The 50,700-nt window shown below is 69.4% G+C and carries 61 protein-coding genes; 31 read left to right on the forward strand and 30 right to left on the reverse strand.

The genetic code is table 11. The features are described from left to right. The 12 genes from AB0H36_RS03635 to AB0H36_RS03690 form a co-directional block, all read left to right on the forward strand. On the forward strand, positions 1–217 hold a 217-nt coding region (locus AB0H36_RS03635; protein WP_360515863.1), incomplete at its 5' end, for a hypothetical protein. Positions 218–241: 24 nt separating this feature from the next. Continuing rightward, a complete protein-coding gene (gene gvpJ, locus AB0H36_RS03640) occupies positions 242–694 on the forward strand; it encodes a gas vesicle protein GvpJ (RefSeq protein WP_360515866.1) in 453 nt (150 codons plus the stop codon). 2 nt (positions 695–696) lie between these two features. Next, positions 697–1,470: a GvpL/GvpF family gas vesicle protein gene (locus AB0H36_RS03645; protein WP_360515869.1), complete on the forward strand. Its 774-nt coding sequence runs from the start codon at positions 697–699 to the stop codon at positions 1,468–1,470. After that, on the forward strand, positions 1,470–1,709 hold the full coding sequence (locus AB0H36_RS03650; RefSeq protein WP_360515872.1) for a gas vesicle protein GvpG: 240 nt from the start codon (positions 1,470–1,472) through the stop codon (positions 1,707–1,709). The genes AB0H36_RS03645 and AB0H36_RS03650 overlap by 1 nt, the downstream gene beginning before the upstream one ends. A gap of 5 nt (positions 1,710–1,714) precedes the next feature. Beyond that, a complete protein-coding gene (locus AB0H36_RS03655) occupies positions 1,715–2,182 on the forward strand; it encodes a gas vesicle protein (protein WP_360515875.1) in 468 nt (155 codons plus the stop codon). 10 nt (positions 2,183–2,192) lie between these two features. Next, entirely contained in the window at positions 2,193–2,525 is a 333-nt protein-coding gene (locus AB0H36_RS03660; RefSeq protein WP_360515878.1) for a gas vesicle protein, read from the forward strand. After that, entirely contained in the window at positions 2,518–3,279 is a 762-nt protein-coding gene (locus AB0H36_RS03665; RefSeq protein ID WP_360515881.1) for a GvpL/GvpF family gas vesicle protein, read from the forward strand. Before AB0H36_RS03660 ends, AB0H36_RS03665 begins: the two co-directional genes overlap by 8 nt. After that, positions 3,276–3,458: a gas vesicle protein gene (locus tag AB0H36_RS03670; protein WP_360515884.1), complete on the forward strand. Its 183-nt coding sequence runs from the start codon at positions 3,276–3,278 to the stop codon at positions 3,456–3,458. Before AB0H36_RS03665 ends, AB0H36_RS03670 begins: the two co-directional genes overlap by 4 nt. Continuing rightward, the gene (locus AB0H36_RS03675) at positions 3,451–3,744 is read left to right on the forward strand and encodes a gas vesicle protein K (protein WP_360515887.1); all 294 of its coding nucleotides are present in this window, start codon (positions 3,451–3,453) and stop codon (positions 3,742–3,744) included. Before AB0H36_RS03670 ends, AB0H36_RS03675 begins: the two co-directional genes overlap by 8 nt. Before the next feature lie 12 nt (positions 3,745–3,756). After that, the gene (locus AB0H36_RS03680) at positions 3,757–4,074 is read left to right on the forward strand and encodes a hypothetical protein (RefSeq protein WP_360515890.1); all 318 of its coding nucleotides are present in this window, start codon (positions 3,757–3,759) and stop codon (positions 4,072–4,074) included. Positions 4,075–4,087: 13 nt separating this feature from the next. Further along, complete coding sequence (locus AB0H36_RS03685; RefSeq protein ID WP_360515893.1) at positions 4,088–4,471, forward strand: phage holin family protein; 384 nt, start codon at positions 4,088–4,090, stop codon at positions 4,469–4,471. A 30-nt stretch (positions 4,472–4,501) separates the two neighbouring features. After that, entirely contained in the window at positions 4,502–4,738 is a 237-nt protein-coding gene (locus AB0H36_RS03690; protein ID WP_360515896.1) for a hypothetical protein, read from the forward strand. 10 nt (positions 4,739–4,748) lie between these two features. Here AB0H36_RS03690 and AB0H36_RS03695 read toward each other — a convergent pair whose 3' ends face one another. Both AB0H36_RS03695 and AB0H36_RS03700 read right to left on the reverse strand, forming a co-directional pair. Then, positions 4,749–5,648: a pseudouridine-5'-phosphate glycosidase gene (locus AB0H36_RS03695; protein ID WP_360515899.1), complete on the reverse strand. Its 900-nt coding sequence runs from the start codon at positions 5,646–5,648 to the stop codon at positions 4,749–4,751. Then, the gene (locus AB0H36_RS03700; protein ID WP_360515902.1) at positions 5,645–6,514 is read right to left on the reverse strand and encodes a carbohydrate kinase family protein; all 870 of its coding nucleotides are present in this window, start codon (positions 6,512–6,514) and stop codon (positions 5,645–5,647) included. The genes AB0H36_RS03695 and AB0H36_RS03700 overlap by 4 nt, the downstream gene beginning before the upstream one ends. Before the next feature lie 120 nt (positions 6,515–6,634). Between AB0H36_RS03700 and AB0H36_RS03705 the strand changes: the two genes are divergently transcribed. Together AB0H36_RS03705 and AB0H36_RS03710 are read left to right on the forward strand one after the other, a co-directional pair. Then, positions 6,635–8,089 (forward strand): Gfo/Idh/MocA family oxidoreductase, encoded by a 1,455-nt coding sequence (locus AB0H36_RS03705; RefSeq protein ID WP_360515906.1) that lies wholly within the window; start codon positions 6,635–6,637, stop codon positions 8,087–8,089. Between the two features lie 142 nt (positions 8,090–8,231). Further along, positions 8,232–9,521, forward strand: a complete 1,290-nt coding sequence (locus tag AB0H36_RS03710; RefSeq protein WP_360515909.1) for a serine/threonine-protein kinase — start codon at positions 8,232–8,234, stop codon at positions 9,519–9,521. A gap of 8 nt (positions 9,522–9,529) precedes the next feature. On the opposite strand, the gene AB0H36_RS03715 is transcribed toward AB0H36_RS03710, so the two are convergent. Next, the gene (locus AB0H36_RS03715; RefSeq protein WP_360515912.1) at positions 9,530–10,174 is read right to left on the reverse strand and encodes an HAD family hydrolase; all 645 of its coding nucleotides are present in this window, start codon (positions 10,172–10,174) and stop codon (positions 9,530–9,532) included. 72 nt (positions 10,175–10,246) lie between these two features. Between AB0H36_RS03715 and AB0H36_RS03720 the strand changes: the two genes are divergently transcribed. The 3 genes from AB0H36_RS03720 (at position 10,247) to AB0H36_RS03730 (ending at position 13,956) form a co-directional block, all read left to right on the forward strand. Then, positions 10,247–11,701: a sulfatase-like hydrolase/transferase gene (locus AB0H36_RS03720; RefSeq protein ID WP_360515915.1), complete on the forward strand. Its 1,455-nt coding sequence runs from the start codon at positions 10,247–10,249 to the stop codon at positions 11,699–11,701. Positions 11,702–12,278: 577 nt separating this feature from the next. Next, complete coding sequence (locus AB0H36_RS03725; RefSeq protein WP_360515918.1) at positions 12,279–12,917, forward strand: carbohydrate ABC transporter permease; 639 nt, start codon at positions 12,279–12,281, stop codon at positions 12,915–12,917. Between the two features lie 10 nt (positions 12,918–12,927). Continuing rightward, entirely contained in the window at positions 12,928–13,956 is a 1,029-nt protein-coding gene (locus tag AB0H36_RS03730) for a LacI family DNA-binding transcriptional regulator (RefSeq protein WP_360515921.1), read from the forward strand. Here AB0H36_RS03730 and AB0H36_RS03735 read toward each other — a convergent pair. The 5 genes from AB0H36_RS03735 to AB0H36_RS03755 form a co-directional block, all read right to left on the reverse strand. Then, entirely contained in the window at positions 13,946–14,635 is a 690-nt protein-coding gene (locus tag AB0H36_RS03735) for a GAF and ANTAR domain-containing protein (protein ID WP_360515924.1), read from the reverse strand. The genes AB0H36_RS03730 and AB0H36_RS03735 overlap by 11 nt on opposite strands. A 159-nt stretch (positions 14,636–14,794) precedes the next feature. Then, a complete protein-coding gene (locus AB0H36_RS03740; RefSeq protein WP_360515927.1) occupies positions 14,795–15,535 on the reverse strand; it encodes a GAF and ANTAR domain-containing protein in 741 nt (246 codons plus the stop codon). Positions 15,536–15,705: 170 nt separating this feature from the next. After that, positions 15,706–16,458, reverse strand: a complete 753-nt coding sequence (locus AB0H36_RS03745; RefSeq protein ID WP_360515930.1) for a GAF and ANTAR domain-containing protein — start codon at positions 16,456–16,458, stop codon at positions 15,706–15,708. Between the two features lie 57 nt (positions 16,459–16,515). Next, complete coding sequence (locus tag AB0H36_RS03750) at positions 16,516–16,842, reverse strand: hypothetical protein (protein ID WP_360515933.1); 327 nt, start codon at positions 16,840–16,842, stop codon at positions 16,516–16,518. A 100-nt stretch (positions 16,843–16,942) separates the two neighbouring features. Beyond that, positions 16,943–17,872: a hypothetical protein gene (locus AB0H36_RS03755; RefSeq protein ID WP_360515936.1), complete on the reverse strand. Its 930-nt coding sequence runs from the start codon at positions 17,870–17,872 to the stop codon at positions 16,943–16,945. Between the two features lie 199 nt (positions 17,873–18,071). Between AB0H36_RS03755 and AB0H36_RS03760 the strand changes: the two genes are divergently transcribed. Next, positions 18,072–18,686 (forward strand): hypothetical protein, encoded by a 615-nt coding sequence (locus AB0H36_RS03760; RefSeq protein ID WP_360515939.1) that lies wholly within the window; start codon positions 18,072–18,074, stop codon positions 18,684–18,686. Positions 18,687–18,705: 19 nt separating this feature from the next. On the opposite strand, the gene AB0H36_RS03765 is transcribed toward AB0H36_RS03760, so the two are convergent. Beyond that, positions 18,706–19,200, reverse strand: coding sequence for a hypothetical protein (locus AB0H36_RS03765; RefSeq protein WP_360515942.1), 495 nt, complete (start codon positions 19,198–19,200; stop codon positions 18,706–18,708). 330 nt (positions 19,201–19,530) lie between these two features. On the opposite strand from AB0H36_RS03765, the gene AB0H36_RS03770 reads away from it, so the two are divergent. Then, positions 19,531–19,926, forward strand: coding sequence for a BTAD domain-containing putative transcriptional regulator (locus AB0H36_RS03770; protein ID WP_360516048.1), 396 nt, complete (start codon positions 19,531–19,533; stop codon positions 19,924–19,926). Here AB0H36_RS03770 and AB0H36_RS03775 read toward each other — a convergent pair. The 4 genes from AB0H36_RS03775 to AB0H36_RS03790 form a co-directional block, all read right to left on the reverse strand. Continuing rightward, positions 19,856–20,020 carry a hypothetical protein gene (locus AB0H36_RS03775; RefSeq protein ID WP_360516054.1) on the reverse strand — a complete coding sequence of 55 codons (165 nt, stop codon included), beginning with the start codon at positions 20,018–20,020 and terminating at the stop codon, positions 19,856–19,858. The genes AB0H36_RS03770 and AB0H36_RS03775 overlap by 71 nt on opposite strands. Positions 20,021–20,420: 400 nt before the next feature. Beyond that, positions 20,421–21,191, reverse strand: coding sequence for an ABC transporter permease (locus AB0H36_RS03780; RefSeq protein ID WP_360515945.1), 771 nt, complete (start codon positions 21,189–21,191; stop codon positions 20,421–20,423). Further along, entirely contained in the window at positions 21,188–22,066 is an 879-nt protein-coding gene (locus tag AB0H36_RS03785) for an ABC transporter ATP-binding protein (RefSeq protein ID WP_360515948.1), read from the reverse strand. Before AB0H36_RS03785 ends, AB0H36_RS03780 begins: the two co-directional genes overlap by 4 nt. A 12-nt stretch (positions 22,067–22,078) precedes the next feature. Continuing rightward, complete coding sequence (locus tag AB0H36_RS03790; RefSeq protein WP_360515951.1) at positions 22,079–23,644, reverse strand: mucoidy inhibitor MuiA family protein; 1,566 nt, start codon at positions 23,642–23,644, stop codon at positions 22,079–22,081. 76 nt (positions 23,645–23,720) lie between these two features. Between AB0H36_RS03790 and lhgO the strand changes: the two genes are divergently transcribed. Genes lhgO through AB0H36_RS03815 form a run of 5 tightly spaced genes read left to right on the forward strand, consistent with a single transcriptional unit; the run spans position 23,721 to position 27,643 of the window. Continuing rightward, a complete protein-coding gene (gene lhgO, locus AB0H36_RS03795; RefSeq protein ID WP_360515954.1) occupies positions 23,721–24,914 on the forward strand; it encodes an L-2-hydroxyglutarate oxidase in 1,194 nt (397 codons plus the stop codon). 34 nt (positions 24,915–24,948) lie between these two features. Further along, positions 24,949–25,422 carry a MarR family transcriptional regulator gene (locus AB0H36_RS03800; protein ID WP_360515957.1) on the forward strand — a complete coding sequence of 158 codons (474 nt, stop codon included), beginning with the start codon at positions 24,949–24,951 and terminating at the stop codon, positions 25,420–25,422. 46 nt (positions 25,423–25,468) lie between these two features. Beyond that, the gene (locus AB0H36_RS03805) at positions 25,469–25,759 is read left to right on the forward strand and encodes a hypothetical protein (RefSeq protein WP_360515961.1); all 291 of its coding nucleotides are present in this window, start codon (positions 25,469–25,471) and stop codon (positions 25,757–25,759) included. 25 nt (positions 25,760–25,784) lie between these two features. After that, the gene (locus AB0H36_RS03810) at positions 25,785–26,555 is read left to right on the forward strand and encodes a glucose 1-dehydrogenase (protein ID WP_360515964.1); all 771 of its coding nucleotides are present in this window, start codon (positions 25,785–25,787) and stop codon (positions 26,553–26,555) included. Further along, positions 26,555–27,643: a PLP-dependent aminotransferase family protein gene (locus AB0H36_RS03815; RefSeq protein ID WP_360515967.1), complete on the forward strand. Its 1,089-nt coding sequence runs from the start codon at positions 26,555–26,557 to the stop codon at positions 27,641–27,643. The genes AB0H36_RS03810 and AB0H36_RS03815 overlap by 1 nt, the downstream gene beginning before the upstream one ends. On the opposite strand, the gene AB0H36_RS03820 is transcribed toward AB0H36_RS03815, so the two are convergent. Next, entirely contained in the window at positions 27,621–29,318 is a 1,698-nt protein-coding gene (locus AB0H36_RS03820) for a SpoIIE family protein phosphatase (protein WP_360515970.1), read from the reverse strand. The two genes, AB0H36_RS03815 and AB0H36_RS03820, sit on opposite strands and share 23 nt — an antisense overlap. Positions 29,319–29,469: 151 nt before the next feature. On the opposite strand from AB0H36_RS03820, the gene lysX reads away from it, so the two are divergent. From lysX to AB0H36_RS03835, 3 genes are read left to right on the forward strand one after another with little or no spacing between them, the layout of a single operon-like run. Continuing rightward, positions 29,470–31,512 (forward strand): bifunctional lysylphosphatidylglycerol synthetase/lysine--tRNA ligase LysX, encoded by a 2,043-nt coding sequence (lysX, locus tag AB0H36_RS03825; protein WP_360515973.1) that lies wholly within the window; start codon positions 29,470–29,472, stop codon positions 31,510–31,512. Positions 31,513–31,521: 9 nt separating this feature from the next. Beyond that, a complete protein-coding gene (locus AB0H36_RS03830; protein WP_360515976.1) occupies positions 31,522–32,184 on the forward strand; it encodes a hypothetical protein in 663 nt (220 codons plus the stop codon). 18 nt (positions 32,185–32,202) lie between these two features. After that, positions 32,203–32,943: a hypothetical protein gene (locus AB0H36_RS03835; RefSeq protein WP_360515979.1), complete on the forward strand. Its 741-nt coding sequence runs from the start codon at positions 32,203–32,205 to the stop codon at positions 32,941–32,943. A 43-nt stretch (positions 32,944–32,986) separates the two neighbouring features. Here AB0H36_RS03835 and AB0H36_RS03840 read toward each other — a convergent pair whose 3' ends face one another. Next, a complete protein-coding gene (locus AB0H36_RS03840; RefSeq protein WP_360515982.1) occupies positions 32,987–33,430 on the reverse strand; it encodes an SRPBCC family protein in 444 nt (147 codons plus the stop codon). Then, positions 33,427–33,726 carry a metalloregulator ArsR/SmtB family transcription factor gene (locus tag AB0H36_RS03845; RefSeq protein ID WP_360515985.1) on the reverse strand — a complete coding sequence of 100 codons (300 nt, stop codon included), beginning with the start codon at positions 33,724–33,726 and terminating at the stop codon, positions 33,427–33,429. The genes AB0H36_RS03840 and AB0H36_RS03845 overlap by 4 nt, the downstream gene beginning before the upstream one ends. 63 nt (positions 33,727–33,789) lie before the next feature. Between AB0H36_RS03845 and AB0H36_RS03850 the strand changes: the two genes are divergently transcribed. Beyond that, the gene (locus AB0H36_RS03850; protein ID WP_360515988.1) at positions 33,790–34,245 is read left to right on the forward strand and encodes an SRPBCC domain-containing protein; all 456 of its coding nucleotides are present in this window, start codon (positions 33,790–33,792) and stop codon (positions 34,243–34,245) included. Further along, on the forward strand, positions 34,245–34,685 hold the full coding sequence (locus tag AB0H36_RS03855; protein WP_360515991.1) for an SRPBCC family protein: 441 nt from the start codon (positions 34,245–34,247) through the stop codon (positions 34,683–34,685). The genes AB0H36_RS03850 and AB0H36_RS03855 overlap by 1 nt, the downstream gene beginning before the upstream one ends. A 1-nt stretch (position 34,686) precedes the next feature. Here AB0H36_RS03855 and AB0H36_RS03860 read toward each other — a convergent pair whose 3' ends face one another. The 7 genes from AB0H36_RS03860 to AB0H36_RS03890 all read right to left on the reverse strand — a co-directional run bounded on the left by AB0H36_RS03860 (position 34,687) and on the right by AB0H36_RS03890 (position 41,317). Next, entirely contained in the window at positions 34,687–35,055 is a 369-nt protein-coding gene (locus AB0H36_RS03860) for a hypothetical protein (RefSeq protein WP_360515994.1), read from the reverse strand. Next, positions 35,055–35,444 carry a VOC family protein gene (locus tag AB0H36_RS03865; protein WP_360515997.1) on the reverse strand — a complete coding sequence of 130 codons (390 nt, stop codon included), beginning with the start codon at positions 35,442–35,444 and terminating at the stop codon, positions 35,055–35,057. Before AB0H36_RS03865 ends, AB0H36_RS03860 begins: the two co-directional genes overlap by 1 nt. A 23-nt stretch (positions 35,445–35,467) precedes the next feature. Continuing rightward, positions 35,468–36,244 carry a YafY family protein gene (locus AB0H36_RS03870; RefSeq protein WP_360516000.1) on the reverse strand — a complete coding sequence of 259 codons (777 nt, stop codon included), beginning with the start codon at positions 36,242–36,244 and terminating at the stop codon, positions 35,468–35,470. An 86-nt stretch (positions 36,245–36,330) separates the two neighbouring features. Continuing rightward, positions 36,331–36,951, reverse strand: a complete 621-nt coding sequence (locus AB0H36_RS03875; protein WP_360516003.1) for a sigma-70 family RNA polymerase sigma factor — start codon at positions 36,949–36,951, stop codon at positions 36,331–36,333. A 239-nt stretch (positions 36,952–37,190) separates the two neighbouring features. After that, positions 37,191–38,654, reverse strand: a complete 1,464-nt coding sequence (locus AB0H36_RS03880; RefSeq protein ID WP_360516006.1) for a cation:proton antiporter — start codon at positions 38,652–38,654, stop codon at positions 37,191–37,193. Between the two features lie 12 nt (positions 38,655–38,666). Further along, positions 38,667–40,010: a SidA/IucD/PvdA family monooxygenase gene (locus tag AB0H36_RS03885; RefSeq protein WP_360516009.1), complete on the reverse strand. Its 1,344-nt coding sequence runs from the start codon at positions 40,008–40,010 to the stop codon at positions 38,667–38,669. Positions 40,011–40,033: 23 nt separating this feature from the next. Further along, positions 40,034–41,317 carry an ATP-grasp domain-containing protein gene (locus AB0H36_RS03890; RefSeq protein WP_360516012.1) on the reverse strand — a complete coding sequence of 428 codons (1,284 nt, stop codon included), beginning with the start codon at positions 41,315–41,317 and terminating at the stop codon, positions 40,034–40,036. Between the two features lie 339 nt (positions 41,318–41,656). On the opposite strand from AB0H36_RS03890, the gene AB0H36_RS03895 reads away from it, so the two are divergent. Beyond that, positions 41,657–42,427 (forward strand): BTAD domain-containing putative transcriptional regulator, encoded by a 771-nt coding sequence (locus tag AB0H36_RS03895; protein ID WP_360516015.1) that lies wholly within the window; start codon positions 41,657–41,659, stop codon positions 42,425–42,427. Here the strand turns inward: AB0H36_RS03895 and AB0H36_RS03900 are convergent, their stop codons facing one another. From AB0H36_RS03900 to ddaH, 7 genes are all read right to left on the reverse strand, one after another. Further along, complete coding sequence (locus AB0H36_RS03900) at positions 42,428–43,669, reverse strand: glutamate synthase-related protein (RefSeq protein WP_360516018.1); 1,242 nt, start codon at positions 43,667–43,669, stop codon at positions 42,428–42,430. A gap of 68 nt (positions 43,670–43,737) precedes the next feature. Beyond that, on the reverse strand, positions 43,738–45,000 hold the full coding sequence (locus AB0H36_RS03905) for an amino acid permease (protein WP_360516021.1): 1,263 nt from the start codon (positions 44,998–45,000) through the stop codon (positions 43,738–43,740). A 27-nt stretch (positions 45,001–45,027) separates the two neighbouring features. Then, positions 45,028–46,035, reverse strand: a complete 1,008-nt coding sequence (locus AB0H36_RS03910; RefSeq protein WP_360516024.1) for an asparagine synthetase A — start codon at positions 46,033–46,035, stop codon at positions 45,028–45,030. Then, positions 45,980–47,329: a methylaspartate mutase gene (locus AB0H36_RS03915; protein ID WP_360516027.1), complete on the reverse strand. Its 1,350-nt coding sequence runs from the start codon at positions 47,327–47,329 to the stop codon at positions 45,980–45,982. The genes AB0H36_RS03910 and AB0H36_RS03915 overlap by 56 nt, the downstream gene beginning before the upstream one ends. Beyond that, positions 47,326–47,790: a cobalamin-dependent protein gene (locus AB0H36_RS03920; protein ID WP_360516030.1), complete on the reverse strand. Its 465-nt coding sequence runs from the start codon at positions 47,788–47,790 to the stop codon at positions 47,326–47,328. Before AB0H36_RS03920 ends, AB0H36_RS03915 begins: the two co-directional genes overlap by 4 nt. Positions 47,791–47,835: 45 nt before the next feature. Continuing rightward, positions 47,836–48,177 (reverse strand): hypothetical protein, encoded by a 342-nt coding sequence (locus tag AB0H36_RS03925; protein ID WP_360516033.1) that lies wholly within the window; start codon positions 48,175–48,177, stop codon positions 47,836–47,838. Continuing rightward, the gene (gene ddaH / locus AB0H36_RS03930; RefSeq protein WP_360516036.1) at positions 48,177–49,055 is read right to left on the reverse strand and encodes a dimethylargininase; all 879 of its coding nucleotides are present in this window, start codon (positions 49,053–49,055) and stop codon (positions 48,177–48,179) included. The genes AB0H36_RS03925 and ddaH overlap by 1 nt, the downstream gene beginning before the upstream one ends. A 127-nt stretch (positions 49,056–49,182) precedes the next feature. Between ddaH and AB0H36_RS03935 the strand changes: the two genes are divergently transcribed. Further along, a complete protein-coding gene (locus tag AB0H36_RS03935; protein ID WP_360516039.1) occupies positions 49,183–50,598 on the forward strand; it encodes a hypothetical protein in 1,416 nt (471 codons plus the stop codon). Positions 50,599–50,700 lie beyond the last annotated feature (102 nt).

The raw sequence follows: 50,700 nt of genomic DNA on the forward strand, positions 1-50,700 counted from the left end.
GGAAGAGCCCGCGGACGAGTACGAGGACGAGGACGAGGAAGAGCCGGCCGACGACGAGCCCGCCGACGAGTACGAGGACGACGAGTACGAGGACGAAGAGTACGACGAGGGCGACGAGGACCAGCCCGAGGACGAGTACGACGAGGACGAGTACGAGGACGAGGACGAAGAGTACGAGGAAGAGCCCGACGAGCGGCCGCGGCGCCGCGCCAGCTGAGTCAGTCGACTGGAAGGTAGACCCATGACCATCGCGGCCACAGGCCCACGCCGATCCGGCGGCTATCTGGAGCGGCCCGCACCGAGCAGTCTCGCGGACGTCATCGACAGCATCCTCGACAAGGGGCTCGTGATCGATGCCTACGTCCGGGTCTCGCTGGTCGGCATCGAACTGCTGACCATCGACGCGCGGATCGTGGTGGCGAGTGTCGACACCTACCTGCGCTTCGCCGAGGCCACGAACCGGCTCGACCTGTACGAGAAGGGCAAGGACCTCCCGGACGTCATCGAGGAGATGACCGAGAGCGGTGCTGCGGGGAAGTCCCGGGGCCTGCTGACCGGGGCCAAGGAGGCCCTGCTCGGCCGGGACGAGGACCGCGGTGACGAGGACGAGGAAGAGCCCGAGTACGAGGAAGCCCGTCCGCGCCGCCGGCCGGCCAAGAAGGCCGCGGCTCGCCGCCGGAGGAATGAGGAGTGACGGTGACCACGCCGACCACGCCGGGCGACGTCGGCCTCGGGTGCTACCTGTACGGCATCGTGGCCGCGGACCTGGTCGTGCCGGCGGACCTGAAGGGTGTCGGCGACCAGGCCGTCACCCTGATTCCGTACGGCGAGGTCGCCGCGGTGACCAGTCCGCTGGACACCGAGTACACGCTGGCCGGACGGGCGGACCTGCTGGCCCACAGCCGCGTGCTGGACACGGTCGCGGTCTTGGGGCCGGTGATCCCGGTCCGGTTCGGTTCGCTGCTGCAGAACCAGGACGCGATCCGGGCCGATCTGCTCGAACCCGACCACGATAGGTTCCGGTCGATGCTCGGCGATCTCGCCGGGCACGCGCAGTTCACGATCCGGGCCCGGTACGACGAGCAGCAGATCCTCACCGAGGTCGTCGCGGAGAACCCCGAGATCGCCCGGCTCCGGGCCGCGACCCGCGACCAGCCGGGCGATGCGGCGTACGGCGAACGGGTCCGGCTCGGTGAGTTGGTCGCCCGGGCGCTGGAGGCCAAGAGCGCCGAGGACGGCCGGGCGCTGCTGACCGAGCTCGAGCGACTTGTTGCCGCAATCAACGTTCGGGAGAGCGCCGGGCTGGACCGGCTGCTCGACGCCGCGCTGCTGGTCGCGGACGACCGGCGCGACGAGTTCGAGCAGGCGGTGGAGAAGCTCGCCGAGGCGTACGCCGGGCGCGCCCAGCTCCGGCTGGTCGGGCCGACTGCGCCGTACGACTTCGTCGACGTGGAGGACGGATGGGCCTGATGATGAGCCTTCTGACGCTGCCGCTGGCCCCCGTGCGCGCGACGGTGGCCTTGGCCGAGCAGATCCGGCGGCAGGCCGAGAGCGAGTACTACGATCCGGCGCGGATTCGCCGGCAGCTCGAGCAGATCGACGCACTCCGGGAGAGCGGTGACCTCGATCCGGACGACGCCGCCGCGATGGAGGACGAACTGCTCGCCCGGCTGCTGGCCGCCGACGACCGCCGGCGAGGGGAGGCCTGATCACGATGGCCACACCACGGAAATCCACCCCGGCAAAGAAGACAGCGGCGAAGAAGGCACCGGCGAAGAAGGCGGCGCCGGCCAAGCAGGCTGCGCCGGCGAAGAAGACTGCGGCCAAGCGCAGCACACCGGCCAAGCGCAGCACACCGGCCAAGCGCAGCACGACGGCGAAGCGCAGCAGCACCCGCGCCGCGCAGGACGGACAGCACAAGCCGGAGCCGAAGCCGCTGCGCACGATCGCCGTGTCCGCCGCCCGCGAACTGTCCCAGCTGATCGGCCAGGTCCCGGAAGGGATCGTCGGTGTCGAGAAGAGCGAGCACGGCTGGCGCGTCCTGGTCGAGGTGGTCGAGTCGCACCGGATCCCGGAGACGACCGACATCCTCGCCGTCTACGAGGTCGAGGTGGACAACGACGGCGCCGTGACCGGATACCGCCGGATGGACCGCTACGTCCGCGGGCGGATCCAGGAGTGAGGGAGACCCGATGACCGAGCCGACGATCTCGCCGCGCCGGCCACCGATGGACCGGTACGGCTTCGCCTCCAGCCAGCCGCGGCCGGAAGGCCTCGCCGACATCCTCGAACGCGTGCTGGACAAGGGCATCATCATCGCCGGCGACATCCGGGTGAACCTGCTCGACATCGAGCTGCTGACGGTCAAGATCCGGCTGCTCGTGGTGTCGGTGGACAAGGCGATGGAGATGGGCATCGACTGGTGGACCCGCGACCCGATGCTGTCCGGCGACGCGCAGGAGCTGGCCGACGAGAACCGCAGGCTCCGGGAGCGGGTCGAGGAGCTGGAGAGCGGACGTGACTGACACCGGCACGTACGTCTACGCGGTCGGCCGGCACCTGGACGAGGAGGTGCTCGCCGGGCTCGAGGGCGTTGCCGGCGCACCGGTCCGGACGATTGCGCATCGCGATCTGATCGCCGTCGTGAGCACTGTCGAGCTCGACGAGTTCGGCGAGTCCGCGCTGCGGCAGAACCTCGAGAGCCTCGCCTGGGTGGAGCAGACGGCGCGGCGGCACGACGAGATCGTCCGCCGGGCGGCCGCGATCACGAGCGCGCTCGCGCCGTTCCGGCTGGTCACCATCTACCGGTCCGACGACGCGGCGCGGGACCGGATCGAGGAGTTGTACGACGATCTCGTGCTGGCGCTGGACCGGATCGACCGGCGCAGCGAATGGAGCGTGAAGGTCTTCGCCCGGCCCCGGTCGATGCCCACGGCACCCGTCGAGGCGCCGGCCTCGGGAGTCGCCTACCTGGAGCGCCGCCGCGCGGAGATCCGTGGCCGGCAGGAGGCCGCAGTGGATCAGCAGGCGCTGGCCGACCAGCTGTTCTGGGATCTGGTGCCGGCTGCTGCGGCGACCCGGCGGCTCCCGTTGCAGGACCCACGGCTCACCGGCCGCAGCGACACCATGGCGCTCAACGCGACGTTCCTGGTCGACGACGACCGCAGTACCGACTTCTTCGAGCTGGTCAACGCGCTGCGGTCCAAGTACCCGTCCTTCGACCTCGAGGTGAACGGACCCTGGCCGCCGTACTCGTTCGCCGTCCTGGAGAAGCCATGACGGTCGAGACGGCGGTACGGACCGAGCCCAGCCTGGTGGACCTGCTGGACCGGCTGCTGGGAAAGGGCGTCGTCATCTCCGGCAACGTCGTGATCTCGCTTGCCGAGGTCGATTTGGTGCGGATCCAGCTGTCCGCCGTCATCCAGTCAGTGCGCGAGGAGTTGAGCCCGGATGACTGAGCCGATACTGCCGTTGACCGAGCGGATCGAGGCCAATGCCGACACCGTCGAGCGCGAGCTGCTGAAGCTGGTGCTGACGATCGTCGAGTTGGTCCGGCAGCTGATGGAGCGCCAGGCGATCCGCCGGATGGACCAGGGCGACCTCAGCCCGATTCAGGTCGAGGAGCTGGGGCTGGGCCTGATGCGACTCGACGAGGCGATGACCGCGCTGCGCGAGCAGTTCGGTCTGAGCGCGGCCGACCTGAACATCGATCTCGGCCCGCTCGGTGCGCTCCTCCCGGAATAGGTGGTGGTGATGATGAGAGTTCTTCGAGGGCTGGGCGCTGCGGTCGTGTGGCTGCTCGCGACGGTCGTGATGATCCTGGCCGCGGTGCTGTGCGTGACGCTGGTGCTGCTGCCGCTGGGGATCCCGCTGATGGCACTCGGGCTCCGGCTGTACGGGTACGGCGTACAGCTGATGGTCCCGCGGGCGCCGGAGGTCAAGCGCGGGGTGCGCAAGCGCCTCGGTCTGCGCACCCACGGCTCGGTGGCCGGCGACGTCAAGCGGGCGCGCAAGCGCGGCAAGAAGTCCGGCCGCAAGATGAAGAAGAAGCTGGCCGGCGCGTTCCACAGCTGAACGGAGGGCGATGATGAAGCTGGTGATGAGACTGGTCGTGAACGCGGTCGCTCTCGCCGTCGCCGCCTGGCTGCTCGCCGACATCACGATCAGCGGGGCGAGCACGACCCGCAGGGTCATCACGCTGATCGTGGTGGCGGCGCTCTTCGGCCTGGTCAACGCGTTCGTCAAGCCGCTGGCGACCCTGCTGTCGCTGCCGTTCATCGTGCTGACGCTCGGCCTGCTGATCTTCGTCATCAACGCGCTGATGCTGCTGCTGACGTCCTGGATCAGCGGCCTCCTCGACATCCCGTTCGAGGTGGACGGCTTCGGCACCGCACTGATCGGCGCGCTGATCATCACGGTGGTCAGCTGGCTGATGAACGTCCTGCTCCCGGACAAGCTCGAAACCAACTGACGCGGGGCTCTTTCGAAGGAGTGACCAAGGATGAGCATGGAAAGCCGAACGCTGGGTGAGAAGGCCGGCGACAAGCTCGAGGAAGGCCTCGGACAGGTGAAGGAGCGCGCCACCAAGGCGGGGATCCACGCCCGGAACGCGGCCCGCGCCCGGACCGGCCACGGCCCGACCAAGGACCAGCTCTACGCCGACGCCAAGCGGCTCGGCATCAAGGGCCGTTCCAAGATGACCAAGTCCGAGCTCGAGAAGGCGGTCCGCCAGGCCTGACGACTTCCCGTCACCTGGCGAGTGCGACGGCGACTCGGGCGGCGAGGTCGGCGTTGTTGCGGGCCAGGGCGAGGTTGGCGGGGACGCTCTGGCCGTCGGTCTCCTTCTCGATCCGCCCGAGCACGTACGGCGTGACAGCGGGGCCGGTGATGCCGGCCTCGCTGCTCGCGTCGAGGGCAGCGGTGAGTACGGCGTCGATCCGGGCTGCCGGGATCTCGTCGGCGACCGGGATCGGGACGGTCAGCAGCACCCCGGTGTTCGGCCGGGTGCGGAAGCGCAGCACGTCGCAGACGACCTGCTCGTCCTCGACGCGGTGTGGAACCGGCAGTCCGCTCGACCGCGTGTAGAAGGCCGGGAACCAGTCGTGCTGCCAGCCCAGCACCGGCACACCGATGGTCTCCAGGTACTCCAGGGTGCGCGGCAGGTCGAGGAAGGCCTTCGCACCGGCGCAGACCGTGATGACCGGGTGGTTGCCGATGGCATCGAGATCGGCGGAGACGTCGCCGGTGATCTCGGACCCGCGGTGCACGCCGCCGATCCCGCCGGTGGCGAACACCGAGATGCCGGCCGCATGGGCTAGCGCGACCGTCGCCGAGACGGTGGTGACGCCGACGTCCCAGCCCTGCGCCTGGGCCACGGCCAGATCGCGTTCGGCGATCTTGCGGGTGCCCTGCAGGACGCGCTTCTCCTCGTCCGCGGTGAGGCCGGCATGGGGACGGCCGTCGAGGATCGCGGTCACAGCCGGGGTCGCGCCGTGGGCGAGGATCGCCTGCTTGCAGATCTCGAGCGCCTCGGCGTTGAACGGGACCGGCAGCCCGAGGGTCGAGAAGATGGTCGACTCCAGCGCGACGACGGCACGGCCCTCGGCCAGCGCCCGGGCCACGTCGTCGGACAGGATGATGTCGGTCAAGACTGCTCCTCATGCATCGGTGGGGTCAGGGTGGCGCCAGGTTCGGTGAGTACCCGGCTGGCGAGTCGGTGGCCGGCCTCGACTGCTTCGACGACGTCGGCGTGCTCGAGAACAGCTGACAGGAAACCCGCTGCGAAGGCGTCGCCGGCTCCGGTGGTGTCGCGGACGTCGTCGACCGGTGGCACCTGGACGGTCGTGAAACTGTTGCCATCGGCATGGATCTCGGTCGGGTGCGTGCCGTTCTTGACGACGACCGTCGTACCGTGGAGGTCGCGTAGGCAGCCGGCGTCGGCCTCGACGCCGTTCGCGAAGACGTACGTCGGCCGGAGGCTGCCGAGCAGGTCGCGGAAGGCTCTCGGGCCGACCGCGTCGATGAGAGCGACCGAGGCGGCGTCGACGGTGAGGATCGCGCCCTCGAGGTGCGCGATGTCCGCTGCCTGCCGGAGGACCGGCCAGGACGGGCCGACGACGGAGTAGGCCGAGAGATGGACCGCTGCCGCGCCGGAGATCCACCCGTCCGGTACGTCGCTCAACTCGGCGGCGGCCGCCCGGTCCGGGAACAACGTGCGCTCGCCGCGGTCGTCGACGAGGATGACGATGGTCCCGGTCCGGCCTTGCCGCTGCACCTTGGCGTCGACGCCGGCCCGGGTGAGCTCGCGCACCAGCGCCTCGCCGGCGGCGTCGTCCCCGACCCGTCCGACGAACCGAACCGCCGTACCGAGGCTGCTCGCGAAGACCGCGACGTTCGACGCCGCCCCGCCGCGCGTCCGCCGGACCCGCGCCGGGTTGTCCGTGCCGAACCGGAGTCCGCCGTCGGACCAGACGACGACGTCTTCGACCAGGTCGCCGATGCACACGAGAGTCACGGCAGCACTCTACGAGTCATCCGACCGGCGCCACGCCCTTGTCAGCGGAATCACAGTGATCAATACTGCTCGCTACAACAAGCAACGAGACAAGTTCAGTCACGCCTACCGTCCAAGGAAGTGATCGTTGTGTCGTCTCCGAGCCGTTACACCCCTTCGCGCCGGGATCTGCTGAGATCCGGCGCCGCAGTCGGCGCCGGCGCCGGAATCAGCGCCGCCGTCGGCGAGACCGCGCACGCCGGTGCAGTCGCGGAACCGGCGCGCGACCAGTACGAGAAGCCGATGGTCGACGTACCGTTCGAAGGCTTCGAGAACGTCCGGGTCGGGCTGATCGGCCTGGGCAACCGCGGCGGCGGCCAGGACGTGCGCTTCGGCGCCGTGTCCACCGTCACCGCCGTCTGCGACATCCGCCCCGCCCAGGTCGAGCGCACCATCGGCCGGATCATGGCCCAGGGTTTCCAGGACACCCCGCCGGCCGGCTACTCGAACGGCGACGAGGACTACCTCAACCTGGTCAAGCGCGACGACATCGACCTGGTGTACATCGCGACCCCGTGGGAGTGGCACTACCCGCAGGCCAAGGCCGCGATGGAGCACGGCAAGCACGTCGCCATCGAGCTGCCGATCTCGCCGCACCTGCACGAGATCTGGGACCTGGTGCGGACGTCGGAACGCACCCGGAAGCACTGCATGCTGCTGGAGAACGTGAACTACTTCCGGCCCGAGCTGCAGCTGTTCAACATGGTGAAGGCCGGCCTGTTCGGCGACGTGCAGCACGGGTCCGGCGGTTACATCCACGACCTGCGCTGGCCGTACCTGTTCGGGGGTGCGTACTACCCGGAGTACTGGCGCCGCCGCTGGCAGACCCGGATGAACGCGCTGCACTACCCGATGCACGGCCTCGGACCGGTCTCGGCCGCGATGGGGATCAACCGCGGCGACCGCTTCGACGAGCTGGTCGCGGTGGCCACACCGCCGAAGGCGCTGGCGCTGTTCCGATCCGAGGACTCGCGGGTCGGGCCGGACCACTCGTCCTGGGACGACGCGCCGTACATCTCTGGTGACCGGCACACCGCGTTCGTCACCACGACGTCCGGGCGGTTCATCCGGGTCGAGCACGACGTCAACTCGCCGCATCCGTACACGCGGGAGACGACGCTGACCGGGACCCGCGGGTCCATCGAGCTCGACAACGCCCGGGTGTACCTGGAGTCGCTCGGCCACAACAACCACAGCTGGCGGACCGGGAGCGCGTACAGCAGCATCCTGACCCAGCACGACCACTGGCTGTGGCCCGCGCTGGAACGACTGGCCGAGCAGTACGGCGGCCACGGCGGCGGCGACTTCGTGTCGATCTTCCGCCTGGTCCAGCTGATGCGGCTCGGGATGACGCCGGACATCGACGTCTACGACTCGGCGGCGTGGTGCTCGGTGATCCCGCTCAGCCACGAGTCGATGAAGACCAAGCACCTGCGGCCGGTGAAGGTCCCGGACTTCACCCGCGGCTACTGGAAACAGGCCCGTCCGACCTTCGACCGGGCCCGGCCCGACGACCCGTGGCTCGAGGAGCGCTGACCTGAACGATCAGTGAGTACGGCGCTACGCCCTGCTGGCCGGCCGTCGGGAAATGTGAGTTGTTTCCTGACGGCCGGTAACATTGCCTGCTTCCGAGACGGGGACAGGTTGGTGTGCGGTTGCGGTGGGTACGGGTGTCTGAATGCTGGTAGCGAAGCGGTACCGACTAGGCCCGTCCATCGGCCGAGGCGGGATGGGCGAGGTGTTCCGCGCCACCGACGAACAGCTCGGACGTCCGGTCGCGGTGAAGTTGCTGCTGCCCACCGACCGTGACCCGCGCTCGGCGGAGCGGTTCCATCGCGAGGCCCGCGCCGCCGCGCGGCTGAACGACCCGCACGTGGTGTCCGTGTACGACTTCGGCAACCACGACGACGGGTTCTTCCTGGTGATGGAGCTGGTCGAGGGCGGGACCGTCGGCGACGAGCTCACCGAGCACGGGCCGCTGGCGAAGGACCGGGCGATCGACCTGATCGAGCAGGCCGCCGCCGGTCTGGCCGCCGCGCATCGCGAAGACGTCGTGCACCGGGACGTGAAGCCGGGCAACCTGCTGCTCACGGCCGACGGCATCGTCAAGGTCGCCGACTTCGGGATCGCGCACCTGCCGGGGGAGGGAACCACCACCCTGACCGAGGTCGGCGCGATCATCGGCAGCACGCTCTACCTCGCGCCGGAGCGCGCGATAGGTCGTCAGGCCGGGATGGCGGCGGACGTCTACGCGCTGGGGTGTGTGCTCTACCAGCTGGTCACCGGCCAGCCGCCGTTTACCGCGGAACACCCGACCGCGATCCTCTACCAGCACGTCGACGCGACCCCGGAGCCGCCGAGCCGGACCCGCCCCGAGCTCGCCGGGCCGTTCGAGGCTCTGCTCCTCCGGATGCTCGCCAAGGATCCCGCCGTGCGTCCGACCGCCGCCGAGATCGCGGGCGGCGCCTTGCGTGCCGAGCCGGTCGCAGTCACGCAACCACTGACGCCGCTGTCACAGCGGAAGACACTGCTGGCCGGCGCCATCGCCGTACTCGCGACGACTGCCGCGGTCATGGCCGCTGTGCTGATGAACGGCGACGAGCCCAGCACACCTCCCACGACGGACGTCGGCCCCCAACCCAGCGTCACCTCCAACCCGCCGACCACAGCGCCGACCGGAACCAGCTCCGAGACCACCACCGAACGGACCGAGCCCGGCACCACAACACGCACCACCCCGACGACCTCGCCCTCGCCGTCGCAGACCCCGTCTCAGCAGCCGAGCCCGACCCCGTCACCCACACCGACCCCGTCGGCCTCGCCAACTCCCACCCGAACCACCACCACGTCACCCACACCCACCGAGGAGCCGTCCTCGACCGCTCCCTCGAGCACCCCACCACCTGAGTCCCCGTCGGGCACCCCGGCGACCAGCTCCCCGTCACCCGGCGCCCAAGGCAACGACTAGCTCCGCGGTCAGGCGTCGAGGAGTCGGAGGGCTTCCTGGATGGAGGCGGTGACCGGGGCTCCGGTCGCTTCGAGTGCTGGGCGGGTCATTGCGCCGGTGGTGACCAGGATGCAGTGGGTGCCGGCGGTCTGGGCGGCGGTGGCGTCGTCGACCACGTCACCGATAAGTACGACGTTCGCCGGGTCGAGGGACTGTGCTTCGAGGTGCAGGCGCAGGCTGTCCGCCTTGGAGCCGCCGCCGACGTCGCCGGGCAGTCCGTCGACGCGGGTGAAGTACTTGGTGAGTCCGTAGCTGTCGATGGTCGGTACGAGCCGGGCGTGGAACCACATCGACAGCAGGGACTGGGTCCGCCCGGTCTCGGCCCAGCGACGCAGCTCGGTCGGGACGCCGGACGCGAGCGCGCACGTGTGCAACAGAGCGTCGTACCGGTCGTGGTAGAGCTTGTCGACGCGTGCCCACTCCTCCTCGTCGAGCAGCCGCTGCAGGACCTGCTCGTAGGAGACCCGCATCGGCCGCGCGTACACCGACTGCCAGTCCGCCCAGGTCAAGCCGGCCGCTCCGAAGTCGGCGCACACCGCATTCACCGAGGCCAGTACGGCGTCGTTGTCGTTCAGCAGCGTCCCGTTCCAGTCCCACACAACATGCGAAATCACCGGCCAAGCTTAAGCCACACGAGATTTACAGCGCTGTAGACAGCAGCTTTACAGCGCTGTAAGGTCGCCCGCATGCCACGCCGCCCCAACATCTTGTTGTTGATGACCGACCAGCATCGGGCCGGGTTCACCGCCGGGGCCGGGTTCGGGCTGGACACCATGCCGTGCCTGGACGGGATCGCGGCCGCGGGTGCGACCTTCGACCGTGGGTACACGAGCTACCCAGCCTGTGTGCCCGCCAGGACCAGCCTGCTGACCGGCCGATTCCCCACCGCGCACCGGGTGCGGCAGAACAGTACGGCGCAGCACGCCTACTACTCCGACGATCTACTCGACGTGCTCCGCGGCGCCGGTTACTCACTCCACTTCGCCGGGAAGCCGCACATGCATCGCGGACCCGCTGACTTCGACACCTTCCACGGCCCGTTCATGCACGACCGCGGTCCGGCTGCCTCGGCCACCGAGACCGCGTTCGACGAGTGGCTCCATGGTCTCGACCACGGGGTGTCTGCCGACCCGACGCCGTACCCGCTCGAGGCGCAGTTGCCGCACCGGATCGTGTCGGGCGCGCTCGACGCGATCGGCACGACGTCCGAACAGGATCCGTTCTTCCTGTGGGTGTCGTTTCCCGAGCCGCACAACCCGTACCAGGTGCCGGAGCCGTACTTCAGTCTGTTCGCCGAAGCCGACGTACCCGATCGGCTGGCCGGACCGGAGGCGATCCCCGATCTCGGTTGGCGCTACCGCTGGCTGCACGAGCTCACCACCGCGAAGAGACCTGGGTACGACGATGCCTGGCGAAGGTACCGGGCCAACTACCTCGGTATGTTGCGGCTGATCGACGACCAGATCGCCCGGCTGCTCGTTGGTCTCGGTGATCGCCTCGACGACACCCTCGTGGTGTTCGTCAGTGACCACGGCGACTACGTGGGCGAGTACGGCCTGCAGCGCAAGGGTGCCGGGATGTCCGACGCGCTGATGCGGATCCCGTTCGTGATCAGCGGACCGGGCGTCGAGGCGGGGCATCGCCAGGAGCTGGTGTCGCTGGTGGACCTGCTGCCGACGGTGTGCGAGGTGATCGGCGCCGACCTGCCGGACGGTGTGCAGGGCCGGAGCCTCGCGCCGTTGCTCGCCGGCGAGACCGGACCCGAGGCCGAGTTCGGCAGCCTGTACGCCGAGCTCGGGTACGGCGGTGTGTCGTACGACGAGGACGACCGCCCGGACCTGCATTTCCCGTACGACGGCTCGACGTACGACGAGCTGAACAGCGTCACCCAGAGCGGTGGCGAACGCATGCTGGTCAGCGGCCACCACAAGCTGATCGTGGACGACCGCGGCCACCGAAGGCTGTTCGACCTGCGCGCCGATCCGGCCGAGCTGGTCGACCTGTCCGACGACCCCGCCCACCATGACGTGCTGCACGCGCTCGAAGCCACCTTGCTGCGCTGGCTCATCCGCGTCGCCGACGACCTGCCGGCCGGGGTCTACACACCAAAGACCACCAAGCACAACTGGCGCTGGGCCTGACCCGCGCGGCGCCACGTACCCCGGGAGGCGCACGATGGCAGGAATCACTCGACGGAGCTTGCTCGGGCTCGGGGCGGCGGCTGCGACCGCCGTCGCGCTCGCTGTACTACTCGCTACTACTCGCTCACTGACTACAGCCTGCTCGCGCCGCCGGTCTGGGAGGGTCTGGCGAACTACCAACGGATGCTGTCCGACGACCGGTACCAGCAGTCGCTGGTGGTGACCTTCGCCTACGTGTTGCTGTCGGTGCCGCTGGAGATGGTGTTCGCTCTCGCGGTCGCCGTCGTACTCAACCAAGGACTGAAGGCGGTCGCGTTCTACCGGGCCGTGTACTACGTGCCGAGCCTGCTCGGTGGGAGTGTCGCGATCGCGAAGGCCGCCGAGGTGGACGGAGCCGGCCGGGTCCGGCGGTTCCTGCACGTCACGCTGCCGCTGCTGTCGCCGATCGTGTTCTTCAACCTGGTACTGCAGATCATCGGCGCGTTCCAGGCGTTCACGCCGGCGTTCATCGTGTCCGGCGGCAGCGGCGGTCAGCAGCTCGCTGGAGCCGAACGACCAGATCTTCGGTTCGGGGTCGTTGCTGCCGCACTCGCCGAGCCTGGCGAACTACCGCGACGGCTGGACCGGGCTGGGGTCGCCGTTCAGCCTGTACCTGCTGAACTCGCTGCTGATCTGCGGTCTCACCATCGTCGGCAACGTGCTGTCCTGCTCGCTGGCGGCGTACGCGTTCGCCCGGATGTCGTTCGTCGGCCGGCGGGTGCTGCTCGGGGTGATGCTGGGCACGATCATGCTGCCGCAGCACGTGACGCTGGTCGCGCAGTACTCGATCTTCCGCGACCTCGACTGGGTGGACACCTACCTGCCGCTGGTGGTGCCGAAGTTCCTCGGCACCGAGGCGTTCTTCATCTTCTTGATGGTGCAGTTCCAGATCTACCTGCGGATCGTGCTGCCGCTGCTGCGGCCGGCCCTGGTGACCACGGCGATCTTCTCGTTCATCTGGAGCTACAACGACTTCTTCACCGCGCTGATCTACGTGTCCGACCTGGCCAAACTGACGGTGCCGTTGGCGTTGCGGGCGTTCCTGGACGCGTCCGGTCAGTCGGAGTGGCGGCAGATGTTCGCGATGAGCATCGTCACGATGGTGCCGGTGCTGGCGGCGTTCGTGTTCTTCCAGCGCCGGATCGTCGAAGGGCTCGCCACCTCGGGGCTGAAGTAGTCTGGCGACCGTGACCAGCAGACCGCGGTTGGCCGACGTGGCCGCTCGGGCCGGTGTCTCGATGAAGACCGTCTCGAACGTGATCAACGACTTCCAGCACGTGTCACCGCAGATGCGGGCCCGGGTCCAGGCCGCGATCGAGGAGATCGGCTACCGGCCGAACCTGTCCGCGCGCAACCTCGCCCTCGGCCGGGCCGGGATGATCGCGCTGGTCGTTCCACAGCTGGACATGCCGTACTTCGCCGCGCTGGCCGGCCAGGTGCTGGAAGCTGCAGCGCGCAGCAACTGGGTGGTGCTGATCCAGCAGAGCGGCGGTGATCCGGCCGTCGAGCGGGACGCCCTGGCCGGGCACTTCCCGCAGCGGATGGACGGGCTGATCCTCAGCTCGCAGCGGATCGGCCCGGCCGAACTGCGCGACCGCACCGACCAGACGCCACTCGTGATGCTGGGGGAGCGGAACTACCAGGGCATGGTCCAGCACGTCGCGATCGACAACGTGGCGGCTGCGCGGACCGCCGTACAGCACCTGATCGACCTCGGGCGGGAGCGGATCGCGCTGATCGGCTCGAGTCCCACCGACCGGCGGCATCCACGGCTCCGCGGCTACCGGCAGGCGTTGCGGGCGGCCGGGCTGCCCGAGCGGGACGACTGGATCAAGCCGATCCGGAGCAACCTCGGTGAGGAGGGTGAGCGGCAGATGGCCGAGCTCCTCGCCGAGAACCCCGGCAACCCGCCGGACGCCGTCTTCTGCGTGACCGACTGGGTCGCGCTCGGCGTCATCCGCGCCCTTCAGACGCACGGCCTGCGCGTGCCCGACGACGTCGCCGTCGTCGGTTTCGACGACATTCCGTACGGCCGCGCCGCCACCCCGACCCTGACCACGATCTCTCCGGACCGCACTGCCATAGCCACGATGGCGGTCGCTTCTCTCGAAGACCAGATGGCGGCCTTGGCAGCCGGCACGCCGTACCAGTTCTCCGAGCAGCAAGCGGCCTACCAGTTGATCGTCCGGGAAAGCACAGCCGATCTCAGTCGATGAGGTCCTTGAAGCTGATGCGGCGGTGCACTACCTGGGCGGCCACCGCGGCCAGGGGTTGGTCGGCGGCGTAGGCGCGGGCGCGGAGGATGGCCAGGGCGTCGGCGTGGCTGAGGTCGGCCTGGACGATGACCATGCCGGTCGCCTGGTTCACGGTGGTGCGGTCGTCGCCCAGGTCGCCTGCTGCAACGAGTGCCTCGGCCGGTGCGCGGAGCAGCACGGCGCCGATGGCGTCGACGAGGACCTGTGCGGTAGCGGGGGACTCGGTCGGCTCGCGGTCGGGTGCGACGTACATGCTGATCGCGCCCCAGGGCGGTCCTTCGGGGCGCATCGGGAACGAGAGCGTGGTGAGGCGGCCGACCGCTTCGAAAGCAGCAGCGCTGAAGACGGGCCAGCGGCGATCGTCCGCGAGGGTGAGCCTGATCGGCTCGTTGAGCCGGTAGGCGTCGCGGCAGGGGCCCTCGCCGGTGACTTCCTGAAGGTCCTCGAGACGCGCGGCCACAGCGTCGGTTGCGCAGAGCACGGTACGGCGGGGAGAGGTGTTCTCGATGGTGATCGCGACACCGTCGACGCCGAGGAACTCCTGACAGGCCTGGGCCATCCGCAGTGCAAGACCTTCCGGCTCCGAGTTGGCCGCCGCGAGCGCGGTCAGCCGCGCTACGAGCACCACATCGTCTGTCACGCCAGACCGGTGCCCCTGGCCAAACCGTTGCTCTCGGCGACGACGGTTTGACGGGGGACACCGGAGTTGGGGAAGGGCCTCCGTCGCGCGCGAGATCGAGGTCCCCAGGTCCCGGTCGTTCAGATCAGCAGCGGCCGGGACCGCTCATGAGCAGCGCTGTCAGCCGGCCGCGTGCAGGTCGGTGGGCGCAGACGGCTTGGGTCTGGTGAAACGACGGCCGGCGACGACTTGTTCGGCGACCTGCTGGAGCTTGAGGTCGTTCTCCTCGGCGTAGCGGCGCAGTACGGCGAACGCGCGATCGCTGTCCAGGTCGTGACGCTCCATCAGGATACCCATCGCCTGACCGACCAGCTTGCGGGCGTCGACCTTGGTGGTCATCACCTCGCGCCGCTGGGCGGTGGCCACGGCGATCGCGGCATGCCGGGCCAGCACGTGCGCGATGGCCAGGTCGTCGTCGCTGAATCCGTTGCACGCCTGCTTGAACAGGCTGAGTGCGCCGAGCGTGGTCGTTCCGGTCGTGAGGGCCAGGTGTACGACGCTGCCGACACCGGCAGCGACCGCAGCCCGGCTCCACGCCGGCCACCGGGTCTCCTCGGCCGCATTGGGGATGTACAGCACGACGCCGTACTGGATCGCGGCGATCATCGGGCCGTCGCCGTGCCCGATCTGCAGGGCGTAGAGGTCGCGCGGTACGTCGCTACTCACCGTGCCGATCGTGATCACGCCGCCGGCGTCCTGGAGTGCGATCCCGGCGTGGTCGCAGTCGACCGCGGGAATCGCGTAGCGGACCACTGCGTCAGCGGTCTCCGTCGTGGTGGTTGAGTCGTGCAGCTGCATCGCCAGCTCGGCGAAGGCGTAAGCCTGCCGGTGGACGCGCGCAGTGCCGATGGACTGTGTCATCGGGGCCTCGGTTCAGATCGCGTGTACCGGCCAGCCGATGCCCGCGTCGAGCTACCCCGCCGCGTCTTGACAGGATCAACCAACCCTACCCCGCCCCACCCCGAAACACACGCAGTCAGCCGCCGAGGTCGGCGATGCCCCCGCTCATACCGCCCGTGGTACCCGGGGAGTCAGTGGGGTAAGCGGCGGTTGTCGATGAGTTGCTGGGCGACGTCGCGGAGCTTGGTGTTGGTGTCTTGGGAGTAGCGCTTGAGGATGGCGAAGGCGCGGTCGCCGTCGACGCCGTACCGCTCCATCAGGATGCCCATCGCCTGGCCGACCAGCTTGCGGGCGTCGACTGCCTTGGCGAGGGTCGCCTCGCTGCGGGCGGTCGCGAGGGCGACCGAAGCGTGCCGGGCCAGGATGTGGGCGATTGCTTCGTCGTCGGTGGTGAACGCTGCGGGCTCGGTGCTGTAGAGGCCGAGGACGCCGACGACACCGGCCCCGGTGGTCAGCGGTACGTCGAGGACGCTGCGGACACCGAGTGACAGCACCTTGGTCGCCCAGTCCGGCCAGCGCGGGTCGGTCGCCACGTCCTGGATCAGCAGCGTGCTGTGGTCGCGCATCGACTCCACCAACGGTCCGTAGCCGCCGGCCATCTGCCAGTCGAAGATCTGCGCGACCATCGGGTCGGTGGCCGCCGGAACCTCGGGTTTGCCGTGCACCGCGAGGGCGACACCGGCGTGCGAGCAGTTCAGCGCCTGCAACGCGAACGTCACCACCGCGTCGACGGTCTCCTCGACGCCTTCGGAGTCGTGCAACTCCACCGCCAGGCGCGCGAAGACGTCCGCCGCACTGCTCTCGACCGGATCCAGCGCACGCACAACGGGCTCGTCGGCGCCTCCCGCGCCGTTCACAGCCGGCTGCTCCCCAGCAGGTTCCATGGCACCCATCATGCCCCAGAGACGGTGACGGCCCCGGGTGCGACTGACGGTACTTCGTCAACTACTGGTTCTGCGGGCCGGTAGCTCACGAGTGTCGACAAGCTCGCGGATCAGCAGGGGCTGGGCCTTCCGGATGACGGTGATGAGCGGTCCGGCGGCGGCGTCGATCTGCAGCTGGTACAGCTCGGCCAGCCTCGGATCGGTCAGCGCCATGATCTCCGGGCGCTGCTTGGCGGCGACCAGCACGACCGACGCGTAGTCACAGCCGACCGCCTGCAGCGCGAACTGCACCACCGCATCGGCGGTCTCCTCCAGACCCTCGATGTCGTACAACTCGACAGCCAGCCGGCCGAACGCCTCCGCTGTCCAACGATTCTCGACCACACGCGCCACCTCAGCGGGAGCCTGAGATCATCATCCACTCGGAACTGAAAGCGGACGCGGCGGCCGGAAGCCGGCCGCCGCGTTGTGGGGTTGGTGGGGGTCAGTCGCCGAGCAGGGTGTCGTACTTGGGCGCCCAGCGGAAGTACTGCGGGTCGGAGAAGGTCATGGGGACCTTGCCGAGACCCTTGATGACGGTGTTGCGGCCGTTGGCGTGGCCGACGGCGTACAGGTAGCCGGACTTGGTGTCGCGGTCGATGCCGAGCAGCAGGGTGCCGTTCACGCCGCACTTGGTGGCGATCAGCTGCTCGAAGCCCTGCCAGGTGGCGTCGCGGACCGCGGTGCCCTTCGGGACGCCCAGGTAGCGGGTGGGCCACCGGACCGTCAGCAGCCCGCCGGCGCGGGTGTTGGCGAGGAAGGTCTCGTAGGTGTCGGTGCGGCTGATCAGCGTCATCGACTTCACCGTGCTGAGTCCACCGGCACCGCCGCTGAGGCGCCAACGGGTGCCGTCAGCGATCCACCGCAGCACGGTTCCGTCGGTCTGCTGGCCGTAGAGCGTCGTACGGCTCGGCGAGCCGGCGTCGGCCGGGCGGTGGACGGACTGCTCGACCCAACGGTAGTTGGACCAGCCGCCCCCGATCCGGAGGTTGTTCTTCGGGTAGTGCGGGTCGATCTGGCTCTGGCCGTCGACGACGTACGAGCTGGAGTGCAGGGCGCCGCCGAGCACGGTCAGCCCGGACCGCGACTCGCCGCTCAGCAGCGGCGTGCCCACGAACGTGGTGGTGTGCTGGACCTGGCCCGGCGTGAACACGTTCGCCGTGCCGCGGACCCCGCCGATGGTGATCGGCGCGGTCGCGTTGATCATCCGGCTGGTGTGCGCCCCGTTCGCGGTCACCGAGCCGAGCCGCAGCGCGCAGGCCGCGGAGGTTGCCGACGTGTCCGCCGGCTGGGCCTGGGCCTGGGCCCCGGCCGCGAGGCCCAGCCCGAGCGCGAGCACGCCGGCCGATGCCAGACCCACAGTCTTACGAACCATCTGAGTACTTCCTCCCCTTGGTCGAAGGCTCCCCGGCCTCCGTCACGGGATTGGATTACGGAATCCTCCGAAAAGTTCGGCGGCAGTTTGCGGCGTGCCTCATCCGGAGGGGATGAGGCGGGTGATGCGGCGCCGGACCGACGATCTGGGTGCGGCGGGGGCGGCGGCCGGCGCCGTCCGCGGATGGGGGGAGCGAGCCGTGTATCGATCTGATCGGGGCCGGTTCCTCTGGTGGTGGTGTCTGTGCCTGGCCACCCTGACCGGACTGCTCTGCATGATTGCCAAGTGGGGCCCGGCGGGAGCGTTCGTCTGCGTGCTGCTGGCTGCACTGTCGGCGGTCGTCGTCGCCTCGGCCGTCTGGTCGGGGAACGACAGCCGGCAGGGGGTGAAGGGGATCGGCCGCGCGATGCTCGCGTCGATGGTGCTCGGACCGGCTGCGATCGGTCTGATCGGTGCGTTCGGCTTCGGCGGCGTGCTGATCGTGCTGACGCTCACGGTGACGGCGCCCGCTCTCGTCGAGCTCGTGCGGGCACGATGGTTCACCGCGAAGGATCCGGCTCCGCAGGACCTGCCGGAGGTCGGGTTCCTCAGCGACGAGGAGCTGTGTCTCGCCTGGCGCCGGAGCTTCCTGCTGCTGGAAGCAGCGCGGTCGGCTCAGGCGCGCCTCACCGTCGTCGAGGAACGGCAGCGGTACCTCGACGAGCTGTACCGGCGATCGCCGGACGGTGTCGCGGCCTGGCTCGCCGCCGGTGCGCTCGCCTCAGGCAACCCGCTGCCCTACGTCGGCGACGACGACGACCGCCATACCGACTGAGTTCCGACTGAGTGCAGCCTCAGACGACCGGCGGCACCTGCCGCTCCTCGGCGGCGGTGAGCTGGGCCCCTTCGACGCCTTCCATGCCGCTCCACGGCGCGTCGCCGACACCACCCAGACGGTCTCGTACGTCGGACCAGCGCGCGGTCAGCGAGTACAGCACGATGACGTCGAGCGTGATCATCATGACGGCCCAGACGGGATAGGCGTCGAACCACGCGATCTGGATCACCGCATGCAGGCTGACGAGCACGATCGCGGCGATCCTGCCCCACGTCGTCGCGGTCAGCACGCCGCCGCCCGCGACCGCGAGCAGGATGCCGGAGATGATCAGCGTCCAGCCCCAGGCGGTCACGTCCAGGACGATGAGCTTCTCCGGGGTCAGCACCAGTTCCTCGTCGGCGACCAGGGCGACGAATCCCTGGAAGACATTGACCAGACCGATCACCATGAGCATCGCGCCGGCGAACGCGACGAATCCGGCGAGCACGATCCCACGCCTTTCAGCAGCCATCTCAGCCATCCCCTCTCCGGGCCGCGACAGAACCGCAGCGAGCCGCACCTGGATGCTGCGCTGGTCACCCGCCCGGCGCCTCACCCTGCGTGGATGAGCCGTCGGATCGGTCGGATGACCTCGGGCTTACCGGGCGTGTCCGGTTGCTGAGTGTGAGGTTTCCGATACGTAGGTGAATCCCTGAGCGGATAACATTCCGGTCAAGGACGCGTCGATGCCGGGAGTGGTCGGGGGAGTCGGGGGGAGAACCTGTGCGGTTCTTTGTGCCAGAACGCGACGTACCGGCTCTTTCTCGAGCCTGGTGAGCTCGACGCGGAGACGTTCGAGTCGATGCTCGACGAGGCCGGCGCGTTGACACGAGCCGGGCACCACGATCGCGCCGCCGCGACCATCCGGGAAGCGCCGGGGTTGTGGGAGGGACCGGCGTACGTCGGTCTCGACCACATCCCGGTGTTGCGAGCCGAGGCGGAACGGCTGACCGAACGCCGGCTGGTCGCCTTCGAGGACCTGTGCGCCGCGGAAGTCGCGGCCGATGGCTGCGCCGCCGCGCGAGTTGTTCGGCTGGCTCGCCGAGAAGCCCGTGAAGCCGCGCACGGTCGCCGAGGCGCGCAAGAACGGCTTCGGTACGGCGATCCCCGCGCAACCGGAACAGATCCTACGCACCGACCAGGCGTACTACGCCGCCGTCGACCGCTGCGAGACCGCTGCGCGCGAGGAGCTCGGTGACCCGGCCGAGGTCGGCCACGTCCGGGACCGCTACATGGAACTCGGCAACCGCCTCGGTTACGAGTACGTCGTACGCGTGAAAGCCATCCTGCAAGAGGAAAGCGACAGCCTGGTCTCCTGCCTCGGCACCAAAGCCACCCGCTCCCCAACGGCGCCCGGTACGACGCCACCAAGAACGTCACCCAGTTCGGCATTCGCCTCGGCACCAACACCGAACCGGCCGCCAAGCCCCTCCAAACCCTCCCCGGCGGCGCCAAACTCCGCCCGGCGATCCCCGCCCGCCCCTACCGACCAACCCCGCAAGAGTCAGCCTTCGCAGCCGCCTTTGCCGAGTGCGGCACTACGACAGGCCTCTTCGCCCACCTCGACGCCCGCCTCCCAACCCTCCAACGCGAAACCATCGCCCCCACACCACCGAACTGACCGACCTCAACCCCAAACTCACCGCCATGGCCGCCCGCGCCGACGCCGTACTCAAGTCACGCTGACTTTCGTCAGGTGGTGCGGGGCTCCCAGCGGAAGGTGGTGGTGGCGACGATGGTTGCCGCGACACCCCAAGCCGCGACGACGGCGAGGTCGGCCGGCTCGAACCCCGCGCCGGTGGTGGACGGGTCGAAGACGGTCAGGAAGGCGTCGTACAGCCGCTGCACCGGGAAGACCTCCGCGACGTCGCGGACGCCCTCGGGGATGAGCTCCTGGGGGATGAAGATCCCGGAGATGAAGTACAGCGGGAGCGTGATCGCGTTCGTGATCGGCACCGCCGCGTCCTGCGACGGGATGGCTGACGAGACGGCGAAGGCCAGGGCGGAGAACGTGAAGGTGCCGACCAGGAGCGCGACCAGGCCGGCCGCGATGGTGGTCGTCGGTACGGCGACGCCGTACACGAACCGTCCGATCGCCACGAGGACGACGACGAGCAGGGTCGCGGCGGCCGCGGACGTGACGATGCGACCGGCCATGAACGTCCACGTCGGCAGGGGAGTGGTGCGCAGGCGCTTGAGCAGGCCGCGTTCCCGGGAGGCGGTGAGCGAGACGGCCAGGTTCGTGAAGGTCGCCTGGATCAGGCCCAGCGTGACGATTCCCGGCAGGTAGTAGGTGGAGCCGCGGACCAGCTGTCCGTCGGCGAGCTCCATCCGCTGGTTGCCGAACACGCTGACGAAGATGACCAGGAACATGATCGGCAGCACGAACGCGAAGAAGATCGTGGTCGGGCTGCGCCAGAACGCCTTCCAGTCATAGCGGAACTGGTGTGCCACCACCGTCATGATGCGGCCGTCAGCTCGAGGTAGACGTCTTCGAGGCTGGGGCGCCGGACCTGCAGTTCGGCGAGGTCCACACTGCTCTCGATCGCCCACTCGGTCAGTGCGTGGACGAGGTGCAGCGGTTCGTGCGAGTGGATCTCGACACGGCCGTCGGTCACCGCGACCGGCTCGAACCGGGCCGGCAGCGCGATGCTGTCGGCGAGCCGGAAGGTGATCCGGGTGGCCTGCCCGGCGACGAGTTCCACCGGTGAGCCCTCGGCCTTGATCCGGCCGTCGACGAGGATCGCGACCCGGTCCGCGAGCGCCTGCGCCTCGTCGAGGTAGTGCGTCGTGAGCAGCACCGTCTTGCCGGCGTCCCGCAGTGCGGCGATGATCTGCCACGCCGACCGCCGCGCCGCTGGATCGAACCCCGTCGTGGGCTCGTCGAGGAACAGCAGCTCAGGATCACCGACCAGCGCAATACCCAGATCGAGCCGCCGCTGCTGGCCGCCGGACAACTGTCCGGCACGTACGTCGCCCTGCGCTTCCAGACCGACAAGCCGTACGACGTCCTCGACCGGAAGCGACCGCGGGTAGTACCCCGCGAACTGCCGGAGTGACTCGCGAACGGTCAACGCTGGCTCGACCTGCCAGGTCTGCAGCATCACCCCGATCCGCGCACGCCATTCGCGATCCGCCCGCGCCGGATCGGCCCCGAGGACCTCGACCCGGCCCGCGGTCGGATCCCGGTAGCCCTCGAGAATCTCGACCGTCGTCGTCTTACCCGCGCCGTTCGGGCCGAGGAACGCGAAGATCTCCCCGGCCCGAACCTCCAGGTCGACACCCCGCACGGCTTCGTGGCGCCCGTAGGACTTCCGAAGCCCCTCGACGGTGATCACGGCCGCGGGCGGTTACTCGCGCCAGCCGCTGAGCTCGACCGACTTGCCGGTCTCGACCCGGAAGCCGAGCTTGACCTTGAGCTCGGCGTCGGTGGCCAGCTCGAGCTTCCAGGTGACGACACCGAGGTCGGTGGTCTCGGCCGGCTCCGGTTCCGCGACGATCGGTTTGACGGTGATCTCGTGGTCCCGCGCCACCGGCAGCTGGTCGAGGACCGTGACCCGGGCCGGGCGCGGGGTGTGGTTCTCGATCTTGGTCTCGTACTCGACCTCACGCCGGCGCGTCGACCCCAGGGTCGCCTTGGTCGCGGTCCGTCGTACCAGCTTGCGCTCGACGCGGATCCGGTCGTCCAGGCCGAGCGCGAGCTCGACGTCCTCACCGGGCGCCCACAGCGGCAGCGCGGCCGAGCCGACGAAGTCCGCGTCGTGGAAGACGGCGGCCTTCCCGGCCGGCAGCGTGTGCGTGGACGAGTTCAGGACCGTGGCCCGCAGGTGGACGTCAGTCGACTGAACCGGCGCGGTGACGTAGTCCAGTTGGGCGTCGAGGTCGATCGCGGCGATCGTCGCGCGGTGCGAGGCGCCGTCCGCAGGTACGGCGACCGGCCGCGGCGGAGTGTAGGTCGCTGCCGTGACGCCCTGCTCGACGGTCGCGGCGAGGTCCGCGACGGCCGGTGCTGCGGCCGCCTGCTCCACGAAATCGGTGCTGAGCGAGGCCGCGACGGCCCGGTGAACCATCGGGGCGCCGGTCGGCCCGGCCGGCATCGGCGGGTGGAAGCGGTCCAGGTACCAGGGGCCGAGCTCGGGCACCTTCGCAGTCACCGTGGGCCGGGCCGTCGACAGCCTGAGATCGCACTCGGGCCAGTCCTCGCCGGTCTGCTGGGTGATCAGGCCGTACCAGCTCAGCGTGAGCTGGTCAGCGTTGAGACGGACGTCGTACGAGCTGGTCCAGCCCGCTCTGCCCACAACGTAGGAGAGCTCGATCTCCACCTCCGCTTCGGACTCCAACGCCAGCGTGACGGCGGCCGATCGGCGGTCGGGCGCGCGTTGCGTTGCGACCTCGGCCAGCCGGCGGTCCGCGGCGGCCAGGCGCTCCTCGGCTTCCCGTCGTTGCGTGGCCAGCTCGCGCCGCTTCGCCCGTACGGCGTCCAGCCGGGACGTCAGCGAATCAGTGAAGCCGCCGAGGTCGGCGCCATCGTCGCCGGACGCCAACGTCCGGGCGAAGGTCCCGCCGGCCCGCCGGGCCAGCTGGCCAAGGAACGTGTCGAGCTGGATCTGGACGTCGTCGGCGTCGGACAGCTCCGTAACCTCGGCCACGGCCTCGCGGCGTTGCCGCTCGAGCTCCGCGACGGTCTCGTCCGGCGCCTGTGGATGGTGCCGCATCGCCAGGTCCACGCCGAGCACCGTGGCCGGTCCGTGGCCGGAGACCCGGACCGAATCCTCCTGCAGCAGGAGCGGCAGCGGCTCGACGTACACGGTCTGGTCACCGGCAGGCACGGTGAGCTTGCCGCGCCGCGTGATCCGCGCGCGGTCCGGGTAGACGGTGACGGCGGCGATCGGAGCGTCCACCACGAGTAGGGTCATGCCCCGACAGTAGCTGTATCAACGGCCATCCTTCCCGGTTCTTTTGGGGCAAGCTGGCCGGTACAGGGAGAGGTCGATGGGATCTGCGGTTGTGGTGGGTGGCGGCATCGTGGGTCTGGCCGTGGCACGGAGTCTGCAGCGGCTCGATCCGGCGACGCCTGTCGTCGTACTGGACAAGGAACAGTCGGTCGCCGCGCACCAGACCGGGCACAACTCCGGCGTCATCCACTCCGGGCTGTACTACAAGCCCGGCTCGCTGAAAGCCCGGCTGGCTGTGGCCGGAGGAGCGGCGCTGAAGGAGTACTGCGAGGAGAAGGGCATCCCGATCGACATCCCCGGGAAGCTCGTCGTCGCGACGACCGAAGCCGAGTTCCCACAGCTCGACCGCCTGCTCGGCATCGGCCGTGAGAACGGCGTCCCGGTCCGTCGACTCACCCTCGACGAGGTCGCGGAGCGCGAGCCCCACTTGCGCGTGAAAGGTGCCCTGGCGGTCGACTCCACCGGCCGCGTGGACTTCAAGCTGGTCGCTCGCGCGCTGGCCGACGACGTTCGCGCGGCCGGTGGACAGATCCGCACCGGCGTGACCGTGACCTCGATCCAGAACGCGGGCTCGGTCGTCCGGGTGCACACTACGGACGAGGTGATCGAGGCGGACCGCGTCGCCGCCTGCGCCGGGCTGCACAGCGACCGGCTGGCCCGGGCCTCCGGTCTCGAGCCCGGCGTCCGCATCCTTCCGTTCCGCGGCGAGTTCAGCGAGCTCGTGCCCGAGCGGGAGTTCCTGGTGAAGGGTCTGGTCTATCCGGTGCCCGACCCGGACCTGCCGTTCCTCGGCGTCCACCTGACCCGCGGAATCGACGGCACCGTGCACATCGGGCCGAACGCCGTACCGGCGCTGGCCCGGGAGGGCTACTCCTGGCGGAAGATCGTCGCCCGGGACCTGTGGGAGTCGATTGCGTACCGCGGCTCGTGGCGGCTCGCCCGCCGCTACGCCAGGACCGGCGCCAAGGAGATCGCACGCTCGCTGACCGGCCGGGCCCTGGTCCGCGAGGCTCAGCACATGCTTCCCGAGCTGCAGGTCTCCGACGTACGGCGCTCCGGCGCCGGCGTCCGCGCCCAGGCCGTCACCCGCGAGGGCAAGCTCGTCGACGACTTCTTCTTCCTCCGCGACGGCCGCACCCTGCACGTGCTGAACGCCCCCTCGCCGGCAGCCACCGCCTGCCTGCTGATCGGCGACCACATCGCCCAGGAGCTCTCCGCCGAGCGCGCCTGATTCGTGCCCTAACGATTAGGGTACTATTGCAGGCGTGACTGACCTCGACGAGATCGCCGACCCGCTGGACCTGGAGAACCAGGTGTGCTTCGCGCTCGCGGTCGCGTCCCGCAGCGTCATCGCGCTGTACCGGCCGCTGCTCGAGCCGATGGGGCTGACTCATCCGCAGTACCTGGTGATGCTCGCGCTGTGGCAGCACGCGCCGCTGTCCGTGAAGGAGCTGAGCGGGATGCTCCAGCTGGAGCCGGCCACGCTGTCGCCTCTGCTCAAACGCCTCGAGGCCAACGGGTACGTCGAGCGTCCGCGGGCGCGGGCGGACGAGCGGGCGCTCGCTGTCACGCTCACACCGACCGGCTGGCGGTTGCGGAACGAGGCGTTGAAGATCCCACCGGCGATCGTGAGCCGGCTGGGCATGGAGGTCTCCGAGCTCCAGCACCTCCATCAGGTGCTGACCCAGGTGATCGGCGCCGCCACAGGTGTCCAGGATCACCCCGGCAGAATTAGTTAGTGCACGAATCATTCGCCTACGATGGTGGTGTCGGAAAGGACACACCATGAACCGTCGTCGTCGCAGCAAGCCGATGAACATCGAGACCGTCCAGCGGTGGGTCGCTTCCGCCGTCCTCATCCATGTGGGCAGCGTCCCGGCCGTCACCCTGGCCGTCTACAGCATCGGCGTGGCCGCCGACGACTACGGCAAGGGCGTCGGCCTCTGGATCATGTCCGGGGTGATCGGCCTGCTCACGGTCTGCGGCGTCCTCGCGATCTTCCGGCGCTCGGTGCTGTCCTACTGGCTCATCCCGGGCATCCTTCCCACCGCGATCACCGGCTTCTACGTCCTCTGACGCCGCCGGCGGGGACAATGGTGCGATGACTGTCCTCGACAAGTTCTCGCTGGCTGGACGCACGGCATTGGTGACTGGTGGGTATCGGGGGCTCGGCCTCGCCTTCGCTACCGGATTGGCCGAAGCCGGGGCTGATGTGGTGATCGGTGCGCGCGATGCCTCGGCATCCCAGCGGATGGCCAAGCAGGTGGCGGACTCGACCGGGCGAAAGGTGATCGGTGTCGGTCTCGACGTCAACGATCGGGAGTCCGGGCAGGCAGCCGTGGCGGCGGCTTTGGAGGCCACTGGCCGGTTCGACATCTTGGTGAACAACGCCGGGGCCTGCTTTCACCGGCCGGCGCTCGACGTGCCGGATGAGGAGTGGGACGAGGTCTTTGCGACCAACGTGTCCGGTCTGTGGAAGCTGAGCCAGTCCGCGGCCCGGCACTTCCGGACGGTCGGTGGTGGCACGATCGTGAACGTCGGGTCGATCTCGGCGCAGATCGTGAACCGGCCGCAGTGGCAGCCGGCGTACAACGCGTCGAAAGCGGCGGTGCATCAGTTGACGAAGTCGTTGGCGGCGGAGTGGGCGCCGTTGAACATTCGGGTCAACGCGGTGGCGCCAGGATACGTGAAGACGGAGATGGCGCCGGTCGACGAGCCGCAGTTCAAGGCGCGCTGGATCGACGACACTCCGATGCAGCGGTACGCCGTACCGGAGGAGATTGCGCCGACCGTCGTCTTCCTCGCCTCGGACGCGTCCAGTTTCATGACCGGATCGATCATCACCATCGACGGCGGCTACACCCTGCACTGATGGACCTCCATCTTCAGCTGGGGGAGGGCGGGCTGGCCGAGCAGATCTACGCGCAGCTGCACGAGCGGATCAGCACCGGCGTGCTGCCCGCGGGTACGGCGCTCCCGTCCTCGCGGGAGCTCGCGGTTCGGCTATCGGTGTCGAGGGCAACGGTCGTCGCGGCCTACGACCTGCTCGCCGCGCACGGGCTGATCCGGTCGCGGGCTGGCGCTGGGACCTTCGTCACCGGTCGGTCTGTCTCAGCGGCGTCCGCGCCGGCTTCGTCGCCCTTGCGGCCGCGAGCGATCTGGGATGCTTTCGCAGTTCCGGAGCTGTCGGTGCCGGCAGCCGAGTTCAACTTCGCGCCCGGTGTGCCTGCACGGACCAAGTTTCCGTTTGTGCGGTGGCGGGCGCTGGTCAACGATCAGTTGCGCAGCCGGACCGACGTTCACTACGCCGACCCGGCGGGTTTGGAGCAGTTGCGTACGGCGCTTGCGCGGCACCTGGTTGTGAGTCGCGGCGTCCGGCTCGCGCCGGAGCAGTTGGTGATCACCACGGGAGCGCAGCAGGCGTTCGACATCGCCGCGCGCGTTCTGCTCGAGCCGGGCGACCTGGTGGCTGTCGAGGACCCCGGGTACCTGCCGGCCTACCGTGGATTCCTTGCGCATGGAGCCCGCGTCGTGGGGGTTCCTGTCGACGGCGAGGGACTGGTTGTGGACCGGATTCCGGTCGGAACGCGGCTTGTGTACGTGACGCCGTCGCATCAGTTCCCGCTCGGCATGCCGATGTCGGAGGAGCGCCGTACTGCGTTGCTTGCTTGGGCTTCCCGGCACGACGCGGCGATCGTGGAGGACGACCACGACTCGGAGTTCCGGTTCACGGGGCGTCCGTTGATGCCGTTGCAGGCTGCCGACGAGGAGGGGCGGGTTCTGTACGTGGGGTCGTTCTCGAAGACGCTGCTGCCGACGCTGCGGGTCGGGTTTCTCGGCGTTCCTTCGGTGCTGGCCGAGGCTGCGCGACGGGCGAAGTTCGTCGCCGACTACGGGACCGCGGGCCACGTGCAGGCGAGGTCTGCCGGTCGAGGAGTTAGGGCGGTGGCGGGATGGTGAGCTCGGCCCAGACGATTTTGCCTTCGCGGGTCGGGCGGCTGCCCCAGCGGTCGGTGAGGGCGTTCACGAGGTAGAGGCCGCGGTGATGCTCTTCGCCGGACGCCGGCTGGTACAGCAGGGGAGTGTCCGGGCCGCGATCGGCGACCTCGACGATCAGCCTGGAGCCGTCGTGGTGCAGGCGCAGGTCCTTGGGCTCGCCGGTGTGCAGTACGGCGTTGGCGACCAGCTCGCTCGTGACCGTCACCGCGGCGTCGACGACGTCGCCGAGCCGCCACTCGTCCAGGTGCTCACCGACGAACGTCCGGGCCTCCGCGGCGTCCGAAGGGGTGCCGGTCAGGGACAAGGTCGCGATCTGCCGTCGGTGGCCGACATGGCGGACGTGCAGGAGCGCGATGTCGTCGTTGTGCCGGCCGTCCGTCAATCGGTCGATCATTGCGTCGCAGGCATTCTCGAGTCCGGCTTCGCGGGGGAGCTGTCCCAGGGCGTCGAGCAGTGCGTCGATGCCGTGGTCGAGATCGCGTTCCCGGTTCTCCACCAGGCCGTCGGTGTACAGGGTCAGTTGCGAGCCGCGCGGGAAGTCGGCCACACCCTGCCCGAAGTCCTCGCCGACGCCGAGTGGCGCGCCGAGCCCTTGCCCGATCAGCAGTGGGGGTTGGCCGGGCAGTGCCAGAACTGCCGGCAGGTGCCCGGCGTTGGCGAAGGCCAACGTTTGGTCGACCGGGTCGTGCACGGCATAGAAGCAGGTGATGAAAGTAGCGCCCGGCGTACTGTTCGCCAGCTGTGAGGTGTGCCGCAGGACGTCGGCGGGCGGCAGGTCCAGCAGGGCGTAGGCCCGGACAGCGGTACGGATCTGTCCCATCACCGCCGCTGCCGTGACGCCGCGGCCGACGACGTCGCCGATGACGAACGCCGTCCGCCCGGCCGGCAGCTCGACGACGTCGAACCAGTCGCCACCGACCTCCGAGCCGCCGGCCGCGGGCCGGTAGCGGGAGACGACGTCCAGGTCCGTCACCTGTGGCACAACGGGCAGCATGCTGCGAGCCAACTCCACGGCCAGGCTGCGGTGGGCAGCGAACAGGCGCGCGTTGTCCAGCGCGATCGCAGTGTATCCGGCGATTCCCTCGGCCAGCTGCTCGTGGCGCAAGCTGAACCGGCCCGGCGCGGAATGGCCGAAGAAGAAGCCGCCCAGCACCTCGAGCGAGGTCGGCGAGATCACCGGTACGGCGAGGTAGCTGCAGACCGGTAGATGTCCCTGCGGCATTCCGTTGTACGGCGCGTTCCGGCCGTACCTCGGATCCCGGGTGATGTCGTCGGAGCGAACCGTGCCGGCTCCGTTGAAGGTCGGTGCGAACACCGCCGTGTTGCGCGGCATCGGGAACTTGTCGAACGTGTGCCTCGGCACTCCGGACAGGGTGTACAGCGTGTACGACTCGCCGTACTCGTCGATCAGGTTGTAGAAGAAGGCCCCGAACTCGGCCCGGGTCGCTCTGGTCGCGGCGTCGGTGGCTTCCTGCACCAGCGTGTCCAGGTCCAGCTGTGCGGTGAGTCGCCGGCCGATCACTTGCAGCGTGTCGACGAGCTCGGCCTCGGCCCGCAGTACCCGTAGCTCGGCCTCCAGCCCGGCCGAGCCGGAGTCGCGGACCGCTCGTTGCTCACCCAAAGGCTCACTCGTCATGGTGATCCCCTCAGACACCGCGACGCCGGCGTCCGCATCAGGCTAACCGCAATCCGCCCGCACGTCCCGCCCTCGGCGCCGATCCGGCAGGCTGGTCAGGGCGTGCACCTCGTCAGGGTCTCCGGGTACTGTCGTGAGCTGGGGGGACCGGATGAGCTCAACGGTGGATACTGCTGCGTTCTCGGTGGAATCGCGGGCGCGGACACGCCCGGTCGGGGTTCTCAAACCGCTCGACGACCGCTGGCCGGACCACTTCGCGGCCGCCATGTTCGCCGCCGCCGCGCTGGTGGTCGTGGTCGCGGTGGTGCCGCCGTGGCAGGACTACTTCGCGCGCGAGCAGGACATCGTTTCGATGCTCACGATTCCGATCGTGCCGAGCCTTGTGTACGCCGCCCTGCTGGTGGCGATGGGGGTGGCGCTGAGACGCCGGTTGCGCGCCGCGTGGTGGCTCCTCGTGCTGTGGTGGCTGATCGTGCCGGAACTCGCGAGGATCGTGTGGTTCATGTGCTTCGAGTACACCTCGGACCTGCCCCGGGTCGGGACCGCAGCGGGCAGTGCGGAAGGGTTCCTCACGCGTCCTCGCCTCGCGACGCTGCACCGCAAGTCGGCACAGACGGCGCTGGACACCGCGGGAGCAGGCCACGCGGCCGCCGTCGCGGCGCTGATCCCGGCGCCGCCGGATCCACTGGCCGAGGCGATGTCGGTCGAGGGGCTGCCCGAGCAAGTGCGGGTACGGCGGGCCAAGCTCGACCGGATCCGTGCCCAAGGCATCGATCCCTACCCGGCGACGTACCCGCGCACGCACACGATGGCCCAGGTCAAGGCCCATGCCGGCGCGATGCCGGACGGAACGTCGACCGGGCGCCGGGTGTCGGTGGCCGGGAGGGTCATCCTCAAGCGCGACCACGGACGACTGGGATTCGCGAAGCTCCGCGACGGCAGTGGCGACCTGCAACTCATGGTCGATGTGGCCGACGTCGGCCGGGAGCAGTACGACTTCTGGCGTCATGACATCGACCTGGGCGATCAGGTGGGCGTCACGGGCGAGGTGATCACCACCCGGCGCGGGGAGCTCTCGGTCCGCGCGGAGTCGCTGCAGCTGACGAGCAAGTCGATCCGGCCGCTGCCCGACAAGGTCAAGGGCATGGTCGATCCGGAGGCACGGATCCGGGCCCGGTACGTCGACCTGATCGTTCGGCCGGCCGCTCGCGACATCGCGTACACCCGGGCGACCGTCGTACGCAGTGTGCGCGATTCCCTGCAGGCGCGGGGATTCGTCGAGGTCGAGACCCCCGTCCTGCAACTGGTGCACGGCGGCGCGAACGCGCGCCCGTTCGAGACCCACATCAATGCCTACGACCTCGACCTGTACCTGCGGATCGCCACCGAGCTGCACCTGAAGCGGCTGCTGGTCGGTGGTATGGAGAAGGTGTTCGAGCTCGGCCGGCAGTTCCGCAACGAAGGCGTGGACTTCAAGCACAACCCTGAGTTCACGTCGCTCGAGGTCTACGAGACGTACGGCGACTACGACACGATGCGACTGCTGACCCAGGACATCATCCAGGAGGCCGCCACCGCCGTGTACGGCTCGCCACTGGCACGCCGTACCGACGCGGACGGCAAGACTGTCGAGTACGACCTGTCCGGGACCTGGCCGGTCAAGACCATCTGCGGCGCGGTGTCGGAGGCGCTCGGCGAAGAGGTCACCGCGGACACACCGGTCGAGACGCTGCGCGGACATGCGTCGAAGATCGGGCTGGAGCCCGGCGACACCGCTTCCTGGGGAGTCGTGCTCGAGGAGATCTACGAAGAACTGTGCGAGCGCACGACGACGATGCCGGTCTTCTACACCGACTTCCCGAAGGAGAACGCGCCACTGACCCGGCCGCACCGCTCGGATCCACGGCTCGCGGAGAAGTGGGACCTGGTCATCTTCGCGGCGGAGCAGGGTACGGCGTACTCCGAGCTGGTCGACCCCGTGGACCAGCGGGCGCGGCTGCACGCCCAGTCCCAGCTTGCGGCCGCGGGCGACCCGGAAGCCATGCAGGTCGACGAGGATTTTCTCGAGGCCCTCGAGTACGGCATGCCGTCGACCGGCGGAATGGGGATGGGCATCGACCGGCTGGTGATGAACCTGACCGGTCTCTCGATCCGCGACACCATCTTGTTCCCGTTGGTGCGGCCCACCGGCTGAGGAAGTGTCGTGAGCGCGCGCCGGCCGACCGCCGTCCAGAAGGTCTCGGGCCTCACCCTGACCGGCATGGTCGTCGGCTCGATGGTCGGCGGCGGAGTCTTCACCCTGCCCAGGGAGTTCGGCGAGGCCGTCGTCGTGGCGTCCGCGGTGGTGTGGGCGTTCCACGTCCTGATCGCGCGCGGGGTGCGGCAGGCGGCCGTCGTCAACCGGATCGTCACGATCGCGAAGCTGCTGCCGATCCTGACCTTCATCGTGATCGTGGCGCCGGCCTTCGAGGCGGGCACGTTCGCGGACAACTTCTGGGGCGGCGACGAGAGATTCCTTGCCCGCGACAACGTCCACGGGACGCCGATCGCCGCCTTGCTCAGCACGACCGCCGCCGTCCAGCTGTTCCTGTTCCTGGTGCTGCTCGTCGACGACGCGCTGGACTTCATGCTCAAGCTCGACACCGTCGCGGTCGTCTACTCGATCTTCATGCTGCACGCCGCGGGTCCGAAGTACCTTCTGCTGGCCGCGATCGTGTACGCGCCGGGGACGCTGCTGTACCTCGTTGCTCGTCGCGAACAAAGCCTGCGGGTGTTCAACCGGGCCGAGGTCGTGGCGTGCGCGGTGCTGATGATCGCCGCGGCGCTGGGCGTCGTACTGATTGCTACGGACTCTCTCGATGTCTGAGCGGTGCGGGTGATCCGGGTGGGTTGGTATCGAGAACTCGTCGACACCGGCCGGGCGCAGGCAGCCTGGATGCTGCTGGCCTTCTTCGTCACCTTCACCGTCACGCGAGCAGTCACCCGGCGCATCCGCGCCAAGCAACGGCGCTCGGCCCAGACCGCGGCCGAGGGCGGCCTGTCGGACCTGTACATCGGTGGCATCCACATCCACCACCAGGTGTGGGGAATTCTGATGGTGATGCTCGCCGGGCTCCTGCAGTTCCGCTACGCGCCGGACACGCCCTGGGCCGAGGTGTTCGCCGTGATCTTCGGCGCGGGGGCGGCGCTGACCCTGGACGAGTTCGCGCTGTGGCTGCATCTCGACGATGTCTACTGGGGACCGGAAGGACGCAAGTCCATCGACGCGATCCTGCTCGGCGGGGCGCTGGGCGTCGTACTCCTGACGCAGACCAGCCCGATCGGCGCCGAGCCGCACCAAGCCGGCGGCGCGCTCTCGCGGTGGACCTACTTCGGCGGGATCGGGTTCCACCTCGTGATGGCGGTCGTGTGCTTCCTCAAGGGCAAACTGGCCACCGGCCTGATCGGCATCGTCGTACCGGTGGTGGCGCCGGTCGGGGCGGTCCGGCTGGCCAAGCCCAGCTCCGTCTGGGCACTCCATCGGTACGGCGACCGGAAGCGCGATCGCTCCCGGAACCGCTTCGGCCCGACTTACCACAAACGCTGGAACCGCGTCCGCGACCTCCTCGGCGGCCACCTCTCGTGAACCCGCCGGATCACCGCGCCGACTCGGCGATCGCCGGCGAGGCTCAGGGGGTGTCGACACGCCAGGGATCTGGGCCGGGATCGCCGCCGGACGCCCGGATCTCCAGGCGGTCGAGGTAGTGATTCCACCCTTCCGCGTGGATGTCGCGGCTCTCCGGCGGGAGGTCGCGGTGGGTGAGACGGACGAGAGTCGCGTCGCCTTGCTCGATCAGGTCGACCTCGATGACGCTGGATCCGGGCGGGACAGGGTTGCCGGGCATCTCCCAGCCCCAGGTGAACACGATGCGCCGCGGTGGGTCGACGACCGTGAAGGTTCCGGAGGCATAGCCGTCGCCCCGGACGTTCATCCGCAAGCGGCCGCCCGGAATCGCCTCGACCTCCGCGTCGACGCCCTGCCAGAGCAGCCAGCGAGATGGGTCGGTGAAGTAGCTGAAGACCAGATCCCGCCGGGCCTTGATACGACGCTCCACGATGACAGGTCCGGTCATTCCCGCTCCTCGGTCTCGGCGAGCTCTGCGAGCCGGTCGAGCTGCTCGGCCCACAACAGCCGCAGCATCGGCGTGTACGGGCCGAGCGCCTGCCGGTCGGCGCGGTAGAAGCGGCGAGTGCCGTCGCGACGTACGACGACCAGTCCGGCCTCCCGCAACACACCGAGATGTTGCGAGACCGCGCCGAAGGTGACCTCGAAGTGCTCGGCGATCTCCGACGCCGGGCGTTCGACGTCCCAGACCAGCCGGAGGATCTCCCGGCGCCGGGGATCGGCGATCACGCGGACGACATCCACGCGGCAACTTTAGCGAACGCTAAAGCTTGTCGGAACCTGCTCTCTATTTTAGTGTGATCTAAAATGCTGACCGAGGAGGGCGGTCCGATGGCGGATATCGCGATGCAGGCCGAGATCGCCGCGCCGCCGGCGGACGTGTACCGGGCGCTGACGAGCACCGAGGGCGTCGCCGGGTGGTGGACGACGCGCAACGAGACCAGCGGTGTCGTAGGAACGGTGCAGCGGTTCTGGTTCCCGGATGCGCCGATGTCGTGGGACCTGGAGGTGACCTCGGCGACACCGGACGAATCCTTGATCTGGCACTGCGTCGGCGGTCCGCCCGAGTGGATCGGGACCCAGGTGCGATGGACACTGCAACCAGGCGAGACCGGCACTGTCGTCCTGCTGGATCACACCGGCTTCGAAGAGGTGGGGACGATGTACCGGATCGTCACGTTCGGCTGGGCGCAGATGCTGGAGCGGATGCAGCGCTACCTGTCCGGCGGGACGCCGGTGCCGTACTTCGACCAGGAGGTCTGATGGCTGTCGATGTCTTGACTGAGGTTGTCATCGAGCGGCCGGTGCAAGAGGTGGCCGAGTACGTCGGGGACCCGTCGAACGCACCCGAGTGGTACGCCAACATCGAGTCGATCGAGTGGCGCACCGATCCACCGGTGGCGGTCGGGTCCCGGATGGACTTCGTGGCGCACTTCCTCGGCCGGCGGCTGGCCTACACCTATGAGGTCGTCGAACTGGTTCCGCTGGAGCTGTTGGTGATGCGGACCGCTCAGGGGCCGTTCCCGATGGAGACGAGTTATCGCTGGTCGCCGGCCGGTGAACGCAGTACCCACATGTCGTTGCGGAACCGCGGCGAGCCGTCGGGGTTCGCGGGCGTTGCCGCGCCGTTGATGTCCGCCGCGATGCGCCGCGCGAACCAGAAGGATCTCAGCCGCCTGAAGTCCTTGCTCGAGTCCCGTTGACCTACTGCTCGCCGAGGGAGCTGCGGGCGAAGGCGACGGCTTCGGCGAGCAGCGACTGCCAGCGCTCGGGGCCCGGGATCGCGACCCATTCGCGGAACACCTTGCCGGCCGGGGCGAACTCCTGACCGGTGCCTTCGGCAACGAGCTCGGCCACCCGCCCGGCCGGCAGTTTCACGACCAGTTGGCCGGACCCGGCGTCGTACGACGCCAGGAAGCGGCCGGCCAGCCGGATGCACGGGTAGCCCATCATCGTGGACCGCCCGATGGCCGGGTCGTAGAGCAGGTCGTCGGTGAGCTCGTCGTACACGACGCGCGGGTCCTCCCCGCCGGACGGGTCCGGCGGGGAGTTGCGCGTTGCGTTTCGCGCCATCATCCGGCCGGTGGGGTGAAGACGCCGAACTGGTTGCCGGACGGGTCGCGCAGGTAGGCGAACGCCGGGGCTCCGGGTCCGGGGTCGAGGTGCTTGCTCAGGACCGATCCGCCGAGCTGCTCGGCGTCGGCGCAGGTGGCTTCGACGTCGGCGACGAGGATGTAGAACACCGCGTGGTCGGGGACCTGCCCGCCGGTGCCGAAGATGCCGCCCATTGGGGCGTCGGCGCCGGAGGCTTTGATGTTGCGGTAGTCCATGCCGCCGGCGGCGGCCGGGCCGTCGGCGTCGAAGGTCCAGTCGAACAGGCTGCCGTAGAACTTCTGGGCGCCGTCGGGGTCGCTGGTGGCGACCTCGAACCAGGCCAGGGTGCCGGGCGCGGGGGTGGTCATGGGGGACTCCTTCATCCTGCGATTCACCCGCCGGACTGGCGGGTCGAACCCACCGTCGCAGGCGGTGGCGACAGCCCTATGTCGGTGTTCGTCGCCTGAAGTGCGGCCTCGGGCAGCTTCGTGACGTGGCCGTCGACCTGTGGGTCGGCGGCGGCTCGCGGCGAGCGGGGGAGGGTCGGAGTGCGCTCGGCCGAGGTGATGCGGTCCATACGGAACACTCGCTCCTCCTGCCGCAGATGACACCAGGCGGTGAGGTACGAGCCGTTGGGACCGACGACGACGTGCTGCGGCTCGACCTCCCGCTCGGTATCGACACCGCCGACGTCGATGTAGGCGATGCGCAGCACGTGGTTGCCGTGCACGGCCCGCCAGATCGTCTCGGCGACGCCCGCGTCCGGATCCGGGACCGGCTGGACGAGCAGGCGGACCTTCGCGGCCGCCGTACGCGCTTCCTCGAGGGCGCGCTCGGGCATCGCGGCGACGATCTTCTGCAACGCGCTGCGGGCGTCGCGGGAGAACAGCACATGGTCGCTGCGGCTCAGCGCGACCGCGATCGCGGTCGCCTCGCGGGAGGTGAAGTTCAGCGGCGGCAGGCTCATCGACCGGTCGACCGAGTAGCCGCCGGCCCGTCCCTGCTTGGTCGCCAGCGGTACGCCGGCCTGACCGAGCGCACTGAGATCGCGCTCGATGGTCCTGACGCTGACCTCGAAATGCCCGGCCAGCTGGCGTGCAGTCCGGCCCCTCGGCCCTGCGGCGCGAAGCTCCTCGACCACGGCGTACAGACGGTCGATCCGGTTCATGTCTGCAGGCTAGCCGCGACCAGGGACAGAATTCGGCCCCGGAGAACGCCGCGCTGAGCAGCGCGACGTCCCCCGCGGTCCGGCGGTCAGTGGGCGGTGGTGGCGAGTTCTGGGGTACGGCGGAGCATCTGGAGGGCTCGCATCCGCATCGGGCCGATGCTGCCGATCGGGAGGTTCAGTTTCTCGGCGATCTCGGTGTAGGACGGGCAGCTGTCGGACATCAGCAGGCGGATCAGCTTCTGGTAGCGGCTGGGCAGGCGGGACAGCGCCCGCTCCGTGGAGGGCTCGTACTCGCCGTCGGCCGGGTAGACGTCGACTATCGCCGTACTGTGGCCGTCGCTGTGCTCGGCTGTCGGGTCGGCGTAGAGGAGGTAGCGCTTCCGGCTGATCGCCACCCGCAGACCCTCGCGCCGGGCCGTCGCGGCCAGCCAGGCCGGGAGGCACTCGGGGTCGCGGACCTGGCGACCGTGTTGCCACAACCGCAGCCAGGTCAGCTGTGCGACGTCAGCGGCGTCGCTGTGGCTCAGACCGACGCCACGGGCAGTGTGCAGGAGCAGGGGGCCGAAGCGCCGCTCCAGCTCCTTCCATGCCGACCAGTCAGAGGTGAGGGCGCGGCCGAGCAGGACCTCGAGCGAGAGTCCTGATTCGGTGTGATGGCGATGTGCCCCGGCCGGCCGTGCGGTTGTGCGTAGCGAGATCGTCGACACGCTCCACGTCCTTTCGCTGTTCCCCGCAGGTGGCGACGATGCGCGAGCAAGGCACAGGACGGTCCAGCCGGTGGCGGCGGACCACCGGCTGAAGCCATAGCGTCAGCGGGCTCTGTAGAGCCCTACTCCGGCAAAACCCTGGACGGCCTGTGCCTCACCACGTCCCCCGTGGTCGTCGTCAGTGCTGCCTTCGCCGCCTATTCGATCACCGCCGCCGTCACGCAGACGTAGCCGATCCGTCACGAAATCGCACGTGTGGCGTCACCGCTCGCATACGCACCCGTCGGTAACCGGTCGGTCGCTGCGGGATCACGCAGGGACGGGCCGAGCAGGCGCAGCAACGGCGCCGCCATCATGGTGGTGACCAGTGCCATCATCACCATCACCGTGAAGGCGCTGTGGTTGATGATGCCGACACTGAGGCCGGCGGACAGTACGACGATCTCGGTGATCCCACGGGCGTTCATCAAGACACCGAGGCCGGCCGCGGACCGCCCAGGCAGGCCGCCGGCCTTGGCCACCGGGACGGCCCCGGCGAACTTCCCGATGATCGCGACGGCCAGCAGCAGGCCGCCGGCGGCGAGCACCGCCGGCTGGGACACCGCCGCGATGACGTCGGTCTGCAGGCCGATCGAGGCGAAGAAGACCGGGACCAGCAGCGCGCGGTTCAGCCCGCCGATCTGCTCGGACACCTGCGCCACCGGCACGCTGCCCCTCGGCAGCACCAGGCCGGCGAGGAAGCCGCCGAAGATCGCGTGCACGCCGATCAGGTCGGTCGCCGCGGCGAGCCCGAGGATCAGCCCGAGCACCAGCAGCACGAGGATCGGCGTGGGCAACGCGGCGGCGTACCGGTCGGCGAGCCATCGAAGCAAGGGTTTGAGTATCAGCAGGCAGCTGCCGCCGACCAGGATGGTCAGCGCGAGCGACAGCAAGGCGTCGCTCGGGCCGGCGGACCGGATCATCGCCATCACGATCGCGAGCGCGCACCACGCGAGCACATCGGCCGCGGCAGCGCACAGCATTGCCAGCGATCCGAGCCGGGTGCCCTGCAGACCACAGTCCTGCACGATCCGGGCCAGCACGGGGAAGGCGGTGATGCTGAGCGCCGTACCGATGAAGATGGCGTACGGCAGCCGGTCCACGGACGGGCCGGCCAGCGCCGAGTAGAGGGGGAGTGCCGCGATCACGCCGAGCGCGAACGGGACAGCCATGATCGCAAGGCTGGCCGCGGCGATCGCGCCACGGTCGCGTCCGAGCCGGTCATGGCCGAAGTCGGCGCCGACGGTGAACATGAAGACCGCCAGCCCGGCTTGCGCCAGCAGACCGAGGTTGGGCATGACCTCCTTCGGGAGGACGGCCTCGAACAGCCAGGGCGCCAGCGATCCGACCACCGATGGGCCGAGCAGCAAGCCGGCTACGATCTCGCCGACGACCGGCGGTTGACCTATCAACCGCGCGAGCCGGCTGCACAGGGTCGCCAACGCGCAGACCACCGCGATCGCGAGCAACAGTCGCCACATCACTTGCGCCGCTGATGGCCCGGCGGCCGATGGCGCCATACCGGCCGTTGCGTCGCCGTTCGGCGTCAGCCAGCCGGCAGCGAAGGCAAGGCCGAGCAGGGCGGCCGCGCCGGCGACCAGACCGGCGGCGACCACCACACTTCGGCCGGGCGCGGGCAGTAAAGTCCTCTCCGTCCCAGGCATGTTCGCGCTGCTTCAGGTCTGCAGTGCGCCGTCAGCCGATAGCGGCACAGCAGTCAGCTGCTCGGCCGGCGCTCGGTGCACTCCGTTGACTCGCTTTCCCGACCGGCGGGCGAGGATGTCCTGCGTGACCTCGGCGGCCCGGTTGCCGAGCACGCTGAGCAGCGAGTCGGCGATGCCGTGGGTCGCCTCGTTCACGCCTTGCAGGTAGCAGGCCGCGTCGGACGGTTCGCCGAGCATCAGGCGGTACTGCCGGCTGACCTCGATCCGATCCAGCCCGATCGCCGCGCCGAGGCCGCGGACCAGCCGTGGCATCTCGCGGACGAATCCGGTGCCGAGGAAGACCAGGTCGCGGCGCAGCTCGTTCACGGTGCCGGTCTTGCGGTCGGTGAGCTCCAGGACGATGTCGTCGCCGTCCATGCGGGCGCCGGTGATGTCGGTCATCGGCACGAGGCGCCGCTGCTCGACACCGGCGAGCTTCTCGAGGTACATGCCGGTGTAGAGCTCCTGCAACAGGTCGCTCTCGACGCCGGAGTAGTTCGTCAGGTGCATCTCCCGCAGGATCTGCTCCTTGCCTTCCGGCCGGGCCTCGAAGAACTTGTCGATGTACGACGGGTAGTAGAGCTCGTTGGTGAACTTGTTCGTGTCGTACGCGCGCAGCCCGATCGACCGCATCACCCAGCTGACATCGCTGTTGGGCAGGTCGATCTGCACTGCACGGAACATCTCGGCCGCGCTCTGCGCCGCGCCGACCACGGCGACCCGGTACGGCCGATCCTTGTCCAGCTCCGCCACCTGGCTGCGGTACCGGGTGCTGTGGATCAACCGGTCGGCGGGCAGCCCGGCCAGCTCCGGCGGCACGTACACGTCGCGCCCGGCGCCGATCACCAGGTACCGGCTGGAGATCGTGCTGCCGTCGGCGAGCCGGGTCAGCCACCCGGTCAGGGTGCCGGCCGAGTTCCGGACCGGCTCGACCGACGTGCTTTCACAGCCGAGCTCGATCCGCACCTTGCGCAGCGACTCCGAGACCCAGCGCAGGTAGCCGGAGACCTCGACCCGGTACGGCGTGAAGCTGCCCATGTTGATGAAGTCGTCGAGGCGGCCGACGCTGCGCAGGTAGTTCAGGAAGGTGAACTCGCTGCGTGGGTTCCGCAACGTCACCAGGTCCTTGGCGAAGGCCACCTGGCTCTTGGTCCACGGCAGCAGCAGGCCGCGCTGCCACTCGACCGAGTGACCGCGTTCGATCACCAGCGAGTTCTCGGCGAGGCCGTCGACGCCGAGCTCTTCGAGCGCGACCGCGAGGGCCAGGTTCGCCGGACCGGCGCCGACAGCGAGCAGTTCGACCTCACGGTTGATCATGCGGGCTCCAATTGGGTCGTGGCTCACCAGGGCCGTCCGGAGAACTCGGGCTCGTTCACTGCCTCGTACGTCAGCTCGACCAGGTCGGCCGCGGCCGTCAGCCGGTCGGCACAGGTGGCGGGATCGTCCGCGGTGCAGACGACGTACGCGTGCCGGCCGATGTGTGCCCGCGGGGGCAGCCGGACCGTCGCGCCCGGGGACACCATCGGGTGCGCCTCCACGAGGCCGGGCACCGACCCCGGCTCCGGTACGACGATCTTCTCGACGCGGCAGTCCTCGGGTGGGTAGCAGAACCGGATGCCGACGCAGGTCCGGTGGTCCGGCTCCAGGTCGGGACGGATGCCCTGCGCCACGTCGACCAGGACCGCGCCGGGATCGATTCCCGTGGCCAGCTTGCCCACGTACGGGATCAGGTCGCCGCCGAGCCGGCCGTTGACCTCGATCACCACCGGACCCTTGGAGCTGAACCGGATCTCGGTGTGCGTGATGCCGTACGGCGCACCGATCGCCGCGTGCGCCGCCCGGAGCAGCTCGCGCAGCTCGGCGTCGGCCAGCAACGGGTCGGCGCCGTCGACGATGTGGCCGACCTCCTCGAAGTACGGCGGTGGGCCCAGCTGCTTGTGGGCGATGCAGAACGGCAGGTACTCGCCCGCCACCACCGCACCGTCGATGCTGATCTCCGGACCTTCGACCAGTTCCTCGATCAGCGCGCCACCGTGGTACTCGGCCGGACCGCTTCGGCTGGACCGGTCGGCTCGTTCAAACGCATCAATGATGCCGGCCTTGTCGTCCACCACGGCGACGCCGATGCTGGCTGCCATCCCTCGCGGCTTGACCACGACCGGGTAGCCGATGTCCGCGGCCGCCGTGGCGGCCTCGTCGGCTGTCGTGACGACAGCGAACCGCGGCTGCGGCAATCCGGCAGCGGTCAGCGCCTGTCTGGTCCTGGCCTTGTCGCGACATCCCTGTGCACCTTGGGCAGTCAGGCCCGGCAGGCCGAGGTGGTCCGCGACCAAAGCGGTGGCGATCACCGACGGTTCGTCGTACGTGAAAACGCCGCGGACGGGCCGGGTGCGGGCAACCGCCTCGGCGGCTGCGATCAGGCCGTCGTGGTCGAGCACCAGGCCGGCGCCTTCGAGCGGCACGACCACGGAGCTGCCGTCGACGTACGGCTGCTGCCACGTCGCCGGCTCGTCGTCGATCAGCCAGAGCCGCCGGCGTTTCGCCGCACCCTGCATCAGGTACTCCCGGTAGGGCTGGAAGCCGCTACCGAACTGCAGCACGACGCCATCGGTGTTGTCGTCCACGCATTCCTCCCGGGTCGGCACTACCCAACGAGAGGGGGTGACCCACTGCGGGTGATACACCGGACCGCGCTGGCACCATCGGGACACGACGCGCCAACGACTTGTCTCCGGGTAGTTGACGGCTCAGACTCACGGGAGGTAGCTCGGTAGTTACTCACTGAGGAGTCGTCGATGCCTGTACCGGGAGATCCGTCCGCCCGACGTTCTCGCGGTCGCGGAATGCCGCCGTACGCCCGCCGCGGCAGTGAGGTTTTCGTTCACTATGGGGGAGATCGACAGATGCGCGCTGTGGTACCAGCGGAGGATCCGGATCCACCGTTCGATGGGGCTCACCGACCGGTGAAGCTCCGGATGCTCGACGGCTTCCGGGTCGTCGAGGACCACCAGACCTTGTCCATCCCGCTCAGCGCGCGCCGTGTGGTGGCGTTCGTCGCGCTGCGCGGACGCTCCAGCCGTGCCGAGGTGGCCGGCACGCTCTGGCCGGAAGTGTCGGACTCGAAGGCGCAGGCCTGCCTGCGAACGGCTTTGTGGCGGCTGCGCCAGCTGACTCCGCACCCGCTCATCACCGGCGACGAGACGCTGCGCATCGCCGAGACCGTCGACGTCGATGTGAACACCCTCGTCACCGCGATCCGCCGGGTGATCAACGACGGCGAGTGCGGCGCCGATCAAGGGCTGCTGCCGACGCTGGCGGCGATGGGGGAGCTGCTGCCCGGCTGGTACGACGACTGGGTGTTGCTGGGGCGGGAACGGCTCCGGCAGCTTCAGTTGCACGCGCTCGAGCTGACCGCCCAGCAGCTGACCTGCTCAGGCCGGTACGCCGAGGCGATCGAGGCAGCCATGGCGGCGGTGCGGCTGGAACCCCTGCGGGAGAGCGCGACCAGGGTCCTGATCGAGGTGCATCTGGCCGAGGACAACGTGGTCGAGGCGATCCGCCGGCTCGAGTTCTTCCAGCGGAGCCTGGCCGGTGAGCTCGGGGTCGAGCCGTCGGAGGAGTTGGTGGACATGGTTCGCCGGCGGCAGACGGCACGGGATCCCCGCAGGTCCGTGGCCGATCTGCTGCGGCTGGACCGAGGCAGAAGCATGGCGCCCAGGACGACCCTGGCGTAGCTAAACCGGGCTCCACAGGTCCTCGGCGCCGAGTGCCTCCACGTGGTACTTGCCGAGGGCGCTGACGAGTAGTTGCAACTCGAGTGCCAGGCACTCGACCAGATTGGTCAGGCCGTGGTCCGGGTCGGTGTCCACCGCGATGAGCGCCGCCCGGCCCAGGCCGGCCGCGTTCGCGCCAAGGGCAAGGCTCTTGGCGACCCGTGCGCCTTCCCACATCCGTCCGGAGACCAGCAGGCAGGACGGATGCTGGGGAGTGCGGTGCTCGCCGATGCGTAGCAGGCACTCGCCGAGCGGAAGCCCGACGTGGCGAAGGAAAGCCTTCGGCGCCCAGCCGGTGCCGGCCTCGGCGCCGTCGACCGACACTGCGTCGGCGCCGGCCGCCCACGCCACCTGCGCTGCGGCTGAAACGTCCCGCGCGGGCGGCAGCTTCACCCAGATCCGGGCGCGCGGATAGTTGTTGCGCATCAGGCGGATCTGCTGCCGAAGGATTTCCTCCGTGAACGTGCCGGGGCTGCTGCTGCGCAGGACCCGGTCGCCGCCGAGCACCGGGTCGATCAGGTACGCACCCGCCAGCCGCTCGGCCGCGCCGGCGCCGACCAGCGTCATCCCGCCCAGTCCGGGTTTGGCGCCCTGCCCGACCTTGAGCTCGAACGCCAACCGGCCGGACTCCAGCAGTGGCAGGACATTCGGGTCGCTGTAGACCAGGTTCCACACCTCGGCGTCGGCGTCCTCGGTGCTCTGCTGCACGACCACTCCGCCGTACCCGTCCAGTGCTTCCTTCTGGTACGCGCTGATCCGGCCGAGCAGCGAGCGTTCCGCATTCTCCTCCAGCCGGCCGTAGCTGTTGACCGGCATGACGTTCTCGCCGACGACCATCGGGATGCCGAGCCGACCGGCCTGGCGAGCGGCCGCGATGCCGAGCGCGATACTCGCCGCCTCGGTCGAGCCGAACGCCGAGACGTACACCGGCAACGCGGACCGGAACCCGCCGACCGTCGTCTCCAGGACCACGTCGCGGTACACCGGCTCGCGGGCAAGCTCGATGAGCCGTTCCATCCGCTGTGGCACGAAGACCGGTGGCACCAGTCGCAGCCGGTCGATCGGGTCGGCCGACGCAGGCGCTTCCACGCAGTCGGCGCCGAACAACGCATGCCCGTAATCGTCGGCCGGCGGGAACGCGTCGGCAGCGCCGACGCTGGCGCGCATCCGGATCGCTGTCTCGGGAAAACCTTCGGCGTGCAAGGCTGCGCTCCTTCGGTCGGCCTTTGCACGGAAGAGCCGCCGACGGTCCGGCGAAAATACGTCCGGGCTCAGCGACGACGACGGGCGAACCTCAAGTAGAGCAGGGCGGCCACGGTCACGACCAACGGCCAGACCAGGTAAGGCCCGGCCATCAGCAGCAGAATCACGACGGCTCCCTGCGCCACGAGAGCGGCGAGACGAGCCTTGCTGCGGCGCGGCAGCAACTTGACCGCGGCTGCGACACCGACGGCGTACACCGTCACGAACAGTCCGGTCGTGAGCAAGACCAGGGACTGCGGCCCTACTCCCGCCGCCACCACAACCACGGCCGTGACCATCGACAGCACACTCAGTACGGCGAGACTGCGCCGCGGCACCACTCCGGCCGAGCTTCCGCGGGCCAGCCACGCAGGGAGCGCGCCGTCCCGCGCCAGCGCCGCACCGAGCTTCGAAGCTCCCGCATAGTAGGCGTTCATCGCGCCGAAGGTGAGCAGCAGCGCAGCGACTGCAGCCAGGACCCGGGCGTTGCCGCCGAGCCCGATCGCCAGCAGGTCGCCCAGCGGTGCGTCGGTCTCGGCGGCCTGCGGACCAAGAACGGTGATGGTAGCGAACGCGACACTGAGGTAGAGCACGCCGACGACGATGACCGCGAACGCGGTGGCTCGCGGCACGTCGCGGTCCGGCCGTCGAAACTCCGCGGTGAGATAGGTGACCGTTTCCCAGCCGACGAAGCTCCACACCAGCAGTGCGGCGGCCGGGCCGATCGCCTGCCAGCCGTGCGGCGCGAACGGCTGCAGGTTGCCGAGATCGGCGTGTGGCAGCGAGAGCACGACCGCCAAGACGAGGAACAGCGTCAGCACGCCCGCCAGGATGATCTGGACCCGGCCGGTCACCTGGATGCCGAACGCGTTGGTGGCCGGCACGATCACGAGCAGCGCCACCATGGTCGCGAGGACAGTGCTCTCACCGCCACCCAACCCCGCCTCGACGTAACCACCGGCCCACAACGCGGCAGCGGGACCGCCGACCGGAACCGACAGGAAGAAGCACCAGCCGACGACCGCTGCGGCCCGTTCACCGAACGCCAGTCGTGCGTACGTCGCGACCCCGCCGGAGTCGGGGTAGCGGGCACCGAGCGCCGCGAAGGTCGCCGCGAGGGGAGCGGACACGACCGCGAGACCCAGCCAGGCCAGCAACGACGCAGGGCCGGCGACGTCTGCGGCCAGCGCCGGCAACGCGATGACGCCAGTCGCCAGCACGGCTCCGACGTACAAGGCTGTGCCCTGTCCGAGACTGAGCCGGCCAGCCGGTGCGGACGCTGTTTCCACCATGCGCGACATCTTCGCCTGAACCGGCGGTCACGGCGAGGCGATGCCAGGAACCTTCGGGAACGCGCTGGCCTGCCAGACCGAGTCGAGCCCAGCGACGTAGCGCGTGAACCGCTCGAGGCCGAGACCGAACCCCGCACTCGGCGGTACGCCGTCCCGGAGCATCTGCAGGTACCACGCGTACTTGGCCGGGTTCTCGGCCGTCTCCCGCATCCGCGCGACGATGGTCGCGTAGTCCTGCTCGCGTTCGCTGCCGCTGCAGAGCTCGCCGTACCCCTCGGCGGCGATCAGGTCGAAGTTCCGCAGCATGCCGGGCTGGTCCTTGTTCTCCCGGTCGTAGAAGCCACGAGATCCCTTGGGGTAGTCGGTGACGAAGAACGGCTTGCTGGCCTTCTGCGACAGCTTCGCCTCGCCGACCCAGTCGAGCTCGGCGTCCGGACTCTGGTCGTGCCCCATCGCCTGCAGATCGGCGACCGCGTCGGCATGCGTACGGCGCCCGAACGGCGCGGTCAGCAGTTCGGTGAACTCACCGGTGTCCCGGCCGAGGCTTTCCAACTCGCCGGGCAGGTCTTCCATCACCCGTCGGATGACATGGCGGACCAGGTCCTCCGCGACCGCCATCGCCTCGTCCCGGGACGCGTTCGCCATCTCGATGTCGATCTGGTGGAACTCCGCGAGGTGCCGGCTGGTCGACGCGGTCTCGAGCGGCTCCAGCCGGATGTTCGGCGCGATGAAGAAGATCTTGTCGAACGACGTCAGCGCCGCCTGCTTGTAGAGGATTGCACTGGTCATCAGCTTGTACCGGTGCCCGTAGTAGTCCACGTCGACCTGCTTGGCTCCGCGCGCACCCGGGTCGGTGACCGGGCCGATGACCGGCGGCAGCAACTCCATGAACCCACGACCGCTGAGGAGCTCGCGGGCAGCCGCCAGCATCCGGTTCTGGATCAGCAGCACCGACCGGGTGACCGGTGCGGTCAGGTGCTCACGCGGACTGGCGGGCAGCCGGGCTTCGGTGGCCGGGATCCGGGTCTCCGTCATCTGGTGTGCTCCCTAGTGAGTCGGCTCGGTATTCGTCCTCGAGGCTGGCGTTGTCGAAGGTCCGCTCGACGTACGACAGCGAGGCGAGCAGCCCGGCTGCCGTCAGCTTGGTGGAGCCGGTCGGCCCGACCACGCCGCGGATCGGCATCGAGCCGATGGTCGCCCACTGCAGCCGCCCGGCGCTGTCGAGGTAGCTGCGGGCCTTGCCGGCGTTGTCCGGGTGCAGGCAGTACGGCACGTCCAGGTAGCCCCGGCGGAACGCGGTGGCCAGCGCCGAGCCGAGATCCGGACCGAGCTCGAGCACCGCCTCGATCAAGGCCTTCGCCTCCGCGTGGATGCCGGTGTCGACGACGTCGCCGGCGATCGTGATGCAGCGCTCCGCGGCCAGTGCGGCCGTCTCGAGGGCGGCGACGTTCTCGGCGAAGGTCGGAATTCGGTAGCCCTCGGCAACTGTCTTCACGATCAGCCGGGCCGCGCCGGTCCGGACAGCCAGCCGGGCTGCCTCTTCGAGGAGCCGGTTGGCGCCGTCGGCCGTCCGCGGGTAGACGCCCATGTAGGTGTAGACGACGATGTGCCAGTCGACGTCCGGCAACCACTCGGCGGCCAGCCGGCGCAATGCCAGCAGGGCCTCGGTGTCCTGGTCCGGGTTGGTCTGCTGGGCGTAGCTCAGGGAGACGCTGCGAATGCCGTGCTGGCGGAAGAACAGGCACTCCAGCACGCTCAGCGCGACCAGCAGGCCGGGCGGGCAGAGCTGGCCCATCATGCAGCCGCCGAAGCTCTCGACGTGCGGTTCGACCCCGGTCTCCCTGACCTCGGCCAGGAGGTCGCAGCTGCGGGCCCAGTGCGGGATCGAGTCCGCCAGCGGCATCCGGCTGTACGGCAGGCAGTAGGAGACCGGCCCGCCCTCGGTGGCGTGCAGCCCGGCCTGGATCAGCGCCTTGACGATCGGCTCGGGGCAGGGCGAGCCGTGCCGGATCTGCACGGGGAAGTCGGGGGCGACCACTCCGTCCAGCACCGCCCGGGTGGTGGCCAGCTCGTGCGCGACGATGGGGTAGCCGTTCAGCTCGACCCCGGACGCGAGGGCCGCGGCGGCGTTCGCGTTGTCGCCCATCCGGGTGTAGCTGTCGAGCGTGATCGTCCCGACCGTGGTCGCCGCCGCGGTCTTGGTGGCCAGGAGCCCGGTGCGCATGGCGCCGGGATCGCTGACCCCCATCCGCGGTTGCACCACGAGTCGGCCGGCCGCATGTCCGCGGGCCACGAAGTCACTGAACGAGCCGGTGCCCGGGACGTTCACGAAGCCTCGCCGGTGGTCAGCTGGCCGACGTACGACCGGAACGCGGCCAGTCCGGTGCCGTCCTCGAAGACCGCGCTGTACCCCGCGGCCGTCAGCTGGGCCCGGCTGCGGTCGCAGCCGGGGCCGGCGATCCCGAGCTTGCCGCCGATCACCATCGGAGTGCCGGCCAGCTGGGCATGGCTCCGAACCTGGCGGATCAGCCGCATCCCGTCGTGGAAGCCGTGACCGTTGACACTGCTGACCACGATCAGGTCGGGCTGCAGTCGCAGGCACTCGGAGACCATCAGCTCGTCCGGCACACAGGCGCCGAGGTTGTGCACCTGGTGACCGAGTTCTTCGAGGAGCAGCTGCAGTACGACGAGGTTCCAGGTGTGCGAGTCGGACGACACACTGGTCACCACAACGGTCAGGTCGCCGGCGCTGACGTCCGTGTCCGCGGCGACGGCGGCGGCGTGATCCATGACAAGCAGAGTGCCGAGCCGTCGTCCCGTGATACACGCGGCCGATCAACCGGGGGCGATCTCGTCCAGCTGCGAGACGCCGGTGGCGGCCTGCGGTCGGTACCGCTCCCAGCGTTCGTGCAGCCGGATCCGGCCGTCGGGCAGCAGCTCGGGCGTGCTCTCGCAGTGCCCCACGATGATGCTCCCGTCGGCCAGCACCATCGTGTAGCTGAACTCCAGTGTGTCGTCCGGACGGCAGATGCCGGTGAGCGACCCACGCCGTACCCGGCCGCCGCTGAAGTCCGCCCAGAGCAGGTCACCGCGTTGCCGGTACGACGCGACCGGAGCTTCACCGTCGTCCGGATCATGCCCGGCGGGGGAGAACCTCCGGCCGTCGTAGTCGATCATCAGCCACCTGCCGGACCGTGCAGCTCCAGCACGCAGCACTTCACTCCACCGCCGGCCCGCAGCAGCTCCGAGACGTCGAGACCGATCGGCTCGAAGCCGGCGTCCCGCAGCTTCGCCTCCAGCTGGGTTGCACCGGTCGGCATCAGCACGTTGCGACCGTCGGAGACGGCGTTCAGGCCGAAGGCGCCGGCGTCGTCTGCCGTGGCGATGATCGCTGTGGGGAAGAGCTCACGCAGGATCGCCTGACTGCCTGGTGTGAACGCGTCCGGGTAGTACATCACCGTCTGCTCGTCGAGTACGGCCAGCGCGGTGTCGAGGTGGTAATACCGGGCGTCGACCAGGGTCAAGCCGATCACCGGACGGCCGAAGTACTGCTCGCTCTCGACATGGGCACGGCGGTCGGTGCGGAACCCGTTGCCGGCCAGCAGCCAGGACCCGGCGGACAGGTAGTCGCCCTCACCCTCGTTGGCCGACTCCGCCTGCTCGACCTTCAGGCCGCGGCTGCGGAACCAGTCCAGGTAGGCCGCCGACTCCGCGTCCCGCTCGGCGTGCCGGAACCGCGCCACCAGCGCGCGGTCGCCCCAGACGGTGGCGCCGTTCGCGGCGAACACCATGTCCGGCAGCCCGGGCACCGGTGGGATCAGGTCCACGGTGTGACCGAGCTCGACCAGCTGGTCGTGGACCGCCTGCCACTGCGCCGCCGCAAGCGGCTGGGCGGTCGGCGTGCGCGGATTCATCCACGGGTTGATCGAGTAGGTGACGTCGAAGTGCGTCGGTGGGCACATCAGGTACCGGCGCGTGGTGCTGCGCCGGATCGCGGCGTCGTGCGGTGCTTCGGCGGTGGCCGTCGAGGTGCCGGCCTCGGAGATGGTTTCCATGCCGACAAGAGCGCGCCGGGGCCACGATCAGATACCTGCGCCGGGGAGTGTATTTCCGGCGTCCGCTCGGCGGCTCTGTCCGAGCAGGAGCGCTCTGACTCCGTCTTCCCACCGGAGGGTCCCGAACATGGTTACCGGCCTGAGCCGAACTGAACTCACTGCGCAGTACCTGGACGAGATCAAGCGACGCGGGATCTCCGCCGGCGAGCTCGTCAGCACCCAGCCCGAGTCCGTCGGGTTGCAGTCCTTCTATGGCGGCCGGTACCTGTCCCGGCCGCTGTTCCTCGGCACCGACGAATGCGATCAGCTGGCGAACGACATCCTGACCATGCACGCCGCGCTGATCAGCCTGCCCGACAAACTGTACGGCGGTGATCTGGCCGCGTTCGCCCGCTCCGTCGGGATGACCGACGTACAGGTGTCCGCCGTACTGCGCAGCCGTGGCGCGACCGTGACCAAGCAGAGTCGCGCCGACCTGTACATGGACGAGACCGGCTTCAAGCTGCTCGAGTTCAACATGGGCAGCGCGCTCGGCGGCATCGACCAGTCCGACATGGCCCGCGCGCTGCTCGACCAGCCCGTGCTCGCGGACTTCGCGAAGACGCACCGCCTCGGCTACGTCGACACGATGCGCGAGCAGGTCAACAACATGTTCGTCGAGTGCGGCTTCGAGTACGGCTCCCGGCCGGTGCTGGCGACCGTCGACTGGCCGAGCAGCTACGAGACCCTCGAGCCGTACATGCGGCACTTCGCGACCCGCCTGCACCAGATGGGGATCGACGCCCACGTCGGCCACATCGGGCAGCTCGAGGTGCGCGACGGCGGGGTCTGGCTGGGCGAGCGGAAGGTCGACATCATCCAGCGGCTGTTCATGCTGGAGGACCTGCTCGAGTACCCGGACGCGCCGGCGCTGATGGACCCGATCCTGGACGCCGCGGCCCGCGGGGAGGTGAAGATCTTCACGCCGCTGGACTCGGAGATGTTCGCCAGCAAGGGCGCGCTGGCCGTGCTGTCCGACGAGGCCAACCGCGAGTACTTCGACCAGCAGACACTGGCCAGCCTGGACCGGATCCTGCCGTGGACGCGGATGGTGCGCTCCGGCCCGGTGACGATGGAGGACGGCAGCCAGGTCGAGCTGCTCGACTACGTGCTCAGCCACCAGGACGACCTGGTCCTCAAGCCGACCTCACGGCACAGCGGGGAAGGCGTGCTGCTGGGCTGGCGCGACGACACCGGTGCAGAGCTGTGGGAGGAGCGGGTCCGGGAAGCCCTCGACGGCCCGTGGGTCGTGCAGCGCCGGATCCGGCCGGTGCCCGAGCTCTTCCCGATGCCCGACGGCGACCCGGCGCCGTGGATCGTGAACTGGGGCGTCTTCACCGTCGTCAACGGCTTCGGCGGTGTCTACGCCCGCGCCGCCACGGTCGAGTCCGACCTCGAGGTGGTCCGGCTGTTCGCCGGCGCCTCGGTCGGCTGCTGCCTGCAGGTCCTGCCGGAAGACTCCGACGTCGAGCCAGGGACCGCCCTGCCGGTACGGAAGCAGTAAGCCCACAAGGGAAAGGGCCGGGAGGGCGGAAGTAAGCCCTACCCGCCCCTGGAGAATTTTAGGTGATGTGGGCGCGTGAGGTGTTGGTGCAGGTGCCGCCGC

The sequence above is a fragment of the Kribbella sp. NPDC050820 genome (assembly GCF_040653975.1).
Classification (GTDB): domain Bacteria; phylum Actinomycetota; class Actinomycetes; order Propionibacteriales; family Kribbellaceae; genus Kribbella.

Coding starts and splice junctions, on each gene's coding strand:
- gvpJ (WP_360515866.1), top strand. CDS start 242: ATGACCATCGCGGCCACAGGCCCACGCCGATCCGGCGGCTATCTGGAG.
- AB0H36_RS03650 (WP_360515872.1), top strand. CDS start 1,470: ATGATGAGCCTTCTGACGCTGCCGCTGGCCCCCGTGCGCGCGACGGTG.
- AB0H36_RS03655 (WP_360515875.1), top strand. CDS start 1,715: ATGGCCACACCACGGAAATCCACCCCGGCAAAGAAGACAGCGGCGAAG.
- AB0H36_RS03660 (WP_360515878.1), top strand. CDS start 2,193: ATGACCGAGCCGACGATCTCGCCGCGCCGGCCACCGATGGACCGGTAC.
- AB0H36_RS03670 (WP_360515884.1), top strand. CDS start 3,276: ATGACGGTCGAGACGGCGGTACGGACCGAGCCCAGCCTGGTGGACCTG.
- AB0H36_RS03675 (WP_360515887.1), top strand. CDS start 3,451: ATGACTGAGCCGATACTGCCGTTGACCGAGCGGATCGAGGCCAATGCC.
- AB0H36_RS03680 (WP_360515890.1), top strand. CDS start 3,757: ATGAGAGTTCTTCGAGGGCTGGGCGCTGCGGTCGTGTGGCTGCTCGCG.
- AB0H36_RS03685 (WP_360515893.1), top strand. CDS start 4,088: ATGAAGCTGGTGATGAGACTGGTCGTGAACGCGGTCGCTCTCGCCGTC.
- AB0H36_RS03690 (WP_360515896.1), top strand. CDS start 4,502: ATGAGCATGGAAAGCCGAACGCTGGGTGAGAAGGCCGGCGACAAGCTC.
- AB0H36_RS03710 (WP_360515909.1), top strand. CDS start 8,232: ATGCTGGTAGCGAAGCGGTACCGACTAGGCCCGTCCATCGGCCGAGGC.
- AB0H36_RS03720 (WP_360515915.1), top strand. CDS start 10,247: ATGCCACGCCGCCCCAACATCTTGTTGTTGATGACCGACCAGCATCGG.
- AB0H36_RS03740 (WP_360515927.1), bottom strand. CDS start 15,535: ATGACACAGTCCATCGGCACTGCGCGCGTCCACCGGCAGGCTTACGCC.
- AB0H36_RS03745 (WP_360515930.1), bottom strand. CDS start 16,458: ATGGAACCTGCTGGGGAGCAGCCGGCTGTGAACGGCGCGGGAGGCGCC.
- AB0H36_RS03755 (WP_360515936.1), bottom strand. CDS start 17,872: ATGGTTCGTAAGACTGTGGGTCTGGCATCGGCCGGCGTGCTCGCGCTC.
- AB0H36_RS03765 (WP_360515942.1), bottom strand. CDS start 19,200: ATGGCTGCTGAAAGGCGTGGGATCGTGCTCGCCGGATTCGTCGCGTTC.
- AB0H36_RS03770 (WP_360516048.1), top strand. CDS start 19,531: ATGCTCGACGAGGCCGGCGCGTTGACACGAGCCGGGCACCACGATCGC.
- AB0H36_RS03780 (WP_360515945.1), bottom strand. CDS start 21,191: ATGACGGTGGTGGCACACCAGTTCCGCTATGACTGGAAGGCGTTCTGG.
- AB0H36_RS03790 (WP_360515951.1), bottom strand. CDS start 23,644: ATGACCCTACTCGTGGTGGACGCTCCGATCGCCGCCGTCACCGTCTAC.
- lhgO (WP_360515954.1), top strand. CDS start 23,721: ATGGGATCTGCGGTTGTGGTGGGTGGCGGCATCGTGGGTCTGGCCGTG.
- AB0H36_RS03805 (WP_360515961.1), top strand. CDS start 25,469: ATGAACCGTCGTCGTCGCAGCAAGCCGATGAACATCGAGACCGTCCAG.
- AB0H36_RS03810 (WP_360515964.1), top strand. CDS start 25,785: ATGACTGTCCTCGACAAGTTCTCGCTGGCTGGACGCACGGCATTGGTG.
- AB0H36_RS03815 (WP_360515967.1), top strand. CDS start 26,555: ATGGACCTCCATCTTCAGCTGGGGGAGGGCGGGCTGGCCGAGCAGATC.
- AB0H36_RS03820 (WP_360515970.1), bottom strand. CDS start 29,318: ATGACGAGTGAGCCTTTGGGTGAGCAACGAGCGGTCCGCGACTCCGGC.
- lysX (WP_360515973.1), top strand. CDS start 29,470: ATGAGCTCAACGGTGGATACTGCTGCGTTCTCGGTGGAATCGCGGGCG.
- AB0H36_RS03840 (WP_360515982.1), bottom strand. CDS start 33,430: ATGACCGGACCTGTCATCGTGGAGCGTCGTATCAAGGCCCGGCGGGAT.
- AB0H36_RS03850 (WP_360515988.1), top strand. CDS start 33,790: ATGCTGACCGAGGAGGGCGGTCCGATGGCGGATATCGCGATGCAGGCC.
- AB0H36_RS03855 (WP_360515991.1), top strand. CDS start 34,245: ATGGCTGTCGATGTCTTGACTGAGGTTGTCATCGAGCGGCCGGTGCAA.
- AB0H36_RS03860 (WP_360515994.1), bottom strand. CDS start 35,055: ATGGCGCGAAACGCAACGCGCAACTCCCCGCCGGACCCGTCCGGCGGG.
- AB0H36_RS03865 (WP_360515997.1), bottom strand. CDS start 35,444: ATGACCACCCCCGCGCCCGGCACCCTGGCCTGGTTCGAGGTCGCCACC.
- AB0H36_RS03870 (WP_360516000.1), bottom strand. CDS start 36,244: ATGAACCGGATCGACCGTCTGTACGCCGTGGTCGAGGAGCTTCGCGCC.
- AB0H36_RS03880 (WP_360516006.1), bottom strand. CDS start 38,654: ATGCCTGGGACGGAGAGGACTTTACTGCCCGCGCCCGGCCGAAGTGTG.
- AB0H36_RS03885 (WP_360516009.1), bottom strand. CDS start 40,010: ATGATCAACCGTGAGGTCGAACTGCTCGCTGTCGGCGCCGGTCCGGCG.
- AB0H36_RS03905 (WP_360516021.1), bottom strand. CDS start 45,000: ATGGTGGAAACAGCGTCCGCACCGGCTGGCCGGCTCAGTCTCGGACAG.
- AB0H36_RS03910 (WP_360516024.1), bottom strand. CDS start 46,035: ATGACGGAGACCCGGATCCCGGCCACCGAAGCCCGGCTGCCCGCCAGT.
- AB0H36_RS03920 (WP_360516030.1), bottom strand. CDS start 47,790: ATGGATCACGCCGCCGCCGTCGCCGCGGACACGGACGTCAGCGCCGGC.
- AB0H36_RS03925 (WP_360516033.1), bottom strand. CDS start 48,177: ATGATCGACTACGACGGCCGGAGGTTCTCCCCCGCCGGGCATGATCCG.
- ddaH (WP_360516036.1), bottom strand. CDS start 49,055: ATGGAAACCATCTCCGAGGCCGGCACCTCGACGGCCACCGCCGAAGCA.
- AB0H36_RS03935 (WP_360516039.1), top strand. CDS start 49,183: ATGGTTACCGGCCTGAGCCGAACTGAACTCACTGCGCAGTACCTGGAC.